This window comes from Gelidibacter pelagius, assembly GCF_017581925.1.
Lineage (GTDB): Bacteria > Bacteroidota > Bacteroidia > Flavobacteriales > Flavobacteriaceae > Gelidibacter > Gelidibacter pelagius.
The window spans coordinates 115343-161432 of the sequence record NZ_JAGEVG010000013.1 but is presented as its reverse complement, the minus strand read 5'-3'; the positions used below and the strand labels follow the sequence as shown (position 1 = coordinate 161432).

General features: G+C 36.8%; 38 protein-coding genes (1 of these 38 only partly in view). 12 read left to right on the top strand and 26 right to left on the bottom strand.

Annotation, left to right across the window (positions count from 1 at the left end; all coding sequences use genetic code 11):
• Nucleotides 1-1119: 1119 nt before the first annotated feature.
• From J4051_RS12330 to J4051_RS19055, 3 genes are all read right to left on the bottom strand, one after another.
• Entirely contained in the window at nucleotides 1120-1296 is a 177-nt protein-coding gene (locus J4051_RS12330) for a histone H1 (RefSeq protein WP_208234177.1), read from the bottom strand.
• 78 nt (nucleotides 1297-1374) lie between these two features.
• Nucleotides 1375-1647: a 3'-5' exonuclease gene (locus J4051_RS19060; protein ID WP_236027412.1), complete on the bottom strand. Its 273-nt coding sequence runs from the start codon at nucleotides 1645-1647 to the stop codon at nucleotides 1375-1377.
• Entirely contained in the window at nucleotides 1583-2023 is a 441-nt protein-coding gene (locus J4051_RS19055; RefSeq protein WP_317192717.1) for a UvrD-helicase domain-containing protein, read from the bottom strand. Before J4051_RS19055 ends, J4051_RS19060 begins: the two co-directional genes overlap by 65 nt.
• A 294-nt stretch (nucleotides 2024-2317) precedes the next feature.
• Here J4051_RS19055 and J4051_RS12320 point away from each other — a divergent pair, with 294 nt between their 5' ends.
• Nucleotides 2318-2803: a YciE/YciF ferroxidase family protein gene (locus tag J4051_RS12320; RefSeq protein ID WP_208234176.1), complete on the top strand. Its 486-nt coding sequence runs from the start codon at nucleotides 2318-2320 to the stop codon at nucleotides 2801-2803.
• A 118-nt stretch (nucleotides 2804-2921) separates the two neighbouring features.
• Here the strand turns inward: J4051_RS12320 and J4051_RS12315 are convergent, their stop codons facing one another.
• The 5 genes from J4051_RS12315 to J4051_RS12295 all read right to left on the bottom strand — a co-directional run bounded on the left by J4051_RS12315 (nucleotide 2922) and on the right by J4051_RS12295 (nucleotide 6856).
• Nucleotides 2922-3092 carry a hypothetical protein gene (locus tag J4051_RS12315; RefSeq protein WP_208234175.1) on the bottom strand — a complete coding sequence of 57 codons (171 nt, stop codon included), beginning with the start codon at nucleotides 3090-3092 and terminating at the stop codon, nucleotides 2922-2924.
• 101 nt (nucleotides 3093-3193) lie between these two features.
• Nucleotides 3194-3406, bottom strand: coding sequence for a DUF1989 domain-containing protein (locus J4051_RS19260; protein ID WP_208234183.1), 213 nt, complete (start codon nucleotides 3404-3406; stop codon nucleotides 3194-3196).
• Nucleotides 3403-3864: a hypothetical protein gene (locus J4051_RS12305; protein ID WP_208234174.1), complete on the bottom strand. Its 462-nt coding sequence runs from the start codon at nucleotides 3862-3864 to the stop codon at nucleotides 3403-3405. Before J4051_RS12305 ends, J4051_RS19260 begins: the two co-directional genes overlap by 4 nt.
• A 130-nt stretch (nucleotides 3865-3994) precedes the next feature.
• A complete protein-coding gene (locus J4051_RS12300) occupies nucleotides 3995-4567 on the bottom strand; it encodes a DUF421 domain-containing protein (RefSeq protein ID WP_208234173.1) in 573 nt (190 codons plus the stop codon).
• 150 nt (nucleotides 4568-4717) lie between these two features.
• Nucleotides 4718-6856 (bottom strand): catalase, encoded by a 2139-nt coding sequence (locus J4051_RS12295; RefSeq protein WP_208234172.1) that lies wholly within the window; start codon nucleotides 6854-6856, stop codon nucleotides 4718-4720.
• 367 nt (nucleotides 6857-7223) lie between these two features.
• On the opposite strand from J4051_RS12295, the gene J4051_RS12290 reads away from it, so the two are divergent.
• A complete protein-coding gene (locus J4051_RS12290; RefSeq protein ID WP_208234171.1) occupies nucleotides 7224-9536 on the top strand; it encodes a glycosyltransferase in 2313 nt (770 codons plus the stop codon).
• Here the strand turns inward: J4051_RS12290 and J4051_RS12285 are convergent.
• The 6 genes from J4051_RS12285 to J4051_RS12260 form a co-directional block, all read right to left on the bottom strand.
• The gene (locus J4051_RS12285; RefSeq protein WP_208234170.1) at nucleotides 9503-11023 is read right to left on the bottom strand and encodes a glycoside hydrolase family 130 protein; all 1521 of its coding nucleotides are present in this window, start codon (nucleotides 11021-11023) and stop codon (nucleotides 9503-9505) included. The genes J4051_RS12290 and J4051_RS12285 overlap by 34 nt on opposite strands.
• Nucleotides 11024-11230: 207 nt before the next feature.
• On the bottom strand, nucleotides 11231-12163 hold the full coding sequence (locus J4051_RS12280; RefSeq protein WP_208234169.1) for a helix-turn-helix domain-containing protein: 933 nt from the start codon (nucleotides 12161-12163) through the stop codon (nucleotides 11231-11233).
• Between the two features lie 515 nt (nucleotides 12164-12678).
• Entirely contained in the window at nucleotides 12679-15108 is a 2430-nt protein-coding gene (gene ligD / locus J4051_RS12275; RefSeq protein ID WP_208234168.1) for a DNA ligase D, read from the bottom strand.
• Between the two features lies 1 nt (nucleotide 15109).
• The gene (gene ku / locus J4051_RS12270) at nucleotides 15110-15883 is read right to left on the bottom strand and encodes a non-homologous end joining protein Ku (protein WP_208234167.1); all 774 of its coding nucleotides are present in this window, start codon (nucleotides 15881-15883) and stop codon (nucleotides 15110-15112) included.
• A gap of 157 nt (nucleotides 15884-16040) precedes the next feature.
• Nucleotides 16041-16304: a SemiSWEET family sugar transporter gene (locus J4051_RS12265; RefSeq protein WP_208234166.1), complete on the bottom strand. Its 264-nt coding sequence runs from the start codon at nucleotides 16302-16304 to the stop codon at nucleotides 16041-16043.
• A 120-nt stretch (nucleotides 16305-16424) separates the two neighbouring features.
• The gene (locus tag J4051_RS12260; RefSeq protein ID WP_208234165.1) at nucleotides 16425-17273 is read right to left on the bottom strand and encodes an SDR family oxidoreductase; all 849 of its coding nucleotides are present in this window, start codon (nucleotides 17271-17273) and stop codon (nucleotides 16425-16427) included.
• 266 nt (nucleotides 17274-17539) lie between these two features.
• On the opposite strand from J4051_RS12260, the gene J4051_RS12255 reads away from it, so the two are divergent.
• The 4 genes from J4051_RS12255 (at nucleotide 17540) to J4051_RS12240 (ending at nucleotide 21258) form a co-directional block, all read left to right on the top strand.
• On the top strand, nucleotides 17540-18397 hold the full coding sequence (locus J4051_RS12255; RefSeq protein ID WP_208234164.1) for a TVP38/TMEM64 family protein: 858 nt from the start codon (nucleotides 17540-17542) through the stop codon (nucleotides 18395-18397).
• Between the two features lie 293 nt (nucleotides 18398-18690).
• A complete protein-coding gene (locus J4051_RS12250) occupies nucleotides 18691-19455 on the top strand; it encodes a DUF6090 family protein (RefSeq protein WP_236027408.1) in 765 nt (254 codons plus the stop codon).
• Between the two features lie 8 nt (nucleotides 19456-19463).
• Nucleotides 19464-20492 carry a serine hydrolase domain-containing protein gene (locus J4051_RS12245; RefSeq protein ID WP_208234162.1) on the top strand — a complete coding sequence of 343 codons (1029 nt, stop codon included), beginning with the start codon at nucleotides 19464-19466 and terminating at the stop codon, nucleotides 20490-20492.
• Between the two features lie 7 nt (nucleotides 20493-20499).
• Entirely contained in the window at nucleotides 20500-21258 is a 759-nt protein-coding gene (locus J4051_RS12240; protein WP_208234161.1) for an NAD(P)-dependent oxidoreductase, read from the top strand.
• 157 nt (nucleotides 21259-21415) lie between these two features.
• On the opposite strand, the gene J4051_RS12235 is transcribed toward J4051_RS12240, so the two are convergent.
• The 4 genes from J4051_RS12235 to J4051_RS12225 all read right to left on the bottom strand — a co-directional run bounded on the left by J4051_RS12235 (nucleotide 21416) and on the right by J4051_RS12225 (nucleotide 29365).
• Complete coding sequence (locus J4051_RS12235) at nucleotides 21416-25240, bottom strand: Eco57I restriction-modification methylase domain-containing protein (RefSeq protein WP_208234160.1); 3825 nt, start codon at nucleotides 25238-25240, stop codon at nucleotides 21416-21418.
• 240 nt (nucleotides 25241-25480) lie between these two features.
• On the bottom strand, nucleotides 25481-25603 hold the full coding sequence (locus tag J4051_RS19160; RefSeq protein ID WP_262897800.1) for a hypothetical protein: 123 nt from the start codon (nucleotides 25601-25603) through the stop codon (nucleotides 25481-25483).
• A 359-nt stretch (nucleotides 25604-25962) separates the two neighbouring features.
• Nucleotides 25963-27768 (bottom strand): response regulator, encoded by a 1806-nt coding sequence (locus J4051_RS12230; protein WP_208234159.1) that lies wholly within the window; start codon nucleotides 27766-27768, stop codon nucleotides 25963-25965.
• A gap of 481 nt (nucleotides 27769-28249) precedes the next feature.
• Nucleotides 28250-29365 (bottom strand): ATP-binding protein, encoded by a 1116-nt coding sequence (locus J4051_RS12225; protein WP_208234158.1) that lies wholly within the window; start codon nucleotides 29363-29365, stop codon nucleotides 28250-28252.
• Nucleotides 29366-29837: 472 nt separating this feature from the next.
• On the opposite strand from J4051_RS12225, the gene J4051_RS12220 reads away from it, so the two are divergent.
• Nucleotides 29838-31289 carry a M20/M25/M40 family metallo-hydrolase gene (locus J4051_RS12220; RefSeq protein WP_208234157.1) on the top strand — a complete coding sequence of 484 codons (1452 nt, stop codon included), beginning with the start codon at nucleotides 29838-29840 and terminating at the stop codon, nucleotides 31287-31289.
• A 726-nt stretch (nucleotides 31290-32015) separates the two neighbouring features.
• A complete protein-coding gene (locus J4051_RS12215; RefSeq protein WP_208234156.1) occupies nucleotides 32016-32939 on the top strand; it encodes a mechanosensitive ion channel domain-containing protein in 924 nt (307 codons plus the stop codon).
• 208 nt (nucleotides 32940-33147) lie between these two features.
• Here J4051_RS12215 and J4051_RS12210 read toward each other — a convergent pair whose 3' ends face one another.
• The 5 genes from J4051_RS12210 to J4051_RS12190 all read right to left on the bottom strand — a co-directional run bounded on the left by J4051_RS12210 (nucleotide 33148) and on the right by J4051_RS12190 (nucleotide 39334).
• Nucleotides 33148-33759, bottom strand: coding sequence for a hypothetical protein (locus J4051_RS12210; RefSeq protein ID WP_208234155.1), 612 nt, complete (start codon nucleotides 33757-33759; stop codon nucleotides 33148-33150).
• Between the two features lie 193 nt (nucleotides 33760-33952).
• Entirely contained in the window at nucleotides 33953-35326 is a 1374-nt protein-coding gene (locus J4051_RS12205; protein ID WP_208234154.1) for a mercuric reductase, read from the bottom strand.
• A 131-nt stretch (nucleotides 35327-35457) separates the two neighbouring features.
• The gene (locus J4051_RS12200) at nucleotides 35458-36189 is read right to left on the bottom strand and encodes a flavodoxin family protein (protein ID WP_208234153.1); all 732 of its coding nucleotides are present in this window, start codon (nucleotides 36187-36189) and stop codon (nucleotides 35458-35460) included.
• A gap of 232 nt (nucleotides 36190-36421) precedes the next feature.
• Complete coding sequence (locus tag J4051_RS12195) at nucleotides 36422-38884, bottom strand: outer membrane beta-barrel family protein (RefSeq protein ID WP_208234152.1); 2463 nt, start codon at nucleotides 38882-38884, stop codon at nucleotides 36422-36424.
• A gap of 27 nt (nucleotides 38885-38911) precedes the next feature.
• A complete protein-coding gene (locus J4051_RS12190) occupies nucleotides 38912-39334 on the bottom strand; it encodes a DoxX family protein (protein ID WP_208234151.1) in 423 nt (140 codons plus the stop codon).
• Between the two features lie 238 nt (nucleotides 39335-39572).
• Between J4051_RS12190 and J4051_RS12185 the strand changes: the two genes are divergently transcribed.
• From J4051_RS12185 to J4051_RS12170, 4 genes are all read left to right on the top strand, one after another.
• Entirely contained in the window at nucleotides 39573-40592 is a 1020-nt protein-coding gene (locus J4051_RS12185) for a sensor histidine kinase (protein ID WP_208234150.1), read from the top strand.
• Nucleotides 40589-41311, top strand: a complete 723-nt coding sequence (locus J4051_RS12180; RefSeq protein ID WP_208234149.1) for a LytR/AlgR family response regulator transcription factor — start codon at nucleotides 40589-40591, stop codon at nucleotides 41309-41311. The genes J4051_RS12185 and J4051_RS12180 overlap by 4 nt, the downstream gene beginning before the upstream one ends.
• A 287-nt stretch (nucleotides 41312-41598) precedes the next feature.
• Nucleotides 41599-42246 carry a hypothetical protein gene (locus J4051_RS12175; protein WP_208234148.1) on the top strand — a complete coding sequence of 216 codons (648 nt, stop codon included), beginning with the start codon at nucleotides 41599-41601 and terminating at the stop codon, nucleotides 42244-42246.
• Nucleotides 42247-42350: 104 nt separating this feature from the next.
• Nucleotides 42351-42953, top strand: coding sequence for an alpha-ketoglutarate-dependent dioxygenase AlkB family protein (locus J4051_RS12170; protein WP_208234147.1), 603 nt, complete (start codon nucleotides 42351-42353; stop codon nucleotides 42951-42953).
• 123 nt (nucleotides 42954-43076) lie between these two features.
• Here the strand turns inward: J4051_RS12170 and J4051_RS12165 are convergent, their stop codons facing one another.
• From J4051_RS12165 to J4051_RS12155, 3 genes are all read right to left on the bottom strand, one after another.
• Nucleotides 43077-43640 carry a DUF6642 family protein gene (locus J4051_RS12165; RefSeq protein ID WP_208234146.1) on the bottom strand — a complete coding sequence of 188 codons (564 nt, stop codon included), beginning with the start codon at nucleotides 43638-43640 and terminating at the stop codon, nucleotides 43077-43079.
• Between the two features lie 334 nt (nucleotides 43641-43974).
• Nucleotides 43975-44772 carry a M90 family metallopeptidase gene (locus J4051_RS12160; RefSeq protein ID WP_208234145.1) on the bottom strand — a complete coding sequence of 266 codons (798 nt, stop codon included), beginning with the start codon at nucleotides 44770-44772 and terminating at the stop codon, nucleotides 43975-43977.
• A gap of 179 nt (nucleotides 44773-44951) precedes the next feature.
• Nucleotides 44952-46090 carry the 3' portion of an APC family permease gene (locus J4051_RS12155; protein ID WP_208234144.1) on the bottom strand. Its footprint extends 592 nt past the window's final position, so the window shows 1139 of its 1731 coding nt (coding positions 593-1731); its start codon lies beyond the right edge, outside the window; the stop codon is at nucleotides 44952-44954.

Below are 46090 nucleotides of genomic sequence, written 5' to 3'. Positions count from 1 at the left end.
ATTAATTTATGTAAAGATAAATACTCTTCTGACAATCAGTATTTTAAAATATAATTAGTGCTCTTTTTTAAAAATTAGGTTGACGCTCATGCGCTAAAAAGCGGGATTAGTTCAACTGACAATTTTTAATTCATTGCTGCGCAACTTTTAAAAATTGAGTTTCACTAATTTAAGCAAGGTACTAAAGTTGAAATTTATTAGTAGTCAATTATAAATAAACCTATACATTATATGTCTTATTACAATTACAAAAAACGCAGCTTCTGGGTTAGTCAAAAGTTTGTTCACCATTTCTAAGAGTTTTCAAAACTAAATCTTTTTCTCGGTCTAGTATACCAATTGAACATTCAAATGCCGCATAAAATCAGCCTTTCTCTATCAAACGTTTAAAACGCTATTGTTTTTTTACTGGAGTTTCCTTCTGATTTTTTTATTTTAATTTTATAAAATATTGAATCTGATTAGTACTATATAGTTAAATAGAGTTTAGATGGCGGAGTTCTGTTGAATTAATAGTGTTCCATAAAGGAATAAATTTCCTAATATCCACAATAGGTATGGAATTAGGTGCGTAAATTATAAGATGGGATTTACTCACCGAATCACCTCATTTTAATCAACAAATAACAAATCTCTTATTGACTTAGGAAAACATATTAAGTTGAGCTTAATGATGAATAGCATTAAAACCTCATTAAATTATTACAATCTTATGGTAAAGACATTTTATAACATGGTAACCTATTTGACTATTGGACATTGATATCCTTAGAGATCCATTTACTGTATTGACGTCATTATTGGTATCCGTTTATTAATATTTAGGTAAGTTGAGATCAAGTGAAAAATTATTTGAATGAAAACATCATTCTTTATTATTAATTATATTGGATCAACTCCCAAATGCTAAAAAAAAGATAAACACATTTGGTGAAGAAACAGAAATAAAACGATGGCATTCGAATACGAATCAAAATAGAATAAGATTGACTTCTAAAAACAAAACGTTATTATATATACAACAAGAAAACCCCTCCAGATTTGAAGGGGTTTTTGATTCTAATAAGAAGCATTAAATTCTAACCGTTTTGAGTAGAATTGATACAGTGTTCTTAATGATTATTTCTTTGATTCCGCAATAGAAACCTTACGAAATTCTTTCAATAATTTCTCCAAGGCCAATGACGATTTTCTTGCTCTTGTTCCCGCTGATTTATTTCCGCTTTCTAACTGCAATTTAGCATCACTTTCAAATGATTCATAAGTGCTTTGCATGTTCTCAATAAGTTCTTTCATAAGATTTGTGTTTTTATTTATTTAAAAATGCGAAAATATGGTTATTCAGCCTAATTACCCTACGAATGTTTAAAAATGTTACGGATTAAGCTGTCCTATTTCATCATAGTAATTGTTGGCGACCCGAAGCGCCGAAATTACATCCTTAATATGTGCAGCCTCCATAAATTTTCTTCCGTCGTAGGTGACATTTGATATTTTCTTTTGAATGAATACAGCCTGCAATGGTTTTGTATAATAGGTCGATTTGGAGAGAATGAGATGATCTGCAAACTGTTTATTGTTTTCAGTGAAATTCTCCAAAATATGTTCGGAAATAAGATTGGCCTCTTCCCATTGACTTTGAAACATTTATTAATTTTGGAACTCTTCCCGCACCTCTGGATGCTACTAAATGTTTTTTATAATCTAAAGGAGAGTCCTCAATGAGCCAATTGGAAATATCCGAAATTTCTTGAGTCGACCGGTAATTGTTATCCAAGATCAGGATCTCAGAATCGGGCACTCGCTCTTTAAGTAAATGCACATTCTTGAAATCTGCTCCTCTAACTGAATAAATCGATTGGGCATCATCACCCACACAATAAAAATGGGCAATCTCTAAAAAAGCTTCCAGTAAAAACCATTGGAGGGGATTTGTATCCTGGAATTCATCAATCAACAAATGTTCTATTTGTTTGCCTAATATATCCCTGGCTTCTTTGTCATTTCGCAATCTATTTGCCACTACCAATAAAAAGTCGTCGTAATCGATATAACGTCCTTCTCCTTTTTTGGCTTCTTTTCTTTATAATTCTTTTACATGGCTAGCGCTTTTGTTTCGCCTATATGACTTAATTGATGTTTTTTATAATGTTCATGATGTCGACAACGGTCATTTTTGTCCAAAATTCATTCAAAATTTGTTGATTGATTTTTTTAAGACAACCAAATTAGCTTTTGAAATACATTCTAAAACATCAAGGTTATATTTTTATTAGATCACATTCACATATCATTAATAACTATAAAATTTAAAAAAATGAAAACATTAGAAGATTTATTTGAGCACCAATTAAAGGATTTGTACAGTGCCGAAAACCAACTCATCAAAGCCCTGCCAAAGATGGTCAAGAGTGCAACCGATGACAAATTGAAAAAAGCTTTTGAAGACCATTTGGAAGAAACCAAAAAACACAAGAAACGTCTGGAAGAGGTCTGTGACAAATTGGGGATTGACCCCGAAGGTGAAACGTGTAAAGCCATGGAAGGACTGATTAAGGAAGCTGAAAGTTTTATCAAAGAGAAGAAAGATGATGATGTCAATAATGCCGGTTTAATTGCTGAAGCACAACGCGTAGAACACTACGAGATTTCAGGTTATGGAACCGCCATAAGATATGCCAAGGAATTGGGACATAAGAAGATTGCCTCCACATTAAAGGAAACTTTGGATGAGGAATATGGCGCAGATGATAAATTGAATAAAATGGCCGAACAACGCCTTAACAAAAAAGCGATCGATTAAAAAATCATAGCTTCATAATGAAAAAATCCCGAAATTATTCGGGATTTTAATTTAAATGTATGTAAAAATCAACAATTGTCTAGTACGCTAAGCTGTGGCATTTAAGCATTGTACTCAGTTATTTTTTCTCTTTTCGCTCTTTCTCAGCTTTAGCACGATCAGAAAGATTACGCGACTTCCCACCAGGATTTCCACCGTATTGGTTTCTATGTTCTGGTTTTAAAGGTCCTTTTTTTAACTCTTTGTCCTTTTCTGGATCAAATTCCTTGTCATTTTTTTTGTTGCTCATAGTGTCTGTTTTTAAAGATTAATATTGATCTCCACGCCTAACATTTATGCATTAATAAGTCCAGTTTCGTCAATAATGATATAATGAATGGGTTTAAAAATTCAGCCAATGCTATCCTTGGCAGAACATGATGTAAGACCAACGACTAAATCCGTTATGGTCCGAAAATGAATTAAACCACCCGCTTTTGATGTTTGGATTACAACTTTTAATTCGCCTGATTTATCAAATTGCACATTCATAACTATACTGAAGGCTGTAGGGAGGTTCTCAATTCCGATGCCATAAGTTAGTAAGTTGCGATGTAGTTTTATTTAGTAGGATTGTTCTTAAACCAATCGCGATACATTGAAAACTGCGCTTCATCAAGTACAGCCTTTAATACCGAGTTGTGTTCTTCAATCTTTTCTTTTTCATCGCCGTTATGATTGGGGTTGTTTTTTTCCCATCTGTCCATTACTGTACGGTAATCTCTTTCGTAACGTCGTCTCTGTTCGTCGGTCATTCCCAAATCTTTATACATTTTTTGGGTTCTACTATCGGAATAATCCGAATGATCCTTGCTTTCAGTCGTTGAGCCTTTAGAAGTTGATGATATTTTCTGATTTTCAGAATTCGCTGACCCAGAGATTTTTGAATCGTTATTTCTCGACGTACTCAATGATTTATCTGAATTAGAACTCGGAGCAGTTTTTCCTTTCAACCCAAAAGTCACATATGCAACTGCTCCGGTAAGTCCGGCAAATGCTAATAATTTTGCTAATTTATTCATGACATGAAGTTTTAAAATTAATACTCAAGTTAATTATGAAAATTAAAATAGGTTAACCTAAAAAATATAAGTTTTTGTCCAAATCACAGAAAGTCCGTTAAAATTTTGAGAATAGCGTTTATGAGTAAATCTAATTACTAACTTTAAGATCGTCAAGGTCTTCTGGTAAAATTGACTGTTCAAATATTGGATTGTCATATTTAAAAACGCTCAAGATCCCCGATTGCTCATAATAAGCATGTTCAACTTCAGAAAGATATCTGATTCCTTCCTGTCTTAACAGCATCAAAACTTCATTTTTATCAATTTCATCGATCTCGAAATTACCTTCCAATAATTTTCCTTTTTCAACTAATTTTAAAACTCTTGGGTGTGTAACTTTCCTAATACCCCGAAATTCAATTCCCATAAACACATACAATTTTTGAAATCCCGCAATTAAAGTAATTACTGCAAGCGCAACGGCTAAGGGTACCGATGGATAAAGCATTGCATCTCCAACCGAGCTTCCCATAGCAATAATCAATAAAATGTCTGCACTCCCTATATTACCAATCGCCCGCTTACCAATCCAGCGAATCATTAAAATGGTATAGCTCATGATAATTATAACTCTAATCAAGATTTCCAAATACATCATAAGACCAAAGTCTCCGATAAGCATTTTTAAAAATTCAAACGTATAGTCATTACCATCGATCATAACTTTTTAGCATTAAATTTTTACGTTGCAAATATATCCCACTTAACAAGTCTTCAATTATTCATTTGAAGATCCCACTGTCATACTAGAATTAATCAACCTTCTAAACTCATTGCCCTTTGCGATTAAGTATTGGATTCATGACTTATATCAACACGGTAGGTTCTTTGCAATCTCCATTCTGTTCCAATTGCGATGTTGCGCTATGGCAATGACAAAATCTGAAGGTTTTGAATTGATTAATACAGCATTATCATTCTTATGTTTGGAAACAAATGTGTCATCTATAAAGTGTTCACCTTCATCATCTGCCGCAATTGCTTTACAATGTTTAAATGCTTCGTTTACAAATTTTATAAATTTGGCTTCATTTTTTAAAGCGTCAATTGACTTTTTCCCTCCCGGGATATATATGGCGTCATACAAAACACTTTCCGTAGTCATGATTGCGGCATCCACTTTATGTTCCATTTGATCGTCACACTTGATTTTTCCACCATGAGGTGCAACTAATTTTAGTACTGCTCCTGCTTTCTCCAAGGTCTGTTTCATTTTTTTATAATTTTTCATCGAAAACCCATCTGCAACCAATACGGCTATCTGACGCGTGGCAATACTGTCAAATTTTGTATTTGCCTGACTGAGCGCGGGTGATTTGTCCAAATAAATTTTCTTCTTTGGTGGCTGATGTTTCGAAACATCCGCATCGGCACCGATAGATTGATTAACAGGTCCATCAACGGAATTTGGCACTTTTAGTCCCAAACCTTTGGCTACTTCTTGTGAAAGATCAGTATCAATCTGCGCGATCATATATAACATCCTTTCCTGAATATGTTGGTGCATACATTTTCCCAATTCAAAAATATAAGCGTCCGTTACATGTTTCTGCTCCCAATCTGCGAGACTTCGATAAAATAGAGCTGGTTGAGAAAAATGATCAGAAAAACTTTCGCTTCTGGTTCTAATTTTTCGTGCATCGATCCGCTCTTCGTATGAAGTAAACGCACCCTCAGCCATTTTCGACAGATGCGGACAGCCACCGCTTAAACTATTTGGGAAGTATGCAGTTTGACCTTTAGGAATATCCATTTGCATATGTCCATCTCGTTGATTGTTATGAGTGGGCATAATTGGTCGGTTGATAGGGATTTGATGAAAATTTGGTGATCCCAGTCGCGATAACTGCGTATCTCGATACGAAAATAAACGTCCTTGCAACAATGGATCATTTGTGAAGTCAATCCCTGGTATGATATGTCCGGGCAAAAAAGCGACTTGCTCGGTTTCAGCAAAGAAATTTTCAGGATTTTTGTTGAGCGTCATTTTCCCTATAATTCTAACCGGTACCATTTCTTCGGGAATTAATTTGGTAGGATCCAATAGATCAAAATCGAATTTGTGTTCATCTTTTTGAGCAACAACCTGAATTCCAAATTCCCATTCTGGAAATTGCCCCGCTTCAATAGCGTCCCACAAATCCCTTCTATGAAAATCAGAATCTGCACCACTTATTTTTACCGCTTCATCCCAAGTCACCGAATGGACTCCCAATTTAGGTTTCCAATGGAATTTCACAAAGTGTGATTCACCTTTCTCATTGATCAATCGAAAGGTATGAATGCCAAAACCTTCCATCATCCGGAAACTACGAGGTATGGCACGATCACTCATGGCCCAGATCTGATTGTGTAAAGTCTCAGTGGCGTGCGAAACAAAATCGTAAAAAGTATCATGTGCAGAAGCAGCCTGAGGAATCTCTTTATTGGGTTCTGGTTTTACCGCATGAACAAGATCAGGAAATTTCATGGCATCCTGAATAAAAAAGATAGGCATATTGTTACCTACCAAATCCCATGTACCTTCTTCAGTATAAAATTTAACTGCAAATCCGCGAACATCCCTTGCCAAATCTGATGACCCCTTAGAACCAGCGACGGTAGAAAATCTCACAAAAACTGGTGTTTTTCTTGAAGTATCGGTAAAAAGTCCAGCTTTGCTAAATTCCGCTATACTTTCATACAATTCAAAATACCCGTGTGCCCCACTTCCTCTGGCGTGCACAATGCGCTCTGGAATTCTTTCGTGGTCAAAATGGGTTATTTTTTCCCTTAATAAAAAATCCTCAAGTAAGGTCGAACCACGTTCCCCAGATTTTAGCGAGTTGTTTGTATCATTGATTCTTAGACCTTGGTTGGTGGTCATTGTCGTATCCTTGGTGTTAACAACGAATTTTTTCAAATCGTCGGTTTTTTTTGAACCAGAGTCAGTTATCTTCTTTTTGCTCATATCATCACATTAATTATGAGCCATAAATTTCATCTTATTTCTACTCAAACCTTAGCGCAAAACATCTTTTTTATAACCTATATAATTGGAATAGCGATTATCGTATTATATTAGAGAGTTGGTAGTTTCTTGAATGATAAATTATTTGCTATTGGTCGAAACCGACCGTTTAACCAACTCATTATCAGATATTATTGAGAAGACAACCTGCTTCCATTAACTTAATTCCAAAATGATGTAACCCAAAAGCCCTAATCAACACGTTTCGGTTATTTAGGTTAATCTTTCGATTGATAAAGCACGCGACGGATCGAAGATAAAACTAACTTCAATACTATATTATTAATCCACAACCTCGATCATTATCATGAAAGCGTCAAGCCTCAAAGAATCCAATACCTCCAATAGCTCTAAAAGATTTCATTTTTTTAAAAAGCAGAACGAAAAGAATATAAATTCGGGCAATCCCCAATTAAATGCATCAATTTTAATGCTCACCACGTTTCCTCCTCGCGAATGTGGGATTGCGACCTATTCAAAAGATTTGATGGAAAGTGTCAATAAGGCTTTTGGAAATTCATGTGCCATCAAAATATGTGCACTTCATGATACTAAGCATCCGCTCGAGCAGTCAGACTCATTTGACTATAGTTTAGACACCGATTCCACTGAGAGTTATAATCGACTCCACTCCAAAATCAATAGGGATGAAAGCATTAAACTTGTCATGATCCAACATGAATTTGGACTATTCAACGGTTATTCTGATATGTTTATTGACTTTTTGAAATCCCTAAAAAAAACCATCATTGTCGCGTTCCATACCGTCATTCCCAATCCAGATTCTAAGTTAATAAACTATGTGAGGGAAATTGCATCTTGCGCCCAATGTTTGACGGTAATGACCAATTCATCCCAATCGCTTTTAGTGAATGCTTATGGCATCCATCCTTCCAAAATAAAGGTCATTACGCACGGGACTCATTTAATTGAACATAAGAACCGTGAAGAATTAAAATCAAAATACGGACTAGACCAAAAAACAGTGATATCAACTTTTGGGCTTTTAGGCCCAGGTAAAAGCATTGAAACCACGCTCGATGCGCTCCCTGAATTAATTAAGGTGTTTCCAGACCTTATGTTTTTGGTCTTGGGGAAATCCCATCCAACTTTAGTCAAAAACGAAGGCGAATCCTATCGGGAATTTTTGGTCCAAAAAACCAAAGCGCTCAAAATTGAAGCACATGTCAGCTTCGTCAATGAATTTCTGCCCTTAGATAAGTTATTGGACTATCTTCAACTTACCGATATTTATCTGTTCACCTCCAAAGATCCCAATCAAGCGGTGAGTGGCACATTTGCCTACGCCATGAGTTGTGGTTGTCCTATAATTTCAACACCCATCCCCCACGCCAAGGAATTTCTGTCTGAAAATAAAGGCTTGATGTTTGATTTTGGAGATAGCCAAAAATTAACCGCACATTTGCGAACGCTTTTAAAGGATAAACACTATCGGGAGAACCTGGGGCTTAACGGACTGCACGCTTCCTCGGCCACCTCTTGGGAAAATTCTGCGTTGGCTCACGGCCATCTGTTTCAAAAATTTGCCCATCCCACTCAACTGGTCTATCAAAAACCAGAAATTAAACTTGACCATCTCCAAAAGATGACCTCCGAAGTGGGGTTGATCCAGTTTGCAAAATTAAATCAGCCTGATATCACTTCTGGATATACTTTGGATGATAATGCAAGAGCTCTCATTGTTATTTGTGAGTATTATAAGCGCACCCAAAACATCAGCCTCATGCCATTGCTGAAAAAATATTTTAGTTTTATTTTAAATTGTCAACGCAATAATGGCCGATTTTTTAATTATGTTGATGACCACCAGAACTTCACCCCACAGAACGACAAGGTTAATCTTGAAGATTCCAATGGCCGTGCCATTTGGGCCCTTGGCCACCTGCTGGAAATAGAACATCTTTTTCCTGCCAAATATACTTACCTGTTCAATCGGGCCAAAGAATGTTTCGGCGACTTTATTCCAAATGCGGTCCATTACAATTCCCCTCGTGCCATGGCTTTTATCATTAAAGGAATTGTGCTCTCTGGGCTGGCACAAACCGATTCAAGATATATGGACACCCTCAAAAAATCGGCATCGAAACTCTCCAAGATGTACCTGCACGAATCAGGTCCTAACTGGAAGTGGTTCGAACCGTATTTGACCTACGGAAACAGTGTTTTGCCCGAAGCCATGCTGGAGGCTCATAAATTGACCAAAATTGAAAACTATAAGGTAATTGCCTTTGAATCCTTCAACTTTTTGCTCCAACATTTATTTGATCATGATAAGTTTACGGTAATTTCCAACCAGACGTGGTTTTTAAGAGGCGATTCAATTAAGGAATGTTCGCTTGGCGGACAACAGCCCATCGATGTTGCCTACACCATTTTGGCCCTGAAGAATTTTCATGACATGTTCTCCAATGAAGGGTATGAGAAAAAGATGGAACTTGCGTTCAGTTGGTTTATGGGCAATAACCATTTGAAACAAATCATCTATAATCCGTGCACGACGGGATGTTTTGACGGACTGGAGCTTAAAAATGTCAATTTGAACCAAGGTGCAGAATCTACCGTCAGCTATTTATTGGCACGATTGGCTTTTGAAGAATGATCTTGTGTTTCGGCATCATTATCCAGCGAAGTTTTGAGTTTATCCATTAAGGATTTTAAATTGACTGTAGCGTATGACGATGAATAATCAGACACTGCATAAGGAATAATAAGATCCTCATTATGGATAATTCCGCCGCAGGAATAGACCACATTGGGCACATACCCTTCGCGTTCTTCCTTACTGGGCGATATCAAAGGTTCCTTCAATCTGCCAATGACGCGGGTCGGATCTTCCAAATCCAGTAGCGATGCACCAATACAATACCGACGCATAGGCCCAACGCCATGGGTCAGGATCAGCCAACCTTCATCGGTGTAAATTGGAGAACCACAATTGCCTATTTGGGTAAGGTCCCATGCAAATTTGGGTTCTTGAATTTTTATCGGGTCGTTCCACAAGGTGATTCGGTCTGAAAACACAACATAATTATTGTAGCCATCAATTCGGGCCAGCATAGCATATTTTCCTTTGATTTTTCGGGGAAACAAGGCAAAGTTTTTATTTTGTGCGGCATTCCCATGAAGCGGCATGATCCTAAAATCTATAAAATTGCTGGTACTCAACAATTTAGGAATAATAGTATGGCCATTGTAGGCCGTATAGGTGGCATAAATAGTATCGCTACCCTCATCATCGGTAAATCGAACAAATCTTGCGTCTTCAATTCCTCGGCTCTCAGCCGGCGAATTTGGAAAAATCACACGTTCTGTAATATCGCTGAGTTCATTGAATTTTAAATCGTAATACGAATCCACCAGCCAGGTCATCTCATGAAGTGCCAATTTTTTAGCCGATTCAAGGTTATTGCCGTCCAATAGTTTTTTTACTGCTTCCTTAAGGGCATAATATTCAAAATGATCTGGAAGCGGATCCATGATTTCGGAAATATAATTTTGGGGAATGTTAATTTCCTGCATTTTCTCAACAAAGCGTTCTTTATTATAAGACATCTTATTCCCCACTTCTGGAAGATCTATGTGATTTCTGACCTTAGAAATATGCAAATTATTTTTTTGATCCAAAATTCCTTTTCTAAAAACAATGGATGACAAATGACCTTCCCCAGTAGCCCTAAAAGAGATGATGACACGTTTTTCTCCTTTTTTGAGAAATGACTGATCCAGATCTTCAATCATGGAGGGATTGAAAAGTGCAGCAGATTCAATGGAATATTCCAGGGTACTGTAAGCGCCAATAAGCATTTTTTGATTTTCCGTCAATTGCTCATAATCGATGGCGATCTGATTGATCAAATCTTTATAATTGGAGCAGTGCCGTTTAAAAATTTTCTTCAGATTGCGATGCCGTCCCTTGAATTCATGTAGGGTATTTTGCAATTCTTCAGCAACTTTATCCTCAGAAAATTCTAAGATTTTTAAAATTAGCTGTTTGGTTCGTATATCACCATTATTAAAAAAACGCGTCACCACTCGGCTTGCATCTGGTGTGAATTTCAAATCCTTTCTATGTGTTTTTATTCCCATGAGAACAAGTTACTAAAAATTAGAACTGAACGAAATAGTTGGGTATTCAACTTTTAAGAAACTTATCAACCCTTTGTTACCCTTGATTGAAGCCTATTTTCATAGATGTTTTTCTACAAGCACCAGGCTTTTTAAAAAATAACCAAAAAAGTCTTAAAATAAGTTGACTGATATCATTCAACTAATGAGGCTCGCATCTGAGAACACTCAAACCATTAGAAGACTCTGCTTTCGTTTTTGTTGATAAAACTTTGGAGAACATTTGAAGCGTTTCTTAAAAATGCGACAGAAGTAACTTCTACTGGTCAGGCCAACAGAATATACAATTTCCGTGACATTCATATTGGTGTTTTTCAACAAATCCAGAGCTTTCTCCAACCTTTGATTCCTGATAAATTTGGTAACCGTACAGTCATGCATTTCTTTAAAACCCGATTGAAGTTTCGATACCGAAAGACCTGTACGTTGACATAGCGCTTTAATACTGTATTCGATTTCTGGGTTTTTGATGATGGCTTCAGAAACAAGTTTCAATTGCTGGATTTCAAAAGGTTGCAAGAATGCTAATTTATTTGAAGTATTTAGAAGTTCCTTCATCTTAAGACCAATCAAAATATGGCAATAACCTTGTGCAATAAACTTATTATCGCAGCTCGTTTTATCAAGGTATTTGAGTTTTCTGGCCATTTCGCAGAGTTCCAAATTGGGCATGCCTATCAACTGTGACATATTCATACCCACATTATCATTTTTAAGATCATTAAAAAAAGATAGTTGTTCAAGATTTAGATAATCGGGTTGAATTTTTAGGATCAAAAAATCATAACTGCTCTGAGGCGTACATTGGATGGATAGTCTTTCTAAATCGTGGTTTAACAGCATGACACTGGAAAAGGAGGCGATGTTAAGGTCTATGGTATTGCGATTTAAAACCAAGTCTGTTTTAGGCGACAGGTTAATGCCGATAGAGATCACGGGGCTTTTCGATTTTAGATGCATGCTAAAGTGATCTTTAGCTTTAAAATCGAAACTGTAAAACGTTAGGGCATCCGTAAAGTGGTATCTCTGGATGGAGCCATTGAAATAGCGCTCGTTTTTGGTGCCGCCTTCCCGAATTTCAAAACGAAGTAAATCATTCATAATGAAAACATTTAATGTTTATTAATCCTAGTCAGGAATGCAAATTTGCATTTTTTTAGAGCATAGGCTTAGCGTTATTCCCATTAAATATATCCTTATTCCAATTTCAATAGATCATCAGTTCCTGGTATAGTCAAATTTAAAACAGACCAAATAGTGCTAACAAAATTCGAGGCAATACCTCTATATGTTTATGCCCCGAATCTGAGAAGCATTATTTAATTCCAATTGCAACCGCGTCAAATGAGAAACTCCTGCGCAACATGAAATTGGCAGGAGTTTAACTTAAGAAAAAATACGTCTATTTTTTCTTTGGTGCTGGAGATTTACCTGAGGAAGGAGCTTTTTTAGGTGCGTTTTTTTTATCATCCTTCTTAGGTGCTTCTTTTTTCTGATTTTTGTCTTGAGTAGCCATTTTTATTTTGTTTTTTTAAATTAATTATACCTTAAAGATAAATGGAACCCGTTGATAAAAAGAGTTCTAAAAAACTAATAAATGACCCAAAAAAAACAGTTTATGAATCCATAAGACGGTCCATTGCTTTTTCCATCTGGATACCTTCACCTAAAACCCCTTTAAATGGATCCTTCTTATTGCCAATTCTCGTCGGAACGGTTTTTATGGTGAAATCGGCTAGGTTCAATCCAGATTTTACCTCTGACCAATCCAAGGGCATCGACACCGTAGCATTTTTTTGAGGTCTCACACTATAAACTGATGCAATGGTCTGCCCCTTCCGGTTTTGCAGATAATCCAAATAAATTTTCGGACCGCGCTTTTTAAGTGAGCGCTCCAAGGTGGTCAAGTCAGGCAGTTGCTCGTTGATATAGATACATACCAACTTTGTGAAATCCCTGGCTTCTTCATACGAATATAAACCACCCATCGGGATATAAATGTGCATGCCCGACGCTCCCGAAGTTTTGCAATAGCCTTTGATGTTGGCTCGATCCAATACAGATTTGGCAGCCAAGGCAGTTTCAATGACTTGCTCGAAAGTATTTTTTTCTGAAGGATCCAAATCGATAATGGCATAATCGGGACGGTCCAATTGATATATTGTGGAATGCCAGGGATGCAGTTCAATACATCCCAAGTTATTCATATAAAGTAAGCTGGCTTGATTCTGACACAAAAGATAATTTATTTCCTTTTCGGAGGATTTTGAGGCAATCGTTGCAGTTTCAATCCAAGAAGGCAGGTTCTCATGGTCTTTTTGATAGAACGATTCGCCTAAAATCCCACTGGGATGGCGATGCAAACTCTCAGGCCGGTCTTTTAAATACGGGAGGATATGATCGGACATTTTGATATAATAATCCAACAGATCATATTTTGTCAACATGGCCTCAGGCCAATATATTTTGTCTGGATTGGTGATCTGAACTTTAATCCCATCTACTTCCAGGGTAAATTCAGAATTGGATCCTGTCTTTTGTTTTTCAGGGTTCGATTTAAGATGTTCAAGACCATCAAAAACAATTGATTTATCTTCTCGAAGACGTAAAAAGACAGGATGGCGCATGATATTGGAAGGCGTCCATTCCGAAAAGCGTACATCGCACACCAACTTGGGAACCATCCAAACGGGTTCACGTCCTTTGAGATGCTCGTTAATATCAAAAACGGGAGTATCGGTTTTTAAAACTTGAAATTTGTGGTAAAGCGCATCAATTTGCTTATCCGAAAATCCCGTGCCACAGGTGCCAACATAGATCAATTGACCATCTTCAACCATTCCCAAAATCAGGGAAGCAAACTTGCGTGACTTCGTTTTGGACAAGGTGTAGCCACAGATAAGCGTTTCAGTATCTTCATTTTTTTTGAATTTGAGCCAATTGGAAGATCTTAGATTGGGGTCGTAGGTGGACTTACTTTTTTTGGCTATAACTCCTTCCATCCCCATGGCCAGCGCTTGTTCATAAACCGTAATTCCCATCCCCTCTACGTGGTCGCAGTATTGCATATGATGTGCATCAGGAAGCAAATTTTTTAATAATTCCTTCCGATCCAACAACGGCAATCCTATGGTGTCGTGCCCATTGAGGTGCAAGAGATCAAATACATAGTACACCAAGTTGCCTTTGGTCACATCAGATTTATAATTCTGCAAGGCATTAAATTGTGGCAAACCTTGTGCATCCAAAACCACAATCTCCCCATCCAAAATGGCTGAATGTTCAATGGTTTTTAATTCATCATGGATCAACCCAAATTTTTCATTCAACGAAATACCATTCCGTGAGTACAATTCGACTTGACCTGAATCGATATTTGCCAAAGCGCGATACCCATCATACTTCAATTCATAAATCCAGTTCTTGTCATTGAAAATCTTGGTCCCGGGTGACGCCAACATGGGCTTGACAAATGATTTCAAACTAAGTGACTGTAGCTTGGCATCTGGAGAAGTAGAAAAGGATTCCAAAACAAAATCTTCGGCGTTATAATCAAGATCTGTGGCAAATTCATCATTATGTTTTATTAAGAGCCATTGGTCTTTTTTATTCATGGATGAAGAGCGCACCAAAGTGAAAATGCCTTGGATTTTCTTACCGTGGAAAACTATTTTCAATTTGCCGGACCCATAATCCGAAGCTAATTTATTTTTGGGATAAAGATTTTCATAATGGCCTTCGTCCCAAATGCTCATCTTGCCAGCACCGTAATTTCCTTTAGGAATGACACCTTCAAAATTAAGATAGGCCACGGGATGATCTTCTGTATGGACCGCCAGGCGTTTGTCCTTGGGATTCATGGACGGTCCTTTGGGAACTGCCCAACTTTTTAAAACGCCCTGCATTTCCAATCGCAAATCATAATGCAAATGGCTGGCCCGATGCCGCTGGATGACAAAACGGAATTGATTATCCGTGTCCATAAGGTCCTTGGGCTCTGGAGTATCCTGAAATCGGCGTTTTTTTCTATACTCTTCAAGACTCATCTCAGGAAGCTTTCTTTTTTCGTTGCTCTAAACTGGCTTTCAATTTGGCCATCAAATCTTTGGCGGCGGTCGGTTCAGTTTTGGTTTTTTCAACTTTCACTTTTTTACCAGAAGCCTTGGATTCAATAATTTTCAGCAATTGTTTGTTATAGATGTCCTTGTACTTGGTAAAATCAAATGTTTCGGTATAGTTTTCAATCAGAGTCTCGGCCATCTTGATTTCCTTTTCTGAGGTTTTGGTTTTTGGTATCTTAACCTCCTTAGGATCCCTAATTTCTTCCGCAAACCGGATGACATGCAACACGATTACATCCTTATAGACACCAATAAGCGATAGGTTTTCCTTTTGACGCATCACAAAAGTGGCAACTCCCAATTTACCGGTTTTCTTCAAGGCATCCCGTAAGAGGTTGTAGGCTTTTCCACCTTCTTTTTGAGGTTCGAGGTAGTAGGGATTTTTAAAGAGCATGTCTGCAACTTCAGATTCATCCACAAATTCCTCAATATCAATCGTTTTACTTTTCTTGACGTTCGCATTTTCAAAATCCTCTTTTTCAAGTATGATATATGTATCATCTTTTTTAAAACCCTTGACAATATTCTTCCACTCTACTTCTTCGCCTGTATCTTCATTGACCCGTTTATATCTGATCCTCGCATGGTCATGCTTATCCAACATGTCCAAATCTAAAGTGCGGCTTTCTGAAGCCGAATACATTTTGATGGGAATCGATACGAGTCCGAAGCTAATGGTGCCATTCCAAACTGATTTCATATTAGATCTTATTTAGATCGAAAAATTAATCAATGAATTAGAAACCGACGCGTTCAAATAGAGAAATATGTAACGCTATTGCCAAGTGCACTATTTTTTTAAATCAGAAGTGAATGCTATCACTTTTGTAAGACTTTGATAACCTTTAAGGAATCAACTATCCGTCCTTATCTTGAGTGAAGATGATATACAACATAATGGCATTTAGAATAAATGAGATACCATTGGTCAGGATAATGGGCCAATCCATCTTCAAGATACCATATAGCGTCCAAAATCCAACCCCGAGACATAATACCACAAACATCAGCGGGCTCACATCGTTTACTTTTTTAGTTTTGATGGCTTTTATAATCTGTGGCAGAACACCCAATGTGGTAAAGACTCCCGCGAGTATGCCGATAATTTCTTCAAAATTCATAGCATTAAAATCTAGGTTCAGTCTTTATCATAATTCTGTGATTTTGGATATTTTTAAAATTGACCAATTGGCACTATATATTTATTCCCTGGCAAGCAACCGACGTTATGTGCCGTGTTTCTATCCACCAATAATCTCACCGCCATTGACATGAATAAACTGCCCGGTAATATAACTACTATCCTCACAAGCCAAGAAAACGTAAGCTGGCGCTACCTCACTGGGCTGTCCGGCCCGTCCCATGGGCGTGTCCTGGCCAAAATCTGAAATATCGTCAAAAGTGGCCGGAATTAAAGGCGTCCAAATCGGACCAGGTGCAACCCCGTTGACGCGAATCTTCTTTTTGGCCAACTGTGCTGATAATGATCGGGTAAAGCTTACAATGGCCCCTTTGGTACTCGAATAATCCAATAAATGATCACTACCTCGATACGAGGTGACCGAACCAGTATTGATGATGGCATCCCCTTCCGATAACTGTGGCAAAACCGCTTTGACCATATAGAAATACGCATAAATATTGGTCTGAAAAGTCTTTTCCAACTGTTTTTTTGTGATGTTTTCTATAGTATCCTGAGGAAATTGCATGGCAGCATTATTGACCAAAACATTCAGTTTGCCAAATTTCTTCAGACATTTATTGACGCTTTTGGTACAATTGGAACTCAATCTTAAATCGGTTTTAATCAATAAACATTTGCGTCCTTCCTTCTCCACCATCTTCTTTGTTTCCTTGGCATCTTTGGTCTCCTTAAGATATATAATAGCCACATCCGCGCCTTCCCGGGCAAAATGAACAGCAACGCTCCGACCAATGCCACTGTCGCCTCCCGTGATAATGGCTACCTTATCCTTCAATTTCCCTGACCCTTTATAGTTAGATCTAATAATTTGCGGTTCAGGACGCATTTGACTTTCCAAGCCAGGTTGATCTTGGCTCTGCTCAGGAAATTCTTTGGGTTTTTTCATGATTTTATCCTATTATTAGAGTTCTAAAATAATTGTTATCGACCACACCGATAATCTCAATACCGAATAAAAATATCCCAAAAGAAATGAAATTCGAAAAACCCAAATAATAGGAGAAAAAGAGAAAGATATCAAATTGTATTTCATGAAACTTGTGTCATAACTGCCTCCTTTACCAATTGGATTCTTTAGAAAAATGACTTTTTCAGCCTTGGGATATTATATTTTTGTCCAATGATCACTAAAATCAGATAAACAAGCAGCGAATGGAAAAAACATCCAAGAACACAAAACAAAGTAACATACCTTTATATCTTTCCATTGCAGGATTTGGAGGCATCATTTTAGCCTATTTTTTTGTTCCTCAAGTCCAAGCATTTTTTCATGAAGCCTGGTCGGTTCTGACTAGTAATGATGAACAACGCATCCAAACATGGGTAAATGATTTTGGATGGTTTGGTCCAATATTATTGATCCTGGCCATGATCGTCCAAATGTTTCTCTTAGTCATTCCTAGTATTTTGCTGATGGTTGTTTCCATCCTGGCGTATGGCCCAATCTGGGGTAGTTTAATTATTCTAATTTCCGTGTATGCCGCGTCATCAGTTGGCTATATTATAGGAAAATATTTTGGTGACCGATTCGTGACCAGTCTTATTGGTGAAAAGTCGGCTAAAAAAATTGAGAATTTCCTAAAGGATTATGGTATTTGGGCCATTATCGTTACCCGCATCAATCCTTTTTTATCCAATGATGCCATCAGTTTTGTAGGTGGATTGTTAAGGATGGGCTATTGGAAGTTTATTGCAGCAAGTTTAATTGGCATCACACCTCTCACAATCTTTATTGCTGTAATGGGCAAAAGTACCGATAGCCTTAGAACAGGTCTTCTCTGGGGCTCATCAGTATGTTTGGTAATTTTTATTCTTTATATATGGTGGGACAAACAAAGAAAAAACACAGCATCGCCTTTTTCTGGCGATGCGTGGGTTTCTATGCTTGCACAGGATTTCCTTTTGGGGATCAACGACGTTAATCCTCTTTCTCCGCAAAAGGAAATCCACTACGGGCACCAACTGGATGGAAATAAGTCTAATTTAGACCAATGCATCGACCTTTTTTAAATATCATCATTTAATAGTTAAACCACATGGCTTTTATATGCCTTTATCCTGCCTTTATCCTGCCACTAGACAAGACATTTTCAACAGGTGGTTTAAGGTGGTGTCCAGAAATAGCTACACTAATTACAATGTAAAAATCTCAGCACTTAACAACATGTCTTATTAATTGTTTTGGTTGTTGCTTTTTTAAAAAGTTGCTTCAAAATTTTCTTGGTTTTTTTTGTTTATTAATTTAGTTACTTAAACACGCAACAAACCTTACAAGCGCATTGTAAGCAAATTAGAACCACATTATGAAGTTCTTTCGAAGAGTAAGGCATAAGCTAATTTTAGACCATAAAAAAATTCAATACCTGAAGTATGCGTTGGGAGAAATCATACTGGTTGTCATAGGGATTTTGATTGCATTGCAGATAAATAATTGGAATCAGTCGAAAAAAGATAAAATTTCTTTGAATGAAAATTTGATAAAAATAAAGTCACATACAAAAGAAGATTTAGAGCAGTTAGATGAATTGGTAAAAGGAAGAAAGCAAATTGCTGACTTATGTAAAAAAGCACGAAATAGCATCTTAAACAAGACCGAAAATGACCATCTTTTTTTGTTCAAGATCAGTGGCACTGCTTTTGCCGATTTTTACTTTAAACCCAATTCAGGCGGTTATGAATCATTAAAGAATTCGAAATATTATGGCAAAATAAACAATACCCAACTTGATTCGCTTTTGGCCAAATATCACCGTTTAGTAGATGATATTGCAGAAAATGAGAGGAGTTATAATCAATTTACAGTTCACCAAGAAAATTATCTCGATACTCAATTTGATAGGTCGCTTATTTTGGCTTCCGCATTTATGCCATTAGATTCCTTAGCCACTAAAGCTACGCCTCAGTCTGAATACGACCAAGCATTCATTGAATATACCGCCACACCAGCTTATAGAAATGTGATTAGCTTGGCCGCCTGGCAATTTGATACCATGATTGACCAATATCACGAACTAACAGAACTAGGACATCTTATTATTAAAGAAATAGATTCAATAACTACAGGTTAAAAGGGAAAATGATAAAAAACAAAAAAGCCAAATGGATTGTACGCATTTTGTTGTTCGTTGGAACAGCCATATCCCTGTTTTTTGTGCCTTGGATTTTGGTAAAAGCCTGGATTCTACCGCTTCCCGACACTGTTCAAGAACAAGTAGATGAGGCCATTGGATATGGATTTGATGGCATGATTGTTTATGTGGACGAAGCTGGAAAACCACCAGCGTTTTATACAGGTGGTTGGAAAGATAGAGAAAACAAAATACCGGCCGACCCTAATTCACTATTTAAAATTGCGAGTATCAGCAAGTTGTATACGGCTGTAGCTATCACCAAAATGGTCAAAGAAAAACGCTTGTCCTTGGATGAAACGCTTGTCGATTATTTTCCAAACCTTACAGATAGAATTGAAAATGCAGAGAAAATCACATTGAAGATGATGGTTCAACATCGGTCTGGAATTCCCAATTTCACAGATAATCCTGCCTTTTGGGAAAACGAACAGGAAAATAACAAAAATGCCCTCGATTTTGCCCTCGATTTGCCGGCAAGCTTTGAACCTGATAAAGGATACGAATATTCAAACACAAATTATTTATTGCTTCGCAGAATTATGGATACCGTATTGGGATATAATCACCATGAGTACATCAAAGAGAAAATATTGAGACCATTAAAGCTGAACCATACTTTTTTTTCGATTGCTGAAGTCGATTTAAATGAGGTGATGAGTGGATACTATGTGGGTGATGACGAAGATTTCAAAGCTAATGAGAACGGAATGTTAGCCACAGCAGAAGATGTCGGAATATTTTTGCGAGCCCTAAACGATGGTTCAGTATTTGAAGAAGGTGAACAGGAAATCTATCCTTACGTCTATGACCACGGAGGTCTGGTTGTTGGATATCAAAGCCTTGCAGAATATCATGAAGATATTGACACGGTTGTGGTGCAGTTTATAAACACAACAGATTTTAATGGTTATGAATGGAATTTGTCCGAGATTATGATTAATCGTATTGTCAAGATCATAAAAAGAAATAGGTAAACAAAATATGAAGGTTTTAGTAGTAGGTGCAAGTGGAGCAACAGGTAGACAATTGGTTAATCAGCTTCTTATTCAAGGAAATGAAGTTAAAGTCATCGTTCGTTCTACCCAAAACCTAACCGAATTATGGAAAAATAATGATAAAGTACAAATTATCACAGCAAGCCTACTGGAATTAAGTGAGGAAGAAATGAGCAACTATGTTTCTGATTGCAGCGCTGTGGCATCCTGTCTTGGACACAATTTGAATTGGAAAGGCATCTATGGCAAACCAAGAAAACTGGTTACTGATGCTACCAAACGGCTTTGTTCTGCAATAAAAAACAGTAGTTCAAAACATCCTGTTAAATATGTGTTGATGAACACTTCTGGGAATCAAAATCGGGATTTAAATGAGCCCATTTCGTTTGCTCAAAACTGTGTTATGTGTCTTTTAAGATTGTTATTGCCCCCGCACGTAGATAATGAAAAAGCAGCTGATTATTTAAGAACTAAAATTGGTCAAAATGATACGTATATTGAGTGGGTGGCCGTTAGACCCGATGGTTTAATAAATGAAAACGAAGTAACCGAATACGTGATATATCCTTCACCGATTAGAAGTGCAATTTTTAACGCCGGCAAAGTAAGTAGAATAAATGTCGGTCATTTTATGTCGGAATTAATTAACGATGATAATCTATGGAGTAAATGGAAGGGTCAAATGCCAGTTATTTATTCTAAAGCATCTGTATCTAATTCTAACTTATCAGTTGTCCTACTATAATTATGACTTTATTATTTCAAATTGTTGTGTTCGTGAATCAAAATCGAATTAAAATGTCCCATTTATTAACTATTTTCTACGATTTTAATTTACTCACAATTTAATATTTTTTATAGTTGTGTTCGTGAATCAAAATCGAATTAAAATATCCCTTTTATTAACTATTTTCCACAATTTTAATTTCCTCCTCCGTCAACCCATACAACTCATAAACCATCTGATCAATTTCCTTTTCTGTTTTGTCTATTTGAGATTGAAGTTCTTGTGCTTTCTTCTTGTTTTCCTCAAAGAGCTCCATCCACTCAAATTCATCTTTTTTGGTGAGCTCTGGGATTGGTTCCAAACTTTCTTTGGCTCTTTCTCTATTGGTAGATTTTATGGCTTTGTTGAGTTCTTTGATGAAGTCTCCGAAGGATAGTTCGTGCCAGTTTTCGAGTTTCTTTGAAGATATGCAAAATGTAATTTTTGATTGAAAGAAACTTGAAAACTTGTGTATTGTACTATCATATTTTGCTATTAGTTCAATCACGTGTCCAACCTTAGATTTTAACCTTGAGTCCTCTATTTTTTGTGGAATTGGTAAATTATAGACATACTGACGTTTCCATCTCAAAAACCCACCTCTTATTTCAGAACTAATTTCTCCAAAAATGAAACTTATAAGTTTGGAATTTAAAACCCCTAACAATTCTTCAGAATCAGAACCTATAATAAAACTAGTCATATCAAAATATGTGTTTTCTATATCTATTGTAAATCGTCCCTCAGTTGCTATTTCGGGATAAACAATTTTAGGTTTCTCAAATTCATTATAATAATCACAAGCTCGAAGTTCCCACCAATAATTACCTTGATCACTTCTTTTTTTCGCACGTTTTTCAAAGGGTTTTAAATGATTGGTTAGTATTGGATAATTTGCTGCAAACCATTGCCAAGCTTGATTTTCGTTTTCAAATTCACCTTCTTTATTTGTCCATTTACTTGGTATAGCAATGATATATTTATTAATTGAAGGTTTCCCATACCTCGATAAATCCCTTCCCACGCCATAAGGCTTTACAATCTTACTGTAATCTTTAGAACTTGACTCTAATTTTTCATAAAACTCTTGATCTACGATAAAAGCATCATTTAAACCTGTTTTAAGTCCTACGTACATTTTCCCATCAATGAATTGCTTTAAACTCTCAAATTTTTCCATTAGGCGAGATACAATATTTGCAACGCCCTCATCAGCTAACGACCAAGCTTCATCACTCAGAAACCTTTTATTTACAGTTTTCCTGTAATCATTAACATATTGATCGAGACTGGAGAAGTCTAATGTATCAACTTCAACACCCGTGAACTTTTCACTAATATTCTTACCTCCTACAGTAATAATACAAGGATAAGCAGTAGCATCTGCAAAAACAGGTAGATCTTTAAAGTCAATTATTTCTATGATATTTTTATTTCTAAGCCATACTCTTAATTCCTTACCATAATTAGCCCTCATCCATTTATTTGCAACTATAATACTATAAAGTCCATCTGGTTTAATAAGTTCCTTTATACTCTTTTCAAAAAAATAAGTATATAAATCTGCTGTGCTATTATAGCATTTATATCTTGTGCTCAAATAAGGTTTTATTTCCTTAAATAACTCTTGTCTTACATAAGGCGGATTCCCAATCACAACATCAAATCCACCGGTGAACTCAGCTTTAAAAGCCTCGGCTTCAGGCATGGTCATGCCATCTATAATTGATTGTAGCTGCTCACTATGTTCTGGCATCTGATGCTTGCTCCTGTTATTTCGGATATAATTAATCGTGTTATATAACTGTCTTTCACTGGTTATCTCTTTTGGCGGACTGTATTTTTGCTGCCATAGCGGCTTTTTCTTTTTTGACAAGGGAGCATGCTCCCTTGCAACAGCAACAACATGCTCCTTTGTCAGTATTTTTGACGTTACCGACTTTATCTTCTGCATAATACGCGGGATATCGTTTATATCACATACCAACAGCAAATGAATATGATCTCCACATATATTATACGCCAAAAGTCTTAATCCATCTTCTTTTACAATTCCAGCTACGGTCTTGCTTACAATCAAATCATCGGTGTCAGTGAAATACACTACTTTGGGATAAGGGTTTGTGCCCATATCTCGACGCTCACGTACTTTATACTTTACCATCCTATCGGAAGTTCTACTATCATGTACAGCCGTGGTGATATGGTATGCTTTTAAATTCTTTTTCCTAAAAACCTGAGGAAACTCCTCCTCCCACTTAAAAGCCTTACTTCCCGCAACCTTTTTATCATCAATTAAACTGTTCCCACATTTAACATTACTGCTCAAATCATTCAGTTTCCTTCGTGGCTGTGCAGTTCGCAACCAAAGAGAAAGTTTTGCAATCTCGACGCTTTCTTCATTCAAGTCAACACCATAAATATTATTTTCCAAAATGGTGTTTTCAATATCAGGGAATTGTAAGCCACCACCCAAAAGCTTGGTTTTGAGTTCGTCAATATAGGCGTGTTCCTTAATCAGAAAATCCAAGGCTTGGTTCAAAAATGCACCAGAACCACAGGCTGGATCACAGATGGTCAATTGCAATAACCATTCGCGGTAGTCATCTAAAATCTTGACCAGTTTCTCAACGGTGGTTTTATTTCTGTTTTTACGGCCTTTAAAATATTCTTCTTCATGGAAGTCCAGCTCGATTTTCTTTTCTTCACAAAGCTTACCAACCGTATTTTCTACTATGTATTTGGTAATGTATTTAGGAGTATAGAAAACACCATCCTTTTTACGTTTACTGGTCTGTTTGTCAAATTCGGCGCCTTCGATTTCTGCGTTGACACTTTCAATCTCATTGAGCGAGTTTTCAAAAATATGTCCAAGGATGTTGACGTCTATCTGACTTTCAAAATCGTAATTGGATAATAACGACGTGTATTTATACAAAAGATCATTATCAATTTCGAGCGCATCCAAAATGGCATCGGGTTTAAACAAACCACCGTTGTAGGCGTAGATTTCGGCACGGCTCTGTGTCCCTTTTCTGCCCGTGTCCAAAAAGTGGAAATACTGTTTAAAGAGATCGTATAATGGGCGTTCATCGCCAAAATCCCAGTCGTCTTTCCATTTGTTTAAAATTTGAAGGGTCGAGTTATATGGCAATAGCATTCTGTCTTCGGCAAAGAAAATAAATAAAAAGCGGTCGATTAATTTTTGGGATTTTTGAAACAAGGTGAGCTTCACATTCTTTTCCAGCCGAACGATATAATCGTGATTTTCTAAAAGATTGGTTTCACTTAACTTCGCCTTTACAGTTTTGGCATTTCGCTTAACTAAATCCCTGTACAGTTCACGTTTAAAGATGGAATAATCCTTATAGAAGGCTTTGGTAATCTCCTCCTCCACCCGAACGGATGCTTCCTTGATTTTAAGCGGTGTCTGACTTAGTATGTTCTTGATCTCTAAGCACAGGAACAGTAACTTAAAACGCTCTGGCGTGAGTGTAAACAGATCGAACTCTTCAAACTCTGTGGCATCATTAACATAAAACCGAAGTTTTTCAAAATTAGAGGTGATCACATAAACACAATCTTTGTGATTGGCTTTATAGTCAAAAGCCTGGCGGCGAATACTCTCTAAATCTTTTGTATTTGTTCCCTTTAATTCAATAACGCCAATGGCAACACCTTCTTTTAAAATCGCTCCGTCTGCTTTTCTATTGTTCTTCTCGTTTTTAAATTCGGTGGTTAGATTGTAATTAGGGTTTGGAAACAGCGTATAACCTAAAACAGTAACGAACAACTCATTTAGAAAGGTCGCTTGATATTGTTCTTCTTTAGCACTCTTGATGTTCTCCTGAATGGTAGGATTCCAAAAGTAGTTTTGATATTTCTTATATGCTTTGTCAACTATTGCGTCATCGAGTAAAGCGAGATGCGATTTAAGTACTGATGCTTGAAATAATGCCATTAAATTCTATAGAGTGTTATTGAGCCTCTAAAATAGTAAAACTTACTTAGCATTAGCGAATTGACGACCTACATTCTATCTGAATATTTATAGGATTTAGGCAATTGATCGGTAGGCATTTCCCAAACTCTTCAAGATGTGAAAGGGAACTGTTTTATCAAAATGAAGTTTTTCTTATCCGTCCGGCAGACAGGCGCGAAATGAAGAGGAATGAAAGAAACGGATTTTAATCTAAGGACACTAATCTGTTTCTAAAGATAGCTCATAGCGTGTACTCCTACCACCACCAGCTGCAATGAATATACCTTTGCCAACCAAATCTTGAAGATCTCGAGTGGCGGTAGCCTTTGAGGTTGCTGCCAATCATAAATCATTATGAGCCGATTAAAACAGTTATTCGGCTCAAATATAATGATTTTTTGAGTTGATTGAATCAATTTATCAGCTCAAGTTTAAGTATTCATTTTAAAATGAACTACCTCGTCCCGAGAGTACGAGGTATCGAATTAGTTATACTATTTTAACTTCGACGACAGAGCGTGACGGGGAATAAAAAATAAAGATCCATCTGAAAAGCGGGATTATCCCGATATTGGACAACTATCAATTTTTAATACATTGCTACACAATTTTTAAAAATTGAGTTTCACTAATTTAAACCATTGTACCTTTAGACTTCGTTATTAAAAACCATTCCATTGAAGCAATTATAATGGTTTGCCTTAGGTGTACACTTCCACTTTCCTATTTGCGATGGTATTTAACTTTTTAAAAAGATCGTCTGGGTTAAATGGCTTGGAAAGGTAGTCGTCCATTGTGGCCTTTAATACTTTTTGAGCCACTTTCTGGTCAAATTGCGCCGTAAGGGCTATAATAGGAATACTTGCCTTTGTTGGATCTTTAAATTTCCTAATAGTTTTGGTTGCTTCATAACCATCCATAACGGGCATAAACAAATCCATCAGAATCAAATCAAAATTTTCCTGCTCTAATTTTTGTACGGCAATGGCACCATTTCCTGCAATTTCCGGTACGATATTCCATTTTTCCAAGGTTTTTTTAATCACTAATTTATTTACCTCATTATCTTCTGCAACTAAAACCCTGAGATGTCCCAAATCAGTAACACCTTTTAAACGCTCAAGAGTCTTGGAAACTGGCAACTTCTCATAATCCAGTTCCAAATCGAAAGAGATTTTTGTGCCACTATTTGGCTCGCTTTCCAATTGTACGTGACTATTAAACATGCCTAATATTTTTCTCACAATTGGAAGCCCAAGCCCAGTTCCTCCGTAATGCCGGGTAGTATTGGAAGCAGCCTGAACATAAGGCTCAAAGATACTTTCCTGTCTATTTGGCTCTATCCCTATTCCTGTGTCTTGTATAATGAAATGAACCTTCATTTTGCCATCGGAAATATCTTTGGTCTGAACACACAAACTCACAGTGCCATTTTCGGTAAAATTAATGGCGTTATTCATCAAATTGGATAAAATTTGCGTGATCCTGGTGGGATCGCTAACGACACTAACATCCTTTAACTTATGATCTATTTCGAGAACCATTTGGAGTGATTTCTTCTGTGCCTTTTGTTTAATACTATAAAAATTATTCTTGATTAGTGCAGAGAGATTAAACGGAACATTTTCCAATTCGACCTTATTCCAGTCGAATTTATTATAGTCAAGAACGTTATTAACGAGAGACAGCAGATTCTCAGTTGAGAATTTCAGGAGCGCCAGATTCTCTTCCTGATCTTCGCGAGGGTTTTGAAGCAGCAATATATTGGACATTCCAATCACACCGTTTAACGGCGTACGCAATTCGTGCGACATGGTTGAAAGAAATTCCATTCGAGCGTTAGACAATTTCTCAACTTCACTCAAACTCAATTTAAGTTTGCTATTAAGGTCTTTGAGTTCATTTTTAGTATGGGTCAGACTGAGGAAATTCCGATTAAACTCCTTAAAAAAGTAATAGTGAAGAAAAATGATGAGCAAAAAATTATAGGAAATCACAAACAAATAAGAGATTTGGCTCTGATCGGTAGGATTTATCCCAAGATTAAATAATCTATCACTGCTAAACGCTGTAAAAATAACAGCCGGCAAAATATAAATCATTGAATAAATCCATCCCCATTTTGAGCCATGCATATAAAAGCTTAGCATGCAGCCCAACCAAATGCACTGTACTGTTTCAAGGTCAATACCCTGAACATAAACTAAAAGATTACTCCAGATGACCAGGCCACAGATAAATAGTACAACATGTGATACAAGTTTCCAAGCATGTGTAAAATAGGCTACTGCCAACAGTGATAGCGTTCCAGTAAAAACAAACACGACTCTGATCAGGTGCAGGGTTTCACCAGTTATAAGGTAAGCCAAAATCAAGATACCGGTAAATAGAGGGTATAAGATCAAAATATAGGACAGCATTTTAATGCGGGCACGATCTATGGGATCTTTTTCTCTAAATATTAAATGGCTAAAAACGCGATCAATCTTTTCGAAAATATAGGTCATTATAGGTGAAATGGGGATTCGGCGGCAAAGTTACGACTAAATTTATCAATTTAAAAAACACTCTATACAACTTAAGGATACTCAAGTAGAGCATATTGGAGCTCGATTCTATAGACGCATTCATCAGCTTCAAAAAGCTACAGCGGATTGAGTAATAAGAAGTTTTTCCCAATTGAAAGCATAAATTTAAAATGATAACCGTTCTTTTATGAAGTCGGTAGATTCAATTGTAGTAAAGTTTCGAGAGAGGTAGTGAGTTTTAGTGGTCTTCTTGAAAGTTTACTAAAATATTTTTGATGTTTATTTATATTGTATTCAATACGTTTTTATATTTTCTCCTATTTCATCAAAGACTTTCTGATATTTAGGGGAAGTATGGTTTCTTAGAAATCATTATGTCGTTTATTTACGACAGATATAGCGAATATGATGTAAATAAGCGACATATCTCATGTTGCCTTATTTCAACCTGATCTCCATTTTAACCTATAAACTCCCTGAAATTCTCATTAGTAATTACATCAACCTCCGTTTTGTAGGTTTCAACAAAAGTTTTAGGGATTTTGAACTTACTTTTTGGGTTCCATTTTATTTCAAATCCCATTACTTTTCCGGCTTCTTCCTCTACATAATCAATTTCTTGTTGTTGCACGGTTCGCCAGAAATAACATTTAGCCAACGAACTATTATAGGCATTATGCTTTAGTCGCTCTGCGATTAAAAAATTTTCCCAAAGGTTGCCTTTGTCCTGTCGTATTTCTAACGGATTTAAGTCACCAATTACCATATTTCTCACACCTGTATCATAAAAATATATTTTTTGATTGGTTTTAATTTCATTCCGTAAGTTTTTGCTAAAACTTGGCAGCTTGAAAACAACATAGGCTTGACAGAGCAAATCGATATAATTTGATACGGTTTTCTTATCGATACCTAACAACTGTGCCAATTCATTATAACTTACCTCACTTCCAATTTGAAAGGCTAAAGCTCTTAATAATTTTTCTAAAATTTCTGGTTTCCGGATTCCGCCATAACTCAAAATATCTTTATAGAGATAACTATCCGTTAACTGTTTCAAAACAGCGGTTTCATCCCCGAAATTATTAATAACATCTGGATACATTCCGTGAACGATACGCAATTCTAATTGCTGTTGTGCTTTTAGGTAACCAACATTATCTTCGAACTCAGACCAAGAGATAGGATATAGCTGATATTCCCATTTCCTTCCAGTCAATGGCTCTTGTGTTTGATTATTCAATTCAAAAGCAGAAGAGCCACTAACAAGTAATTGAACATCTTTGAGTTGATCTGTGATTAGCTTTAAAGTGAGACCAATATTATCAATACGTTGTGCCTCATCAATGAACACGACCTTATAACCTCCTATAATATTCTTGAGTTGCTCTATATTTGGTTTGGTGAGTAGTTTTCTAACTGTGGGATCATCGCCATTGAGAAACAGATGTTCCTTATTTTCTAACAATTTGTTGAAAAGGGTGGTCTTACCCACCTGACGCGGACCAATTAAAAGAATGGCTTTGCCTTTGCCAAATCGATTATTTATTTGTTCTTCTAATGCTCTTTTAATCATATTCAGGGATTGTAATCCCCAAATATACTAATTTTCAGGGATTATAATCCCCAAATATATTGATTTTGATTTTTTAGAAAAATATAAGTAAAACACTTCATCTTAAGATAGAAAAAACTTCCAGTTCTTGTATTTCAAAAAACGCCATTTCCTCTAACAATAATACTGTTGTTAAAAATATTGAGCAATTTTAGTTTAAACAATATATGTTTATCACTTAGTTACATCGATCTCCGTTCCCTGCTTGCCGGCAACTCTTGGTTCCATAAGTCTTGGTTCTTTGTTCAATCTTGAATCTTGATTCTTGATTCTTTATTCTATAATCGATTCTATATTCTTTATTCTTCATCTTATAAGTCTCGAATACCAATGAAAGAAACATATTCAAAATCTCTCTTGAATTTTGAAGTTGAAATTGATATCTTTAAAAACCCTTCCAATCTTGGAGATACATTCTTAAAATTTTAAAATTATGCGTCAACTAACTTTTGCATTATGGCTATTACTTATTCCCGCTTTTGTCGTTGCACAGGAAGCGTCCGTAATGCAGCAAATCAAAACAGAAGGAATAGAAAACTCGCAAGTGATGGATATCGCTTTCCATCTCACTGAAAAAAGTGGCCCACGATTGATGAATAGTCCGGGATATTACAGGGCAATGGATTATTCGATAGATCAATTGAAAGCCTGGGGACTTGACAATGTGGCTAAGGACGAATGGGGGGATTTTGGAAAAGGATGGGAATTGAAAAAATTCTATATCGCTATGAAATCCCCTTGGTATAAACCTGTCATTGCGTTCCCTAAAGCCTGGACAAGTGGCACCAACGGTCTGAAAACAGCAGCGGTTATCCTTATCGATCCAGAAGCAGATAGTACAGCTCTGGTCAATAATTACCGAGGAAAACTTGCTGGCAAGATTTTGGCCATGGATAAATTAATCGAATACAAATTGGATGATAAAGCCGATTTGGTTCGCTATACCAAAGCCGAATTGGATTCTCTGGGCGCCATTCAATTGGACAAAAAAGAAGCGGATACCACCGGAATGGCGGAACGGAGAAGAAAATGGATACAGTCTTGGAGAGAATCCAGAAAAAAAGCCGAAATACTTGGGAATCTTGCTAAGGAAGAAGGCGCGGTGGCCATCATCAGTTCTTCGCCAAGAAATCACGACGGAACGGTCTTTGTGCAACAAGGAGGATCACACGCCATGGACGCTCCGGAAAACTTCTTAGATATCGCTATGGCTTTGGAAGATTATAATATGATTGTTAGGTTGGTTCGCGCCAATGAGCCAGTAGAGTTAGAACTAGAAGTCGACTCTCAATTTTATACAGATCAGGAAAAAGGATATAATGTTATAGGTGAAATCATTGGTACGGATCCCAAACTGAAAGATGAAGTGGTGATGATCGGTGGCCATCTCGATTCGTGGCAAGGTTCGGTGGGCGCCACAGACAACGCTTCCGGATCAGCCGTGATGATGGAAGCCATGCGGATTTTGAAGACCTTGAATATCAAGCCAAAACGCACGGTGCGCATTGGACTTTGGGGAGGAGAAGAACAAGGCATACACGGCTCTAGAGGTTATGTGTCCAAAACTTTTGCCAATAGAGAAGATATGAAATTAAAGCCCGCACATGAAAAATTCAATGTCTATTTCAACTTCGATAACGGTACGGGACGTATCAATGGCATTTATTTACAAGAAAACGAAGCCGCCCGTGATATAATGAACAAATGGCTCTCCCCTTTTGAAGATTTGGGAGCTACGACCATCACTATTGAAAATACTGGAGGAACAGATCATTTATCCTTTGATGGTGTCGGACTGCCAGGATTTCAATTTATTCAGGACGAGGTGGAATACAATTCCCGAACACATCACAGCAATATGGACAGCTACGATCATTTGGTATAAGAGGATTTAAAGCAAGCGGCTACCGTAGTCGCCGGCTTGATTTATCAGGCTGCAATGAGTGAGCAAAAAGTTCCAAGAAAAGAATTGCCTAAGGCACAAAAAAGTCGATTTTAGTTCGAGATAAAGAATTGGATAAAATTTCTTTTGAGAAACAGCCATACATTCAAATGTATGGCTGTTGTGTTTTAGAGAATTCTGAAAATGGCGTAGATTACAGCATAGCAACTTAGCTGTTGCGAGGGAGGTACGACCTATAAGGAAGATAGCAGCTCTATTTAAATTATAATCATGTTATTGCCAGTGACTGTGAGATTTAAGAATGGATCAAATAATCAATTATTCGTTGCGTAGCGTATAGCCGAAGAATTAGTCATGATTTATCCGGTTTAATAAGTGTGTAAAATCCAGAACAAAACTCACGTGTAATCGCATTAGCTTCATTCTATATATATAATCGAAAACTATAAATCAGTTCTCATAAGACATCGCTCCAATCAAATTTTGCAAAGTGCTCGAGAAAATTAACTCACAAATTTACGAACGCAACAAAATTACCCAAACATCTATACCATTGATAAGCAGCAACTCTTTGTTCCCATTAATGCCGTTTTTTTAAATCGAATTGATTGCATTACATCAATGGAAGATCGTGAAATTCTTAAATGATTATAATCATTCAGAAACCATAAAAAACTTCGTACCTTTTGAAGGAAATTATTAATCTTGATGATTCAACTACAAGAAAACATACGTCAATGGATAATAGAATATCCGATAATCTTGATGATCGCCAAATTTATCGGGTTGCTATTAATTGTATTATTGTTAATTAAATTAATACGAGTTTATTTAAAAAAGAAAATTTCAAACACAGCCATGCGCTATAAAGCGCAAAAAAGCATCGAGGTTTTCGGCTATCTGCTTTTGATATTATTGGGGCTTTCTTATTTCTCAGGGGTTATAAAAGATTTTCCCCTTATTATAGGTATTACTACAGCTGGATTGGCCTTTGCCTTGCAAGAACCTATTTTAAGTATTGTAGCTTCTATTTATATTGTTCTTCTTAAAGTATATCAATCTGGAGACCGTATTGAAATCAATGGGATTAAAGGTGATGTTATTGATGTCGACAGTATGTACACAACGATGATGGAAATTGGCGAGTGGATAAGTGGAGACAACTATAGCGGACGCATTGTAAAACTGAGTAATGCTTTTGTTTTTAAAGGAGGCGTTTACAACTACTCACAAGATTTTCCATTTGTTTGGGATGAACTAAACCTGTCTATTCGATATGAATCTGACGTAGAATTGGCGAAATCCATAGTGACTAAAATTGCTTCAGAAATACTTTCAGAATTTACTTTAAGGTCCAAAGCACAATGGAAAGAAATGGTCAGTAAATTCTACATCGAAGATGCCCAACTAGAGCCAACATTAGCAATATCACTTACAGATAATGGAATATTATTTAACCTTAGATACATTGTAGATTATAAGAAACGTCGCTCTTTAAAACATCTATTGAGTGATAGGATTCGGATTGAGTTTGAAAATACCAATGGTAAAATCACCTTTGCAACTACTACCATAGAGCTTATTAAGATTCCGGATATAAATGTAAAAGTAGATGAAAATAGAAACCTATAAATGTTATAATATAGCATGCGAAATAATAATCTAATGAAAAAGTTTTATTCATTTTAACATCGGGGTCATACAAAAATTAACACATAATAGAAGCTTTACATCTTTTTACGTAAAAAATTGTAACTTACTTTTATTGGTATTTTTTGAATAAGTTTAGTTATCAATCTGAAGGTAGCTCACAAGTATCTAAAAAAAAAAATTGAGTAAATCAACTCACGAAAGTAACAATTGTAACAAAAACAGTCCAAAATCCTATACCATTGATAAACAGCAATTCTGTTGCTCCATTAACACCATTTTTCAAAATTGAAAGCATGACCGTGAGCATGGTTATTCCAATGATGACCAGTCCTGAAATGCCAAGAAATTTTATTTCGGGAATAATGATGACCTGAAACGTAATGATCAATGCCGGAAGTGAAAGAAATACGACTACTGCCAATACGTTATGCAGGAACCGTTGGAATGATGGGGCAAAATTTTTTAGACTATAGGGCGTTAGATTATGTGGTACAAAAGCAAGAAGTGCGAGCGATGCGAAACCTATATCTATGTATCGCATGAGTTTGTCGTGTTCGCCAAGGTCATAATACTCGGTTAATAACCAGAAGTAAGTATACGTGAGAAGCGCTGTGGCAAGGAGCATCCACTTATAGCCTTTGACCAACTTTTGCCCGTAAAGACTTTTATTGCTTAAAAAACTTAGGGTATATTTTTCTAAATCCAACTTTACATGTTTTAGCGCCTTTCTAATGGCATAAGGCAACAAACTTGCCTGCGCAAATCCAATAAGCAATATCCCTAATTTTGTAAAAAGCATATGGAAAGTATTAGGAATAGAATGAATTTTTTAATAACGATAGTTCGCTCTCAATCAAAACGAAGATACGACTTCAAGATAAAGATGATCGTCCCATTCGAGATATTTCTGAATACCGACGGTGGTTTACTTAATCTCTTAATACTCTAAAGTTTATAAAAAAGCGTGCAACTATAAATATTCTGCTAACTATTTACAATTTTTCAGGGTTCTCCAGCATCGTAGGGATCAATTCGCTTACGGTGGGGTGAATGTGCATCGCATCACGGATGACCGTATAAGACTGACCAGCATACATTTGATCGATAATGACGTGGATATATTCATCGGCACCTGTACCGAGAAACGTAGCTCCCAGAATTTTTTCGGTATGTTCTTCTATATAAATTTTGAGCATCCCTTGGGTTTCCCCCATTTCCTTGGCCCGGGCAATTTTTGACATCGACCTTGAGGCCACCTTGGCTTTAATTCCCGCTTTTTTAATGTCGTAAGCATTCATCCCTACCCTGGCCATAGGAGGGTCTATAAATGCTGCATAACATGTAAATCGATCGGAAAGCAAGCGTTTTTTATCCTCAAACAAATGGGAATTCACTATCTGAAAATCGTTATAGGCCGTATGGGTAAAGGCGCCTTCGCCGTTGCAATCGCCAAGTGCCCATATATGCGGTGCATTGGTTTGCAACTCATCATTAACCTCAATATATCCCTTGTCATCCAAAACGACATCGGTGTTCTCAAGCCCCAAATCATCGGTATTGGGAGCACGACCCGCAGCAAGTAATACATGCGACCCTTTAATTGTTGGACTGCCTTCCGTACAGTCAATCGTCACTTCAATTTGATCTCCAGATTTTTTAGCACCAATGCAATCGGATTTTAATCGAACTTCAATATCCTCAGCTTTAAAGATCTCAGCAATCGCATGACCAAATTCAGGATCTTCCCTTTTCAGCAATTGATCACCACGATCCAAAATAGTTACTTTACTTCCAAATCGACTAAACATTTGCCCAAATTCCAATCCAATATAACCACCACCGACAATGACTAAATGTTCTGGCAGCTCTTCGAGTTCCAAGATGCTTTCATTAGTAAGATAATTGACGCCTTCAAAGCCATGCGGAATCTTAGGTTTTCCACCGACATTTATATAAAATCTCTCAGATTTATAAGTTTTGCCATCCACCTCAACCTCGAAATTATTTAAAAACCGTGCTTTGCCGGGAATAAGGGTAATATTTTTGTTGGTACTGAACATGTTATCCAAGCTTGATCTGGAATCCGCAATAATTTTATCCTTTCGCTCTTTAATGACCTTAAGGTTTACAGAAATGGTTCCATCCACCTCAACACCCAATGCTTTGCTGTTTTTAGCAATAAATGCCCGCCTCGCACTGGCTACATAGGCTTTGGTAGGCGTACACCCAACATTGACACAAGTACCTCCCAGCTGGCCTTTTTCTATAATGGCCACTTTATATCCATTTTCAGCAAGACTCCCCGCAAGTGACGGCCCAGCTTGTCCGGTACCGATTATAATCGCATCAAATTTCATCGTATCCATTTTTCAATAGTTTTAATTTCCTGACCAAATTTTTACCGCATTCTGATTATTGCCAGAACTTTTCCGTACTCTAATTGGATTTAAAACCCAATCATAAAATTCAGAATTGATGTTCTTTGCAATCATGAGAATCATCGGTATTCCGGATTTTCAAAACTCCATCGTGTCCCATCATCCCATTCTTTTCTGGAATTTCCGTAAGAAGGGTAACCTCCACTTGCCTTTAACATTTTGGCAAGGTGAAGTAAATTATAAGTCATAAAAGTAATATTTCTATTGGTGAAAGAAGAATTATAACCTGTTGGTGGGTTTATTGTATGGCCGTCCCATTCTTTGTCTCCATAACTCGGTCCTGGACCGATTTCACCAATCCAGCCTGCATCTGCCTGGGGAGGAATGCTGTAACCCAGATGTTGAAGCGCATACAGAATTCCCATAGCACAATGTTTTACACCATCTTCATTTCCGGTAATGATACAGCCTCCGGTTTTTCCATAATATACATATTGCCCCTTATCATTCTGATGCCCACTCATAGCATAAAGACGCTCTATAAGTTTAGAGGCAACAGAAGAACGCTCACCTAACCAGATAGGAGTTCCAATGACCAAGATATCGGCCTCAATTATTTTTTTATAGAGTTCAGGCCATTCATCTATTGATGCTCCCTCTTTTGTCATATCGGGCTGGACACCCACAGGAATCTCATAATCTACTAATCGGACCACTTCTACCTGAACCCTCTCAGATTCCATAATGTTTATAGAGACATCCATTAAATCACGGGTGTGACTCTGAGCAGGCGATTTTTTTAATGTACAGTTGACATAGATAGCTTTTAAGCCAGGAAAGTTATTTTTCATAATGTTCGAATTGATTACAATGAATAGGTCGGTAAGACCTCTCAATACCAACAATTTAATTGTTTATTTATTCAATTCCAAATCCAATATGTCCCAGTAGAATCAACCCTGACGCTACTTGGTTTCCTATAATAGCGATTCCTTCAAGTAGACAAATCTTGAAACCGTTTCGAGCATTTCACCTAAAACCCGATCCTAAATTTCCTGAAAACAAGGGCGAAAAACATTTGTCTTAAAACTCGCCTTCATCATCATCTCTACTTTCTTGAGCTCTTCTTTCTTTCTTCTGATTAAAACGATAGGTAAAAGATAAATTAACCGAACGCTGGCGCCATTGATATTCACTCTCACTAATAAAAGTATCAGTATTAGTGATAGATGATCGTTTACGCGAATTAAACAAATCATTGACATTAAAACCTACAGTGGCATTGTCATTCATGATATCCTTACTTAGGGCAAGATCAACTGATAAAATACCATCACTCTCGGTCTGTGAATTATTGGAAGGCCCTCTGTAAAAAGCATTGGTTTGCCATTCTATTTTATAAGGCAAACTAACCTTGGCACTTCCTCTGGCAAAATAGCTGGTATTTTTAGCGCCATAGTCGATACCGTTAAATTCGCCATCTGTATTGAACTGAAAAAAGTTAAAACTACCGTTAAGGCGTAACCATTTGGCAGGATTATATAATATACCGACTTCAAATCCAATGCGCTCATTGGTACTTAAATTGATAGGAAGTGTTCTAATAATGGGGATCCCATTGGAAGTTTCCCGACCTGTATCTTCTTGGATGCGTTCAAAAGCATCGGTTTCATGTTGATAATAAATTGAAGAGGTTAAGGTGAGCTTACTCCAACGTTTAAGATAACCAAGATCAAAAGCACTCGCAAAAGCCGGGTCTAAATTAGGATTACCTTGAAAGATATTGGCTTCACTTGAACGGGATGGAAACGGATTGATCCAACGTCCTCTGGGTCTATTGATACGACGGTTATAGCCCAAAGAAATGCTTTCACGATCATTGAGTTCGTAAGTTAAATTCAAGGTAGGAAACAACCCAGTATACGACTTGTCAAAATTAATGTTGAGCGCATCGTCCCCATTGGCTTCAATATTCTCTGCATCTACTTCACCCTTTAATTCAGTATGTTCAAGACGTAAACCCAACAATACCGAAAACTTTCCGTACTTATCACCATATTGGGTATATAACGCATTCACATTTTCGTTGTAGGTAAAAATATTGGACAAACTATCATTTCGTATAAAACTACCGCCAGCTGTCATTTGCTCCGTCAGATCATAGTCCGTAGCTGTTTCTTTAAAATTACCGCGATAACCTGCTTCAAACTGTGCATTCTCGCCAATCGGGCGTACATAGTCTATCTGAGCCAAATATTCCTTTTGGTCTTCATCCGTTGTAATAAATTCAGACGGCAACACGACTTCATTAGGAAAGGTATTGTTTTCGTTGATTAACGAGATTTCCTCTTCATTCTCACTTTCATATTGAAGATCGGCTTTTAATTCGTGGCCGTTATCGTCGAACTTGGTAATATAATTTAAAGCAAATTGATAGTTTGTATCGGTTTCGGACTCGTATTCTATCCGATCTCTACTAATGGCCAAATCATTATCCGCGTCAAATTCATCCGTCTTATTAATTGTTTCATCATCATCATTACCATGTGAGAAAAATGCAGATGCCGTAACGGAAGTGTTATCAGAAATAAAATATTCAATCCCTAAATTGGTATTAAAATTTCTGTTAATACGGTCCATGTCTCTATTTTCTATAACCAGAGGGTTGATGATGCTATTGGATAAGTATTGGTTTTTGAAATAAGCTTTTCCGGGAGATTCTCGGTAACGCCAGCCTGTGTTATTAAAAATATTGAATTTGTCCGTACGTAAATTGATATTTCCATTAATACTGCTACTTGCCGGCAACCCCAAATTGGTTTGAATAGACCCGTTTAAGCCTAAGGTTTTTTCTTTCCTTAAAATAATATTCAAGATACCTGCGGTACCTTCGGCATCATAACGGGCGGAAGGTGATGTGATGACTTCTACACGGTCAATGGCGTCAGCTGGCAACGCGCGCAAGGCATCAGTAGATCCGAAGCCTGCAATCGCAGAGGGTTTGCCGTTGATTAATATTCTGACATTTTCATTTCCTCTCAAGGCAATTGAACCATCAATATCTACAGTAACTGACGGTACATTTGCTAATGCATCGCCAACATTTGCGCCACTGGTAGTCAGATCTTTACCGATGTTATAGATTTTTTTGTCAAGTCTTACGACAACTTCGGTAGTCTCGGCACGAATCACAATCTCGTCCAAACTCTCCAAATCTTCCGCCAACTTTATTGTTGGTAAAGTAGTGTCCTTGGTCAAGTTTTGATTCTCTAGGGTCTTAGTAGAAAAACCGATGAATTCAAAAGTAACCTTATACATTCCAGCAGGTACTTTAATGGCGTATTTGCCCTCCAAATCAGTAATACCACCCGTCACAATCTTGCCCTGCATATCAGTAAATGCCACAGTTGCATATTCTAAAGGCGCCCCTGTGGAGGCCTCAATGATGTTTCCTGTAATCACGACTTCTTTTGAATCACCATTTGGATTTTGACCAAAAGAGACCAATGACATACATACTATAAGAATGCTGATATACTTTTTCATAAATTTAGTTTTTATTATCTGATCGTTTTACGACTTGACAACTGCTCTTTTATTTTTCAAGTAGTAATCAACCGAATATTTGCCTGGACCTGTCAGGAATATTGTAATATAGCCAACCCCATAAAGCATCGCTTTCTCCATCACCCCAAATGGGTCTGCGCTATGAACGATAAATGTCGCAACCAACATGGTTATGATAAGTGGTAATAATGCCCAGCGGGTCATTAATCCGAAAACCAATAATATGCTACAGATAACTTCAGCAAAAACAGCCAAGCCTAACGAGGTGGTGTCTCCAACCCCTAACGGATCCCTAAACTGGATTTCACCACCACCAAACAACCGTCCCCATTTTCCGAGGCCATGAGCGAATAACATTGTTAATCCAAGGAACAATCTTAAAATTAAGAGACCTAAATCATTGAAAGTGAATTTTTCTACGGATTTCATTTTTGCGTGTATTAATTAATGATGATTACAATTGTTTTAATTAATTTGATGGAACAAAGAAACTACTAGCATCGCGGGCAGGAAAATATTTTCATCCAAACGACAGAACTTCTACCGTGAAAAGCATATCTCCGTTTAGAGGTATAATTATGCTGTTTGCGGTGTTCAGATGGTTGATGATGCGTTTCGTTAAGCTATAATCCTATGAATTACTTACTTTTATGAAATAACTTTTAAAATGTCCACATCACATCTAAATTTAAAGGAGCTTGTCTTTCAGATCATTCTAAATGTTTTGGTATTTGTTTTTTTTGGGTTTGACAGACGCTTACCAGGAATCGAATTCTACCAAATTTATTTCTTCCTCAACTATGCACTAGCGGCACTCATTATCAATTATGCCTTATTGCCGCGCTTTCTTTATCATAACAGATATTTGGAATTTGCCATTTACACGCTTGTGACTATTGCTTTAGTAATTTTTGTGGAAGAAGCATTTTTAGAGCAAATCTTTTATCCAGACACGAGAGGAAGAAAATTCTTGGGTGTATTTTATAATTTATTGAGTACGATGCCAACCATTACAATTTTGGTGGGTTTTAAATTTGCGTGGGATGCCTTAACTAAACAACAGGAGGTCATTGAATTGAGGAATTCGGTCAAGGAAAGCGAATTGCAATTTCTTAAATCGCAGATCAATCCTCATTTTCTGTTTAACAATATGAACAATCTGTATGCCCATGCCGTTGAACAATCGCCCAAAACACCCGAAATTATTTTAGAGCTTTCTTCGGTTTTACGTTATATGCTGTATGAATGTCAAGCTCCATTTGTCCCGCTTAAAAAAGAAATGGAACATATTGAAAACTATGTTATGTTGAGCAAACTTCAAGTGGAAGGACGTGGAGAGGTTACTTTTGAAATTGGCAATATACCATCCAATTATAGAATAGCGCCCTTGATACTTTCAGTATTTATCGAAAATGCGTTTAAACATAGCGTTTCAAGTCAGTCCAAAAATATTTCTATTTTTATTGACATTAAAGTTTGCGAAAATGGAATTCTACATTTTATCTGCCACAATACGTATTTGAAACAGAGCAACACCCAAAGTCTGGATAACGGAATAGGCTTGGAAAATGTCAGAAAACGTTTGGAATTGATTTATCCGAAATGTCATACTCTAAAAATTGACACTAAAAATAACCTTTACATTGTTGACCTGACCATCGATTTAAGTAAAACCCAAGTCATATGAACTGCATCATCATAGAAGACCAAATGCCAGCGCAACGCATTTTAAAAAAATATATTGAAGATATGGGTACGCTAAATTTAGTAGGCACCTATACCGATGCATTGGAAGCCATGCAAGTCTTGAATTCAGAAAAGATAGATGTCATGTTTTTGGACATCCATTTACCAAAATTATCCGGGATTGATTTCTTAAAAACGCTTCCAAATCCGCCCCAAGTCATCTTAACGACAGCATTTTCAGAATACGCCTTAGAAAGTTACGAATTGAATGTGGTTGATTATTTATTAAAACCTTTCTCATTTCAACGGTTTATCCAAGCGATTTCAAAATTAAGTATGCAACCTGATATAAAAGCTGCAAATACTTCAGGTTTACAACACCACCAAGCTGAAACTGAAAGTAAAACCCATTCCGAGGAAATCTATATTAAAAGTGGTTACGATTATATAAGGATAAGGACAGATGATATTATTTTTATAATGGTAGATTCTGATTACACAGAGATACACCTATCGAATAAGAAACACCTCTCGTCGGAATCCTTACGGTATTGGGAAGATTTTCTTCCACGACATAAATTCATGAGAATACACAAGTCCTATATCATCAATACTACCAAAATCAATAAAGTTTCAGGAAACCAAATCGTTCTTGAAAACGATATAAAAGTCCCCGTTGGAAGGGCATTTAAAAGTGATTTTATGGAACGTTTTATGTGAAAACCATTGCCTTTATCATTTGGGCAAAACAGTTTTATTGGTGCACTTTAGGATCAATCCTAAATGTTGTGTTTTCGGAAAAAATAGTTGTTTATTTATAAACAAGGAATTCTATGTTCTTGACGCTCTTGAACTGCGACCCTATAAGCTTTTGTTTTTGTGTTGAAGAATTTACCCTGTCCGCATTCATTTCAAAAAGTAAAATATTTTTTTCTATCTTAGAGTAAATATCGACTTAATAATTAATGAAAGTACCTGTAAACAACTGTTAAATAAACAATCGAGCCATGAAGAAGTTCTTTTTTATTGTCATCGTTTTTTTGTTCTCGAGTACAAAATACGCCCAGGAGTCTAAGAAAAATGTTATAAAAATAAATTCGCTATTGCTCATTTCGAATATTTACGATGTGCAATATGAGCGTGTCCTAAGTGACAGATCAACAATCCAACTTGGATTCGGAATAGGTAAAACAAATAACCACGACCTCAATGATTTTCAGGAATTATACTCTGATTTTTTTGGCAAGACCTTGAATAATCCACGAGATACCCATCATCGTAAAGAAACCATTTCAGTGAATTTGGATTACAGACATTATATGAGAGACCATAAAGCACCAAAAGGGTTTTATATAGGACCGTCAATCCAGTATATAAAATTCAAAGAACGCTTTTCTGCTCTTGAACAGCAGCCTGATGAAGACGGCGACACTGAAGCTTTATACACAGAACGATTAAAGCAGAGAGACTTGGAACTATATAATGTCCGGGCGTTGTTAGGGTATCAGTTTTTAGTAGCACAAAGTATTTCCATAAATCCGTACGCGGGGCCAAGTTTTGTTTTTGGAGATACGGATGAATCTTTTGAAAGAGAAGATGAAAATATAACTGGATTTGGACTTAATTTTGGAGTGGCCATAGGTCTCGTTTTTTAAGTTGTACTGAAGCGAACGAATGTGATATGTAGAAGCTATCTAAGTTTTGTATACAATTCGAAATTGGCCGTGTCGGAGCAACAATAAATGAAAAATCATTAAGAATGGACTTATTCAACAACTCGCCCATATCGAATATCCTACCCTTTGATGGAGACGTCCACTATTATGGAAGTATCTTTGATTCTAAAAGCGCCAATCATTATTTCGATCAATTACTGAAAAACATTCTATGGCAAAATGACCAGGCGATCATTTTCGGAAAACTGATGGTCACAAAACGCAAAGTAGCCTGGTATGGCGATGAACCATTTCTTTATACCTATTCCAAAACCACCAAATCCGCTTTACCATGGACCAAAGAACTTCTGGAACTAAAGCAGATTATCGAAAACCAATCAGGAGAACGCTTTAACTCCTGTTTGCTTAATCTATACCATACTGGAGAAGAAGGCATGTCTTGGCATAGCGATGATGAAAAGGATTTAAAAAAGAATGGCGCCATAGGTTCGTTAAGTTTAGGCGCAGCTCGAAAATTTGCATTCAAACATAAAGTCACAAAACAAACGGTATCCGTGGTGTTGGAAAATGGAAGTTTATTGCTCATGAAAGGCAGTACGCAGTCCAATTGGCTACACCGCTTACCTCCTACCAAAAAAATTACAACCCCGAGAATTAATTTGACCTTTCGGACTATTGTAACCTAGTGAATGGGATTTGTGTAGTGATTGATTTCTCTTGAGTTTTCATTAGTAAAATGAACATCCAAATACTTATTATTCATGAGAATCAAGAACCTCGGGCTATTTAAGAGCAAACTTGGACATGCTTTAATAATACAATCTGAAGTCAAGTAATTTACAGAGGTCATAATGCTTTTTGAAAAGTTCTTCCACCACTTCCATTAGATCATCATTTTCTTGATATAAACTAAAATACGCACGATCTAAGGTTCTATAACTTGGAATCTCTCTTATCTCTCGCCCATACCCTGAAATAGCGCGTGCACCGGTAACATCGAGAAAGTACTGCGATTCTTCCTCTGATAAATCCAAAATCTTATCATTTGAAAAATGGATCACCTTACCTTTCATTTTCCCTTCAAAAATTTCGGCTATTTCCTCAATACTGTAATAATAATCATTCAGCATTATATTGTTAGCCTCTCCTGGCATGACGAGGTAGATAATTTCATAATCTTTAAAGTTATGATCGTCATATAGCAGTGCGTTCAAGCTCTCCTCCAACCCTTCAATGGTATCGCAGGCCTTATAAATACTTGCTATATCTTGTTGCAGTGCAATTTCCTCTAAGATTTTAACGACTTCGGTATTATGGACGGAATCGACATCTGGAATGGCTTCCAGGCAGAAAATAAATTGTTCATGTTCCATAAAACTCTGCTTTATAGTGTTTTTATAACTTGCAAAACTCGCAATTTAGGACGTGTTTAGCAAGTAAATCAACAATAAGACAATGGATTGGTTATTTCAACCAACTATAATAAGTTCTGCCAAGATCAAATCAAGAATCTCGGGGCCTGTCCGACCGGCACGAGCGGGAAAGCCCACGAGGTATGAATAGGAAATTATCGTTTCGATCCAGGCAAGCCTCTGGGTACTATAACCCACTGGTGGAATAATGGAAATAATCTATGGAGAGGCTGAAAATGCTAATTGTTATGTAGAGAATCTCAGATGGGGAACGTCAATAATAATGATAATAAATTCATTTATTAATTGATGTGTTTTTCCCAACGCCTTGTGGTTGATTAAAACATTTAACCAACATTTTATAAAGATCGGGATGCTTTCTTTTAAGTAAATCTGGACGCTCAAAAAAGTATTCTGAAGCTACCGCAAAAAACTCTGCCTGGTTTGTGCCTCCATATTTTCGAATATCAGATTTATTGTCATTTATCGCCTCCATTTCTTTGTGGATTAAATTTAACCACGGTATCGTATATTGATGCTCTAATAATCGTTCCGGCACACCATCTGTCCTATCATCCAACTTATCAATAAGATGTACAAATTCATGGATTGCAGTATTACTTTTATCAGTCGAATTCTTAAAACCGTGATATAATGCTTTCTTGGATAGGATCATTTGTTTTTCAAAACGTCCGTTTCCGACGACTCCCCCGATATGGCGATCGTCAGCCTTACCGCTAAATTGCATGTCCTCATTAAAGTTATCCGGATATAAAAGAATCCCACTTAAATTAGTATAATGCCATTCTTTAAAGCCAAAAACTGGAATTACTGCACTTGCGGCAATTAAAACCTTGTCTAATTCTTCTATCTCCATCTGCACGCTATCTATATAAACCTCACTCAAAAACGTCATCATTCTTTGTTCAAAAACAAGTTGTTTATCTTTAGGAAGCTTTCTATAATAAAGAACGTTTTCCGTTAACAATTGGCGCCAATGCTCAGGAAAAGGCTGGACGGTCTGCCGTTTGGATTTTCGATAGAAATGAATTCCAAATATCAGGATCACAATCATAATACTTATATAAACCATAATAAATCGGAGTTATTAATCTAAAGATTTTTATTTTCGATTAAATTCGGGGACATTAATCCTTGCAAGAGAAATCAAGAACCTCGGGGTATCAAATCCCAATGGTGGAAATTAAGTAAATATTTACTTTCTGTACAATTAATATTCTCATATGCAATCTGAAATCACTTAGGAACTTGCTAAATAATAAGTCGTACTTCTCCCAATTCCTCAATTTTATATGGAAATCCTTCCCCTGGCGAACCGATAAACATAAAGTTGGTTGGGATTTTCCAACGTTTTGATAACTCTTTTATTTTCTCAGGACCAAAGGTTCCAGGTTCTTCAATAAACTCCACATTGATGTTGGGATATGCTCTATTTAAGGTTTCTATATCCGCTTTAAGTTTGACGTTGGCAATCTCTCCCGCCTCCAAAACCGATACGATTTTGAGTCTTCTGGCGGCTTCGTTATTAATGATGTACAAAATCACAATATTCAAGGTCACTATATTATCATGATTGGTAAAAAACACAAATTGCTGTTTATTGACACTATCGAGCAACTGTTTGGTTTTTCGATTCAATTTTTTAAATACAAGGCCCTTTTCTGGAAAAGCAAATTCCAGCATGATCAAGATCAATTTGTAAATACGGACTCTATACAACATAAAAAACACGATGATAAGGGTCGGAATTAAATACTCCATAAAAATGGCCAAATAATGGGGATTTAAAATCACGTTGCCTATTATAGCGGCAAACACCGCAAAAATTCCAATAAACAAACCAAGCCAGCTGGATTTTTCTGGTCTTGGCAAGCGGGAGCGATTAAGTTTTAAGAGTAGATTTCCAATTCCGAATAAAATCATTACGGACAGAAAGGCAATGGTATAAACACCTGCGAGTTTTGCCAAATCGCCTTTGGTGACCAATAAAATGGATACACATAAGGCAAAAAATGCAATGAAAATCAAATAATTACTTCCTTTTCTATTCGTTATTAGAAGGAATTTCGGTAAGATTCTATCTAAAGCCATTCGTTTCATTAACCCACCCACACCAACAAAGGAGGTCAGTACGGCGCCACTCAAGACCAAGGCAGCGTCAATTCCGATAAGCAATGAAAGCCAATTGCCACCAGCCGTTGATCCCATGACAGAAAGTAGAGCATCCCGATAATCCACCACGGTACTGATAGGAATAATCGCTAAGGCCAAAAAGGCAATCAACGGATTGAATACCGTAACCACAATCCACATATTCCGTAAGGTTTTCGGAAAAACACCTTTCTGCTGTTCTTCAACGTAATTGGCAGAGCTCTCAAAACCACTTATCC

What these genes read in the sequence shown, in the direction of transcription:
- J4051_RS12330 (WP_208234177.1), bottom strand. Translation starts at nt 1,296, where the DNA reads ATGAAAGAACTTATTGAGAACATGCAAAGCACTTATGAATCATTTGAA.
- J4051_RS12305 (WP_208234174.1), bottom strand. Translation starts at nt 3,864, where the DNA reads ATGAATAAATTAGCAAAATTATTAGCATTTGCCGGACTTACCGGAGCA.
- J4051_RS12225 (WP_208234158.1), bottom strand. Translation starts at nt 29,365, where the DNA reads ATGATTAAAAGAGCATTAGAAGAACAAATAAATAATCGATTTGGCAAA.
- J4051_RS12175 (WP_208234148.1), top strand. Translation starts at nt 41,599, where the DNA reads ATGAAGAAGTTCTTTTTTATTGTCATCGTTTTTTTGTTCTCGAGTACA.
- J4051_RS12200 (WP_208234153.1), bottom strand. Translation starts at nt 36,189, where the DNA reads ATGAAAAATAACTTTCCTGGCTTAAAAGCTATCTATGTCAACTGTACA.
- J4051_RS12280 (WP_208234169.1), bottom strand. Translation starts at nt 12,163, where the DNA reads ATGAATGATTTACTTCGTTTTGAAATTCGGGAAGGCGGCACCAAAAAC.
- J4051_RS12170 (WP_208234147.1), top strand. Translation starts at nt 42,351, where the DNA reads ATGGACTTATTCAACAACTCGCCCATATCGAATATCCTACCCTTTGAT.
- J4051_RS12295 (WP_208234172.1), bottom strand. Translation starts at nt 6,856, where the DNA reads ATGAGCAAAAAGAAGATAACTGACTCTGGTTCAAAAAAAACCGACGAT.
- J4051_RS12260 (WP_208234165.1), bottom strand. Translation starts at nt 17,273, where the DNA reads ATGAAAAAACCCAAAGAATTTCCTGAGCAGAGCCAAGATCAACCTGGC.
- J4051_RS12240 (WP_208234161.1), top strand. Translation starts at nt 20,500, where the DNA reads ATGAAGGTTTTAGTAGTAGGTGCAAGTGGAGCAACAGGTAGACAATTG.
- J4051_RS12320 (WP_208234176.1), top strand. Translation starts at nt 2,318, where the DNA reads ATGAAAACATTAGAAGATTTATTTGAGCACCAATTAAAGGATTTGTAC.
- J4051_RS12165 (WP_208234146.1), bottom strand. Translation starts at nt 43,640, where the DNA reads ATGGAACATGAACAATTTATTTTCTGCCTGGAAGCCATTCCAGATGTC.
- J4051_RS12190 (WP_208234151.1), bottom strand. Translation starts at nt 39,334, where the DNA reads ATGAAATCCGTAGAAAAATTCACTTTCAATGATTTAGGTCTCTTAATT.
- J4051_RS12180 (WP_208234149.1), top strand. Translation starts at nt 40,589, where the DNA reads ATGAACTGCATCATCATAGAAGACCAAATGCCAGCGCAACGCATTTTA.
- J4051_RS12285 (WP_208234170.1), bottom strand. Translation starts at nt 11,023, where the DNA reads ATGGGAATAAAAACACATAGAAAGGATTTGAAATTCACACCAGATGCA.
- J4051_RS12160 (WP_208234145.1), bottom strand. Translation starts at nt 44,772, where the DNA reads ATGGTTTATATAAGTATTATGATTGTGATCCTGATATTTGGAATTCAT.
- J4051_RS12265 (WP_208234166.1), bottom strand. Translation starts at nt 16,304, where the DNA reads ATGAATTTTGAAGAAATTATCGGCATACTCGCGGGAGTCTTTACCACA.
- J4051_RS12195 (WP_208234152.1), bottom strand. Translation starts at nt 38,884, where the DNA reads ATGAAAAAGTATATCAGCATTCTTATAGTATGTATGTCATTGGTCTCT.
- J4051_RS12255 (WP_208234164.1), top strand. Translation starts at nt 17,540, where the DNA reads ATGGAAAAAACATCCAAGAACACAAAACAAAGTAACATACCTTTATAT.
- ku (WP_208234167.1), bottom strand. Translation starts at nt 15,883, where the DNA reads ATGAAATCAGTTTGGAATGGCACCATTAGCTTCGGACTCGTATCGATT.
- J4051_RS12220 (WP_208234157.1), top strand. Translation starts at nt 29,838, where the DNA reads ATGCGTCAACTAACTTTTGCATTATGGCTATTACTTATTCCCGCTTTT.
- J4051_RS12210 (WP_208234155.1), bottom strand. Translation starts at nt 33,759, where the DNA reads ATGCTTTTTACAAAATTAGGGATATTGCTTATTGGATTTGCGCAGGCA.
- J4051_RS12245 (WP_208234162.1), top strand. Translation starts at nt 19,464, where the DNA reads ATGATAAAAAACAAAAAAGCCAAATGGATTGTACGCATTTTGTTGTTC.
- J4051_RS12185 (WP_208234150.1), top strand. Translation starts at nt 39,573, where the DNA reads ATGTCCACATCACATCTAAATTTAAAGGAGCTTGTCTTTCAGATCATT.
- J4051_RS12315 (WP_208234175.1), bottom strand. Translation starts at nt 3,092, where the DNA reads ATGAGCAACAAAAAAAATGACAAGGAATTTGATCCAGAAAAGGACAAA.
- J4051_RS12215 (WP_208234156.1), top strand. Translation starts at nt 32,016, where the DNA reads ATGATTCAACTACAAGAAAACATACGTCAATGGATAATAGAATATCCG.
- J4051_RS12205 (WP_208234154.1), bottom strand. Translation starts at nt 35,326, where the DNA reads ATGGATACGATGAAATTTGATGCGATTATAATCGGTACCGGACAAGCT.
- J4051_RS12300 (WP_208234173.1), bottom strand. Translation starts at nt 4,567, where the DNA reads ATGATCGATGGTAATGACTATACGTTTGAATTTTTAAAAATGCTTATC.
- J4051_RS12290 (WP_208234171.1), top strand. Translation starts at nt 7,224, where the DNA reads ATGAAAGCGTCAAGCCTCAAAGAATCCAATACCTCCAATAGCTCTAAA.
- J4051_RS19060 (WP_236027412.1), bottom strand. Translation starts at nt 1,647, where the DNA reads ATGTTTCAAAGTCAATGGGAAGAGGCCAATCTTATTTCCGAACATATT.
- ligD (WP_208234168.1), bottom strand. Translation starts at nt 15,108, where the DNA reads ATGAGTCTTGAAGAGTATAGAAAAAAACGCCGATTTCAGGATACTCCA.
- J4051_RS12250 (WP_236027408.1), top strand. Translation starts at nt 18,691, where the DNA reads ATGAAGTTCTTTCGAAGAGTAAGGCATAAGCTAATTTTAGACCATAAA.
- J4051_RS12235 (WP_208234160.1), bottom strand. Translation starts at nt 25,240, where the DNA reads ATGGCATTATTTCAAGCATCAGTACTTAAATCGCATCTCGCTTTACTC.
- J4051_RS12230 (WP_208234159.1), bottom strand. Translation starts at nt 27,768, where the DNA reads ATGACCTATATTTTCGAAAAGATTGATCGCGTTTTTAGCCATTTAATA.